55 protein-coding genes and 12 pseudogenes (2 of these 67 running past the window's edge) are annotated in these 57,671 nt (G+C 30.8%); 47 read left to right on the plus strand and 20 right to left on the minus strand.

All coding sequences use genetic code 11. The annotated features are described in order from the left end of the window. The 4 genes and pseudogenes from ACZ1HD_RS00985 to ACZ1HD_RS01000 all read left to right on the plus strand — a co-directional run. Positions 1–579, plus strand: the final stretch of a protein-coding gene (locus ACZ1HD_RS00985; protein ID WP_472688379.1) for a beta strand repeat-containing protein. 3,024 nt of this gene lie to the left of the window's left edge; only the last 579 of its 3,603 coding nucleotides appear in the window; the start codon falls outside the window, past its left edge; its stop codon occupies positions 577–579. 35 nt (positions 580–614) lie between these two features. After that, entirely contained in the window at positions 615–734 is a 120-nt protein-coding gene (locus ACZ1HD_RS00990; protein ID WP_472689421.1) for a hypothetical protein, read from the plus strand. Then, positions 695–925 (plus strand): annotated as a pseudogene (locus ACZ1HD_RS00995) (cadherin-like domain-containing protein); the annotation flags it as partial. The gene ACZ1HD_RS00990 and the pseudogene ACZ1HD_RS00995, both read left to right, overlap by 40 nt. Next, on the plus strand, positions 926–3,139 hold the full coding sequence (locus ACZ1HD_RS01000; protein WP_472688380.1) for a tandem-95 repeat protein: 2,214 nt from the start codon (positions 926–928) through the stop codon (positions 3,137–3,139). Between the two features lie 304 nt (positions 3,140–3,443). On the opposite strand, the gene ACZ1HD_RS01005 is transcribed toward ACZ1HD_RS01000, so the two are convergent. Continuing rightward, positions 3,444–3,581 (minus strand): hypothetical protein, encoded by a 138-nt coding sequence (locus ACZ1HD_RS01005; RefSeq protein ID WP_472688381.1) that lies wholly within the window; start codon positions 3,579–3,581, stop codon positions 3,444–3,446. A 112-nt stretch (positions 3,582–3,693) separates the two neighbouring features. On the opposite strand from ACZ1HD_RS01005, the gene ACZ1HD_RS01010 reads away from it, so the two are divergent. The 14 genes and pseudogenes from ACZ1HD_RS01010 to ACZ1HD_RS01075 all read left to right on the plus strand — a co-directional run bounded on the left by ACZ1HD_RS01010 (position 3,694) and on the right by ACZ1HD_RS01075 (position 18,333). Beyond that, positions 3,694–5,583, plus strand: a complete 1,890-nt coding sequence (locus ACZ1HD_RS01010) for a hypothetical protein (RefSeq protein WP_472688382.1) — start codon at positions 3,694–3,696, stop codon at positions 5,581–5,583. Between the two features lie 35 nt (positions 5,584–5,618). Then, positions 5,619–5,861 (plus strand): hypothetical protein, encoded by a 243-nt coding sequence (locus ACZ1HD_RS01015; RefSeq protein WP_472688383.1) that lies wholly within the window; start codon positions 5,619–5,621, stop codon positions 5,859–5,861. Positions 5,862–6,160: 299 nt separating this feature from the next. Further along, the gene (locus ACZ1HD_RS01020) at positions 6,161–8,326 is read left to right on the plus strand and encodes an Ig-like domain-containing protein (RefSeq protein WP_472688384.1); all 2,166 of its coding nucleotides are present in this window, start codon (positions 6,161–6,163) and stop codon (positions 8,324–8,326) included. Between the two features lie 623 nt (positions 8,327–8,949). Further along, positions 8,950–9,444, plus strand: a complete 495-nt coding sequence (locus ACZ1HD_RS01025) for a gliding motility-associated C-terminal domain-containing protein (RefSeq protein WP_472688385.1) — start codon at positions 8,950–8,952, stop codon at positions 9,442–9,444. A 25-nt stretch (positions 9,445–9,469) separates the two neighbouring features. Then, positions 9,470–10,179, plus strand: a pseudogene (locus ACZ1HD_RS01030) (PorP/SprF family type IX secretion system membrane protein). Next, a complete protein-coding gene (locus ACZ1HD_RS01035) occupies positions 10,151–10,387 on the plus strand; it encodes a type IX secretion system membrane protein PorP/SprF (protein WP_472689422.1) in 237 nt (78 codons plus the stop codon). The pseudogene ACZ1HD_RS01030 and the gene ACZ1HD_RS01035 overlap by 29 nt, the downstream one beginning before the upstream one ends. A gap of 16 nt (positions 10,388–10,403) precedes the next feature. Continuing rightward, positions 10,404–11,162, plus strand: a complete 759-nt coding sequence (locus tag ACZ1HD_RS01040) for a hypothetical protein (protein WP_472688386.1) — start codon at positions 10,404–10,406, stop codon at positions 11,160–11,162. Positions 11,163–11,263: 101 nt separating this feature from the next. Then, positions 11,264–11,752 (plus strand): TolB family protein, encoded by a 489-nt coding sequence (locus ACZ1HD_RS01045; protein WP_472688387.1) that lies wholly within the window; start codon positions 11,264–11,266, stop codon positions 11,750–11,752. A 22-nt stretch (positions 11,753–11,774) separates the two neighbouring features. After that, a complete protein-coding gene (locus ACZ1HD_RS01050; RefSeq protein WP_472688388.1) occupies positions 11,775–12,377 on the plus strand; it encodes an OmpA family protein in 603 nt (200 codons plus the stop codon). A gap of 111 nt (positions 12,378–12,488) precedes the next feature. Then, positions 12,489–15,965, plus strand: a pseudogene (gene ileS / locus ACZ1HD_RS01055) (isoleucine--tRNA ligase). Between the two features lie 4 nt (positions 15,966–15,969). Then, positions 15,970–16,347, plus strand: coding sequence for a TraR/DksA family transcriptional regulator (locus ACZ1HD_RS01060; protein ID WP_472688389.1), 378 nt, complete (start codon positions 15,970–15,972; stop codon positions 16,345–16,347). Positions 16,348–16,453: 106 nt separating this feature from the next. Next, positions 16,454–17,047: a hypothetical protein gene (locus ACZ1HD_RS01065; protein ID WP_472688390.1), complete on the plus strand. Its 594-nt coding sequence runs from the start codon at positions 16,454–16,456 to the stop codon at positions 17,045–17,047. 42 nt (positions 17,048–17,089) lie between these two features. Next, a pseudogene (locus ACZ1HD_RS01070) lies at positions 17,090–17,705 on the plus strand (lipoprotein signal peptidase). Between the two features lie 31 nt (positions 17,706–17,736). Then, on the plus strand, positions 17,737–18,333 hold the full coding sequence (locus ACZ1HD_RS01075; protein ID WP_472688391.1) for a DUF4230 domain-containing protein: 597 nt from the start codon (positions 17,737–17,739) through the stop codon (positions 18,331–18,333). Positions 18,334–18,388: 55 nt separating this feature from the next. On the opposite strand, the gene ACZ1HD_RS01080 is transcribed toward ACZ1HD_RS01075, so the two are convergent. The 5 genes from ACZ1HD_RS01080 to ACZ1HD_RS01100 all read right to left on the minus strand — a co-directional run bounded on the left by ACZ1HD_RS01080 (position 18,389) and on the right by ACZ1HD_RS01100 (position 21,687). Next, entirely contained in the window at positions 18,389–18,565 is a 177-nt protein-coding gene (locus ACZ1HD_RS01080) for a hypothetical protein (protein WP_340931566.1), read from the minus strand. A 27-nt stretch (positions 18,566–18,592) separates the two neighbouring features. Then, entirely contained in the window at positions 18,593–18,682 is a 90-nt protein-coding gene (locus ACZ1HD_RS01085; RefSeq protein ID WP_472689423.1) for a T9SS type A sorting domain-containing protein, read from the minus strand. A 275-nt stretch (positions 18,683–18,957) separates the two neighbouring features. Beyond that, a complete protein-coding gene (locus ACZ1HD_RS01090) occupies positions 18,958–19,293 on the minus strand; it encodes a hypothetical protein (protein WP_472688392.1) in 336 nt (111 codons plus the stop codon). A 578-nt stretch (positions 19,294–19,871) separates the two neighbouring features. Beyond that, the gene (locus tag ACZ1HD_RS01095) at positions 19,872–20,096 is read right to left on the minus strand and encodes a hypothetical protein (protein WP_472688393.1); all 225 of its coding nucleotides are present in this window, start codon (positions 20,094–20,096) and stop codon (positions 19,872–19,874) included. Between the two features lie 865 nt (positions 20,097–20,961). Then, complete coding sequence (locus ACZ1HD_RS01100; protein WP_472688394.1) at positions 20,962–21,687, minus strand: hypothetical protein; 726 nt, start codon at positions 21,685–21,687, stop codon at positions 20,962–20,964. A 1-nt stretch (position 21,688) separates the two neighbouring features. Here ACZ1HD_RS01100 and ACZ1HD_RS01105 point away from each other — a divergent pair, with 1 nt between their 5' ends. Continuing rightward, complete coding sequence (locus tag ACZ1HD_RS01105; protein WP_472688395.1) at positions 21,689–21,841, plus strand: hypothetical protein; 153 nt, start codon at positions 21,689–21,691, stop codon at positions 21,839–21,841. 130 nt (positions 21,842–21,971) lie between these two features. Here the strand turns inward: ACZ1HD_RS01105 and ACZ1HD_RS01110 are convergent, their stop codons facing one another. The 6 genes from ACZ1HD_RS01110 to ACZ1HD_RS01135 all read right to left on the minus strand — a co-directional run bounded on the left by ACZ1HD_RS01110 (position 21,972) and on the right by ACZ1HD_RS01135 (position 26,604). Further along, positions 21,972–22,265: a hypothetical protein gene (locus tag ACZ1HD_RS01110; RefSeq protein ID WP_472688396.1), complete on the minus strand. Its 294-nt coding sequence runs from the start codon at positions 22,263–22,265 to the stop codon at positions 21,972–21,974. A gap of 318 nt (positions 22,266–22,583) precedes the next feature. Further along, positions 22,584–23,177, minus strand: coding sequence for a phage tail protein (locus ACZ1HD_RS01115; RefSeq protein WP_472689424.1), 594 nt, complete (start codon positions 23,175–23,177; stop codon positions 22,584–22,586). Between the two features lie 125 nt (positions 23,178–23,302). Continuing rightward, on the minus strand, positions 23,303–23,983 hold the full coding sequence (locus tag ACZ1HD_RS01120) for a response regulator transcription factor (protein ID WP_340931562.1): 681 nt from the start codon (positions 23,981–23,983) through the stop codon (positions 23,303–23,305). A 12-nt stretch (positions 23,984–23,995) separates the two neighbouring features. After that, positions 23,996–24,397 (minus strand): sensor histidine kinase, encoded by a 402-nt coding sequence (locus ACZ1HD_RS01125; protein ID WP_472688397.1) that lies wholly within the window; start codon positions 24,395–24,397, stop codon positions 23,996–23,998. 50 nt (positions 24,398–24,447) lie between these two features. After that, on the minus strand, positions 24,448–24,639 hold the full coding sequence (locus ACZ1HD_RS01130; protein WP_472688398.1) for a histidine kinase: 192 nt from the start codon (positions 24,637–24,639) through the stop codon (positions 24,448–24,450). 1,566 nt (positions 24,640–26,205) lie between these two features. Continuing rightward, a complete protein-coding gene (locus tag ACZ1HD_RS01135; RefSeq protein ID WP_472688399.1) occupies positions 26,206–26,604 on the minus strand; it encodes a hypothetical protein in 399 nt (132 codons plus the stop codon). Between the two features lie 183 nt (positions 26,605–26,787). On the opposite strand from ACZ1HD_RS01135, the pseudogene uvrC reads away from it, so the two are divergent. The 5 genes and pseudogenes from uvrC (at position 26,788) to ACZ1HD_RS01160 (ending at position 30,781) form a co-directional block, all read left to right on the plus strand. Next, positions 26,788–28,580: pseudogene (gene uvrC / locus ACZ1HD_RS01140) on the plus strand (excinuclease ABC subunit UvrC). A 79-nt stretch (positions 28,581–28,659) separates the two neighbouring features. Further along, positions 28,660–29,622: a patatin-like phospholipase family protein gene (locus ACZ1HD_RS01145; protein WP_472688400.1), complete on the plus strand. Its 963-nt coding sequence runs from the start codon at positions 28,660–28,662 to the stop codon at positions 29,620–29,622. Next, positions 29,610–30,191 carry a hypothetical protein gene (locus tag ACZ1HD_RS01150; RefSeq protein ID WP_472688401.1) on the plus strand — a complete coding sequence of 194 codons (582 nt, stop codon included), beginning with the start codon at positions 29,610–29,612 and terminating at the stop codon, positions 30,189–30,191. The genes ACZ1HD_RS01145 and ACZ1HD_RS01150 overlap by 13 nt, the downstream gene beginning before the upstream one ends. Then, positions 30,163–30,684, plus strand: coding sequence for a hypothetical protein (locus ACZ1HD_RS01155; protein WP_472688402.1), 522 nt, complete (start codon positions 30,163–30,165; stop codon positions 30,682–30,684). The genes ACZ1HD_RS01150 and ACZ1HD_RS01155 overlap by 29 nt, the downstream gene beginning before the upstream one ends. 13 nt (positions 30,685–30,697) lie before the next feature. Next, positions 30,698–30,781: a hypothetical protein gene (locus ACZ1HD_RS01160; RefSeq protein ID WP_472689425.1), complete on the plus strand. Its 84-nt coding sequence runs from the start codon at positions 30,698–30,700 to the stop codon at positions 30,779–30,781. 70 nt (positions 30,782–30,851) lie between these two features. On the opposite strand, the pseudogene ACZ1HD_RS01165 reads toward ACZ1HD_RS01160, so the two are convergent. After that, positions 30,852–33,105, minus strand: a pseudogene (locus ACZ1HD_RS01165) (inorganic phosphate transporter). Positions 33,106–33,365: 260 nt separating this feature from the next. Here ACZ1HD_RS01165 and ACZ1HD_RS01170 point away from each other — a divergent pair. From ACZ1HD_RS01170 to ACZ1HD_RS01190, 5 genes are all read left to right on the plus strand, one after another. Continuing rightward, positions 33,366–35,357 (plus strand): TonB-dependent receptor, encoded by a 1,992-nt coding sequence (locus ACZ1HD_RS01170; protein ID WP_472688403.1) that lies wholly within the window; start codon positions 33,366–33,368, stop codon positions 35,355–35,357. Beyond that, a complete protein-coding gene (locus ACZ1HD_RS01175; protein WP_472689426.1) occupies positions 35,318–36,115 on the plus strand; it encodes a TonB-dependent receptor domain-containing protein in 798 nt (265 codons plus the stop codon). Before ACZ1HD_RS01170 ends, ACZ1HD_RS01175 begins: the two co-directional genes overlap by 40 nt. A 131-nt stretch (positions 36,116–36,246) precedes the next feature. Next, on the plus strand, positions 36,247–36,753 hold the full coding sequence (locus ACZ1HD_RS01180) for a hypothetical protein (protein ID WP_472688404.1): 507 nt from the start codon (positions 36,247–36,249) through the stop codon (positions 36,751–36,753). A 412-nt stretch (positions 36,754–37,165) separates the two neighbouring features. Then, positions 37,166–37,603, plus strand: coding sequence for a hypothetical protein (locus ACZ1HD_RS01185; protein WP_472688405.1), 438 nt, complete (start codon positions 37,166–37,168; stop codon positions 37,601–37,603). 526 nt (positions 37,604–38,129) lie between these two features. Then, positions 38,130–38,255, plus strand: a complete 126-nt coding sequence (locus tag ACZ1HD_RS01190) for a hypothetical protein (RefSeq protein ID WP_472688406.1) — start codon at positions 38,130–38,132, stop codon at positions 38,253–38,255. A 145-nt stretch (positions 38,256–38,400) separates the two neighbouring features. Here the strand turns inward: ACZ1HD_RS01190 and ACZ1HD_RS01195 are convergent, their stop codons facing one another. Then, positions 38,401–38,694, minus strand: coding sequence for a cation transporter (locus tag ACZ1HD_RS01195; protein WP_472688407.1), 294 nt, complete (start codon positions 38,692–38,694; stop codon positions 38,401–38,403). A 200-nt stretch (positions 38,695–38,894) separates the two neighbouring features. Here ACZ1HD_RS01195 and ACZ1HD_RS01200 point away from each other — a divergent pair, with 200 nt between their 5' ends. Beyond that, positions 38,895–39,770: a DMT family transporter gene (locus ACZ1HD_RS01200; protein WP_375241165.1), complete on the plus strand. Its 876-nt coding sequence runs from the start codon at positions 38,895–38,897 to the stop codon at positions 39,768–39,770. A gap of 55 nt (positions 39,771–39,825) precedes the next feature. On the opposite strand, the gene ACZ1HD_RS01205 is transcribed toward ACZ1HD_RS01200, so the two are convergent. From ACZ1HD_RS01205 to ACZ1HD_RS01215, 3 genes are read right to left on the minus strand one after another with little or no spacing between them, the layout of a single operon-like run. After that, positions 39,826–41,628, minus strand: coding sequence for an insulinase family protein (locus ACZ1HD_RS01205; protein WP_472688408.1), 1,803 nt, complete (start codon positions 41,626–41,628; stop codon positions 39,826–39,828). Further along, positions 41,606–41,878 (minus strand): hypothetical protein, encoded by a 273-nt coding sequence (locus ACZ1HD_RS01210; RefSeq protein ID WP_472688409.1) that lies wholly within the window; start codon positions 41,876–41,878, stop codon positions 41,606–41,608. The genes ACZ1HD_RS01205 and ACZ1HD_RS01210 overlap by 23 nt, the downstream gene beginning before the upstream one ends. A 9-nt stretch (positions 41,879–41,887) precedes the next feature. Further along, on the minus strand, positions 41,888–43,195 hold the full coding sequence (locus ACZ1HD_RS01215) for a M16 family metallopeptidase (protein ID WP_472688410.1): 1,308 nt from the start codon (positions 43,193–43,195) through the stop codon (positions 41,888–41,890). A 266-nt stretch (positions 43,196–43,461) separates the two neighbouring features. On the opposite strand from ACZ1HD_RS01215, the pseudogene rplU reads away from it, so the two are divergent. From rplU to ACZ1HD_RS01300, 17 genes and pseudogenes are all read left to right on the plus strand, one after another. Continuing rightward, positions 43,462–44,120: pseudogene (rplU, locus tag ACZ1HD_RS01220) on the plus strand (50S ribosomal protein L21). Between the two features lie 40 nt (positions 44,121–44,160). After that, positions 44,161–44,421, plus strand: coding sequence for a 50S ribosomal protein L27 (gene rpmA / locus ACZ1HD_RS01225; RefSeq protein ID WP_015481656.1), 261 nt, complete (start codon positions 44,161–44,163; stop codon positions 44,419–44,421). Positions 44,422–44,527: 106 nt separating this feature from the next. After that, positions 44,528–45,759 (plus strand): annotated as a pseudogene (locus ACZ1HD_RS01230) (3-deoxy-D-manno-octulosonic acid transferase). A gap of 62 nt (positions 45,760–45,821) precedes the next feature. After that, positions 45,822–46,379 (plus strand): annotated as a pseudogene (locus ACZ1HD_RS01235) (YeeE/YedE family protein). Positions 46,380–46,464: 85 nt separating this feature from the next. Continuing rightward, a pseudogene (locus ACZ1HD_RS01240) lies at positions 46,465–46,877 on the plus strand (DUF6691 family protein). After that, positions 46,877–47,293, plus strand: coding sequence for a hypothetical protein (locus ACZ1HD_RS01245; RefSeq protein ID WP_472688411.1), 417 nt, complete (start codon positions 46,877–46,879; stop codon positions 47,291–47,293). Before ACZ1HD_RS01240 ends, ACZ1HD_RS01245 begins: the two are co-directional and overlap by 1 nt. After that, positions 47,286–48,278 (plus strand): GTP 3',8-cyclase MoaA, encoded by a 993-nt coding sequence (moaA, locus tag ACZ1HD_RS01250; RefSeq protein WP_472688412.1) that lies wholly within the window; start codon positions 47,286–47,288, stop codon positions 48,276–48,278. The genes ACZ1HD_RS01245 and moaA overlap by 8 nt, the downstream gene beginning before the upstream one ends. Positions 48,279–48,343: 65 nt before the next feature. After that, a complete protein-coding gene (locus tag ACZ1HD_RS01255; RefSeq protein WP_472688413.1) occupies positions 48,344–48,901 on the plus strand; it encodes a GRAM domain-containing protein in 558 nt (185 codons plus the stop codon). After that, positions 48,898–49,710: a molybdopterin molybdotransferase MoeA gene (locus ACZ1HD_RS01260; protein WP_472688414.1), complete on the plus strand. Its 813-nt coding sequence runs from the start codon at positions 48,898–48,900 to the stop codon at positions 49,708–49,710. Before ACZ1HD_RS01255 ends, ACZ1HD_RS01260 begins: the two co-directional genes overlap by 4 nt. Before the next feature lie 253 nt (positions 49,711–49,963). Next, positions 49,964–50,083 (plus strand): annotated as a pseudogene (locus tag ACZ1HD_RS01265) (hypothetical protein); the annotation flags it as partial. A 185-nt stretch (positions 50,084–50,268) separates the two neighbouring features. Continuing rightward, positions 50,269–50,487, plus strand: coding sequence for a four helix bundle protein (locus tag ACZ1HD_RS01270; RefSeq protein WP_472689427.1), 219 nt, complete (start codon positions 50,269–50,271; stop codon positions 50,485–50,487). Positions 50,488–50,512: 25 nt separating this feature from the next. Continuing rightward, positions 50,513–50,995: a cyclic pyranopterin monophosphate synthase MoaC gene (moaC, locus tag ACZ1HD_RS01275; protein WP_340931527.1), complete on the plus strand. Its 483-nt coding sequence runs from the start codon at positions 50,513–50,515 to the stop codon at positions 50,993–50,995. Then, positions 50,982–51,902 carry an NTP transferase domain-containing protein gene (locus ACZ1HD_RS01280; protein ID WP_472688415.1) on the plus strand — a complete coding sequence of 307 codons (921 nt, stop codon included), beginning with the start codon at positions 50,982–50,984 and terminating at the stop codon, positions 51,900–51,902. Before moaC ends, ACZ1HD_RS01280 begins: the two co-directional genes overlap by 14 nt. A gap of 182 nt (positions 51,903–52,084) precedes the next feature. Next, positions 52,085–52,884: pseudogene (locus tag ACZ1HD_RS01285) on the plus strand (HesA/MoeB/ThiF family protein). Continuing rightward, the gene (locus ACZ1HD_RS01290; protein ID WP_472688416.1) at positions 52,866–53,162 is read left to right on the plus strand and encodes a rhodanese-like domain-containing protein; all 297 of its coding nucleotides are present in this window, start codon (positions 52,866–52,868) and stop codon (positions 53,160–53,162) included. Before ACZ1HD_RS01285 ends, ACZ1HD_RS01290 begins: the two are co-directional and overlap by 19 nt. A gap of 9 nt (positions 53,163–53,171) precedes the next feature. Further along, positions 53,172–53,369: a hypothetical protein gene (locus ACZ1HD_RS01295; RefSeq protein WP_472688417.1), complete on the plus strand. Its 198-nt coding sequence runs from the start codon at positions 53,172–53,174 to the stop codon at positions 53,367–53,369. A gap of 788 nt (positions 53,370–54,157) precedes the next feature. Next, on the plus strand, positions 54,158–54,940 hold the full coding sequence (locus tag ACZ1HD_RS01300) for a MutS-related protein (protein ID WP_472688418.1): 783 nt from the start codon (positions 54,158–54,160) through the stop codon (positions 54,938–54,940). Between the two features lie 37 nt (positions 54,941–54,977). On the opposite strand, the gene ACZ1HD_RS01305 is transcribed toward ACZ1HD_RS01300, so the two are convergent. The 3 genes from ACZ1HD_RS01305 to gldE form a co-directional block, all read right to left on the minus strand. Further along, on the minus strand, positions 54,978–56,426 hold the full coding sequence (locus ACZ1HD_RS01305; protein ID WP_472688419.1) for a hypothetical protein: 1,449 nt from the start codon (positions 56,424–56,426) through the stop codon (positions 54,978–54,980). A 241-nt stretch (positions 56,427–56,667) separates the two neighbouring features. Next, the gene (gene gldD / locus ACZ1HD_RS01310) at positions 56,668–57,219 is read right to left on the minus strand and encodes a gliding motility lipoprotein GldD (RefSeq protein WP_340931520.1); all 552 of its coding nucleotides are present in this window, start codon (positions 57,217–57,219) and stop codon (positions 56,668–56,670) included. Beyond that, positions 57,212–57,671 carry the 3' end of a gliding motility-associated protein GldE gene (gene gldE, locus ACZ1HD_RS01315; RefSeq protein WP_472688420.1) on the minus strand. 869 nt of this gene lie beyond the right edge of the window, so 460 of the gene's 1,329 nt are visible here — the last part of the coding sequence; its start codon lies beyond the right edge, outside the window; the stop codon is at positions 57,212–57,214. The genes gldD and gldE overlap by 8 nt, the downstream gene beginning before the upstream one ends.

Consider the following 57,671-nt stretch of genomic DNA (forward strand, 5'->3'; position numbering starts at 1 on the left):
ACAACATTAGAAGATACCGATGTTACCGTTGCTACAATTGGTAATAATGATACAGATGATGTTGCTGTAGATCCATCAACAGTTACTTTAATAGATCCAAACGATCCAACAAATACAGGAAACACTGCAATACCATTATTAATTGCAGGAGTTGGAACTTATTCTGTTGATAATTTAGGAAATGTAACATTTGATCCGGCAGATAATTTTAACGGACCAGCAAATATTAATTATACAATTCAGGATAACGACGGAACGCCATTGACATCAAATGTTGCAACAATCGGAATTACAGTAACATCAGTAAATGATAATCCGGTAGTTGTAGACGAAGTAAATTCGACAACAGAAGATGCGCAGTTAATTGTAACTGCAGCAAACGGATTGTTAACAAATGATTCAGATTTAGACGGAGATCCATTAAGTATAGCAGCTTTTGTTGTAGATGGTACAACTTATGGCGCTGGTGAAACCGCAACTTTTACAGAAGGAGTTTTAAAAATTACTTCTGATGGAGGTTACACATTTACGCCAGCATCTAATTTTAACGGTACGGTACCGAAATTACATACAATGTAACAGATGGTTCAGCAACGGTACCAGGAACTTTAGATATTACTGTAACTGCAGTAAATGATGCTCCAGTTGCTATCGCAGATTCAAATGATACGAATGAGGATACTCCATTAACAGTATCAGCAGTAAACGGTATTCGGCTAATGATACAGATTTAGAAAATGATACTTTAACTGTTACAGCGTTAACTATCAATGGTAATTCAGAAACTGTAGGAGCTCCAATTAGCTTAACAGAAGGTGTTTTACAAATAGAATCAGACGGTAGTTATACATTTACGCCTACCGCTAATTTTAATGGTGATGTACCACAAGTAACTTATACAGCAAATGATGGGTTAAATTCTGTGATGAGTACGCTAGATATAGTTGTAAATCCAATTAACGATGCACCTATTGCAGTTTTAGATACAAATACTACAAATGAAGACACGCCGTTAACGGTTACTGCTGCAAACGGATTATTAACAAATGATTCTGATACAGAAAACAGTTCTCTAAGTGTTACAACATTTACAGTAAACGGTACAACTTATATTGCCGGAAACACAGTTTCTTTAGCAGAAGGAAGTTTATTAATAAATTCTGATGGTAGTTACACATTTACACCAATTGCTAATTTTAATGGTTCTTTACCACAAATTGCCTATACAATTACAGATGGTGCAAATACAGCAAACTCAACATTAGATATTTCAGTTTCTCCTATAAATGATGCGCCTGTAGCAACAAATGACGTAACATCAACAGACCCTGGAGTTGCAGTAGTAATAGCTGTTTTACCAAATGATACAGATATAGATGGAGACGTGTTAAATGTTTCATCAATTGTTACTCAGCCAGCAAATGGTACTGTGGTAATTAACGGAGATAATACAATAACTTATACTCCAAACCCTGGTTTTAACAAAGGGTCAGATTCTTTCGAATATCAAGTTTGTGATACTAATGGCTTGTGTGACACTGCAACTGTAAATATTACAGTGCCAAAATCATTCTTGCCACCAGTTGCAAATCCAGATTCAGAATCTACATCAGAAGATGTAACTTTAACAGTAGATGCAGTAAATGGTTTATTAAATAATGATACCGATTCGAATCCAGGAGAAACATTAACTGTAGTTACTTTTCAGATTGATGGTACAAACTATACTGCCGGAGAAACAGCAACAATTACAGAAGGTCAAATAACAATTAATGCAGATGGTAGTTATACTTTTGTACCAACAGCAAATTATAATGGTTCGGTTCCGGTAATTAATTACACAATTTCAGACGGAACACCAACAGACAATTCTAGTAGTACATTAACATTAAATATTACTCCTGTTAATGATGTGCCTGTTGCTATTGCAGATACTAACACAACACCAGAAGATGTACAATTAAATGTTGACGCTTCTGCAGGATTGTTAATTAATGATTCTGATACAGACGGTACGCCTTTAACATTAACACAGTTTACTATAAACGGAACAGATTATGCTGCAGGTACAACAGTAAACTTAGTAGAAGGTGCAATAACTGTAAACGGAGATGGTAGTTATATCTATAACCCAGCAACAGATTTCTTAGGTGCTGTGCCTCAAGTTACTTATACAGTTACAGACGGGGCATTATCAACAACAAGTACTCTAGACATATCTGTAACAGGTGTTAATGATGCACCAGTTGCTGTAGATGATTTAGGAAATACTAGTAATGAAGATGCACCAGTAAATGTATCATTAATAACAATTAACGATACCGATGATAGTGCAGCTATCGATGCAACTACTATTATATTGATAGATCCTAACAACGCAGCAAATACAGGTAACTCTTCTAACCCATTAGTTATATCTGGTGTTGGTAGTTATTCTGTAGATACTTTAGGTAATGTAGTTTTTACACCGTTGCCAAACTTTAATGGTGTTGCAGATATTAAGTACACAGTAGAAGATAATGAAGGTTTAGTTTCTAACGAAGCAGTAATAGGAATAACAATTACAGCTGTAAATGATGCACCAAATGCCGTTGCAGATGTTAATACAACTGCAGAAGATACTGTATTAGCAGTAAACGCTTCAAACGGATTATTAATTAATGATAATGACGTTGAAGGAACTCCGTTAACAATATTAGAATTTACTGTAGGAGGTGTAGATACACCAGCAGGAAATACAATTTCTTTCACAGAAGGAGATTTAATTATAAATTCTGATGGTAGTTACACTTTTACACCTGCATTAGACTTTACAGGTAATGTTCCTCAGATTACTTATACAGTTTCAGATGGAAATGAAAATAGTGATGCAACATTAGATATTACTGTTACAGGAGAAAACGATGCACCAGTTGCAGGTAATGATACTGAAACAACAATTCAAAATACACCAGTAACAATAGCAACTGTAACTGCAAATGATACAGATACTGATGGTACTATAGATGCATCTACAATAACATTAATAGATCCTAATAATGCTAGCAATACAGGTAATTCTACTACACCATTAATTATTGCAGGTGAAGGAACTTATACTGTTGATAATCTTGGTAATATAGTATTTACACCGAATTAGAATTTACAGGTGAGGCTAATGTAATTTATACGGTAGAGGATAATAATGGTCTTTTATCTAATGAAGCACAAGTAACTGTTACAGTTCTTCCGGATACAGACGGAGACGGAATTATTGATAGTGTTGATTTAGATGATGATAATGACGGAATCTCAGATGTTGTTGAAAATGGAGGAAATGATCCATTAGCAGATACCGATAATGATGGAATTCCAGATTATAAAGATCCAGATAATATTACTTTAGATGAAAATAATGACGGAATTGACGATAACTTTGATAAAGATAAAGACGGAATTATAGATCAGTTTGATAATGATTCAGATAATGACGGTATTTCTGACTTAGTTGAAGCAGGCGGAGTTGATGCAGATGGAGACGGTAAAGTAGATAACTTTACAGACACTAATAATGATGGTTTAGATGATGCAATTGCTAACAATCCATTACCAGTATTAGATTCAGACGGCGACGGAGTTCCAAATTACAAAGATTTAGACTCAGATGCAGACGGAATTATAGATAACATCGAAGCGCAAAATCCATTAACGTATGTGGCTCCTTCAGGTGTAGATACAGATAAAGATGGTATCGATGATGCTTACGATTTAGACTGTGCGCCTTGTGGTTCTATAACAGGATCTCCAGTAAATAATCCAGAAAATGCAGATTCAGATGCATTGCCAAATTATTTAGATTTAGATTCAGATAATGACGGAATTGTAGATAACATCGAATGGCAAACTACAGTGGGTTACATTGCACCAGGAGCAGATTCTGATGGCAATGGTTTAGCAGATGTTTATGAAACTGCACCAGGATCTGGTAACCCAATTAGATTCCCATTAAATACAGATGGTATAGATCCGCCAGATTATACAGATGTAGATTCAGATGGCGACGGTGTTCTAGATACGGTTGAAGCTTATGATACAGATGGAGATAATGTTGCAGACAATGGAAATGTATTTTCAGGAGTAGATTCAGATGGAGATGGTTTAGATGACGCTTTTGATTTAAACACAGGCGGCTTAACAGATCCAGATGCAGCATCAAATAATAATCAAGATGTTACATTATTCCCTAACGATCAAGATCCAGGTACAGCAGAAGTAGATTTTAGAGATAAAATTACTTTCGGAGTGCAAATAGATACAGATGGTGATGGTATAACAGATGATATAGATATAGATGATGATAATGATGGAATTGTAGATGTAGTTGAATCGTTAGGATATATTCCTTCGTCATCAGCAAACGACCCTAGATGTATATTACCTAATGTAAGTTTCCAAAATCCAACTTATGTGGCAGGAACAGGTGTTTCTGGTTCGGGTTCTATAGGAGCTAAATATCGTTTTGAAAATGTTGTAGATGTTACAGGTTTCGGTGGAACGGGTGGAATTTTAGATGCAATTGTAGAAATTACAGACATTAAAGGAGGAGCATCATTAATATCTATTGATAATTCTACCACAGGTAATCCGGATGCTTGGCAACCAGAATACACTGTGCCAACACCAACAGGTAATAAAGCAGAAATGGCTTTTAGAGTTATTCTAGTAAATGATAACACAAATACACTTTATAATATCAGTAGATTTAGTGGTGTTATTTATGACATAGATGGTGCTAATGCTAGAGAATCTGTTATTTTATCTAGACCTGGTTTATACGCAGTAGATAACGAAACATTATTAAACGTAATAGAGAACCCTGCAACAGGTTTAGTAACTTTTGAAGGACCTGATGATACCTATGCTGGTGTAGATGTTTCACCAAGGTTAGCAACTTTCTTTGGATATTATAATACTTCTGCTTTTGATGTTAGATTCTCTGCAGAATTATTATCAGCATCATCAAATACAAACTTAGGTTCTGTGTTGTTCTCTGGTTGTGCTATAAACGGATTGTTTGAAGGAAATACAGCATCAAGCTCTCCATCACAAACCAACGGAACTTCAGAAAACTCAGGTCCTGGAACATTCCCATTATTTACAGTAAATGATGGTATTGATAGCGATGGAGACGGAATATCAGATGATAAGGATATTGATTCAGATAACGACGGAATTCCTGATAACGTAGAAGCACAAACTACAGCAGGTTATATCAAGCCAATTTCTGCAACAGCAGATGCAGATATGGATGGCTTAATAGATGCTTACGATAATAATGCTGTAATAAGCGGTTTAATACCTGTAGATACAGAAGGTGATTTTAATCCAGATTATTTAGATTTAGATTCAGATAATGATGGTTTAAATGATACAGAAGAAGCCGGTTTTGTTAAGGCAACTGTTAATAATGATTCTGATGCAGATGGTTTATTAGATAGTTATGATGACAATAACACAGCAGGTGCATTATTTGATGTAAATGATGATCAAGATAACGGTGCAATAGATTTACCAGACCTTGATAATACATCTACACCGAAGTAGATTACAGAGAAATTAAAGATAATGATAACGATGGTGTGCCAGATAGCGTAGATTTAGATGATGATAATGACGGAATTCCAGATTCAGTAGAACAAAACGGAGATCCATTAAGAGATACAGATAAAGATGGCATTCCAGATTCTCTTGATTTAGATTCAGACGGTGACGGTATAAGCGATTTAATAGAGTCAGGGTTTGGACAAGTAGATTTAGACAACGATGGAAGAATTGATGGTGCAGAAACAAATTCGGTGCAAACGGATTATTTGATGCAATAGAAGATGGCGTAGAAAGCGGTACAACAATCAATAACCCGCAAGATTCAGATAAAGATGGAGTTTTAGATTTCCAAGATATAGATGATGATAATGATGGTATTAATACTCTAGAAGAAGATGTTGTTAGTATTAACGGAGATCCAACGGATGACGATTCTGACAATGATGGGATACCAAATTATTTAGACGAAGATGACGATAATGATGGAGTTTTAACTAAGGATGAAGACAACAATAACAATGGTAACTTTAATGATGATGATGATAATAATGATGGAACACCAGATTATTTAGATTCATTGGATACAGATAATGACGGAATACCAGATAGTGAAGATTTAGATGACGATAACGATGGTAATCCAGATTCATCAGATCCAAATCCACTAGTTCCAGCTGTAAGTCCAGATGTGTTAACGGTTGTAGAAGGTTTATCAGGCGTTGTAAATGTATTAGCAAATGATGATTATTTACCAGGAACTAACACAACAATAACAGATGCAGGAACAGGAACTGCTGCAGGTGTTGTAAGTTTTGATCCATTAACCGGAGAGATGACTTATACACCAGCCATAGGAGAAGAAGGAACAACTGTAACAGTAGATTATACAGTTTGTAATACAGCTGTAAATCCATCAGTATGTAAAACGACAGCAGTTACAATTACAGTTCAACCAGATAATGATAATGATGGTGATCCAGATATTACAGATTTAGATGATGATAATGATGGTAATCCAGATTCATCAGATCCAAATCCATTGGTTCCAACCGTAAGTTCAGATGTGTTAACGGTTGTAGAAGGTTTATCAGGTGTTGTAAATGTATTAGCAAATGATGATTATTTACCAGGAACTAACACGACATTAACAGATGCTGGAACAGGAACTGCTGCAGGCGTTGTAAGTTTTGATCCATTAACCGGAGAGATGACTTATACACCAGCGGTAGGAGAAGAAGGAACAACACTAACAGTAGATTATACAGTTTGTAATACAGCTGTAAGTCCATCAGTATGTAGAACAGAAACGGTAACAATTACAGTTCAATCGGATAATGATAATGATGGTGATCCAGATGTTACAGATTTAGATGATGATAACGATGGTAATCCAGATTCATCAGATCCAAATCCATTAGTTCCAACCGTAAGTTCAGATGTGTTAACGGTTGTAGAAGGTTTATCAGGTGTTGTAAATGTATTAGCAAATGATGATTATTTACCAGGAACTAACACGACATTAACAGATGCTGGAACAGGAACTGCTGCAGGCGTTGTAAGTTTTGATCCATTAACCGGAGAGATGACTTATACACCAGCGGTAGGAGAAGAAGGAACAACACTAACAGTAGATTATACAGTTTGTAATACAGCTGTAAGTCCATCAGTATGTAGAACAGAAACGGTAACAATTACAGTTCAATCGGATAATGATAATGATGGTGATCCAGATGTTACAGATTTAGATGATGATAACGATGGTAATCCAGATTCATCAGATCCAAATCCATTAGTTCCAACCGTAAGTTCAGATGTGTTAACGGTTGTAGAAGGTTTATCAGGCGTTGTAAATGTATTGGCAAACGATGATTATTTACCAGGAACTAATACAACATTAACAGATGCTGGAACAGGAACTGCTACAGGCGTTGTAAGTTTTAATCCATTAACCGGAGAGATGACTTATACACCAGCGGTAGGAGAAGAAGGAACAACAGTAACAGTAGATTATACAGTTTGTAATACAGCTGTAAGTCCATCAGTATGTAGAACAGAAACGGTAACAATTACAGTTCAATCAGATAATGATAATGATGGCGATCCAGATTTTACAGATTTAGATGATGATAATGATGGTAATCCAGATTCATCAGATCCAAATCCATTGGTTCCAACCGTAAGTTCAGATGTGCTAGTAGTAACTATTAATACACCAGGTGTTGTAAATGTATTAGCAAATGATGATTACTTACCAGGAACTAATACGACACTAACAGATGCCGGAACAGGAACTGCTGCAGGTGTTGTAAGTTTTGATCCATTAACCGGAGAGATGACCTATATACCAGCCGTAGGAGAAGAAGGAACAACAGTAACAATAGATTATACAGTTTGTAATACAGCTGTAAGTCCATCAGTATGTAAAACTGAAACGGTAACAATTACGGTAGAAGGTGATACAGATGGAGATGGAATTCCTAATAATATTGATTTAGACGATGATAATGATGGGATACCAGATTCAGTTGAGCAAAATGGTGATCCATTAAGAGATACAGATAATGATGGCATTCCAGATCATTTAGACCTAGATTCAGACGGTGATGGTGTAAACGATGTTGTAGAAGCTGGTAATGGAGCTTTAGATGCTGATAATGATGGTGTAATAGACGGTGCAGATACTGGTTCTGGTTCTAATGGATTATTCGACGGAGTTGAGGTAACGCCGAAAGCGGAACTATAGATTATACACCTATTGATACAGATAAGGATGGTAAACCGGACTTTCAAGATACAGATGATGATGGTGATGGAGTTGATACAATAGATGAAGATGTTGTTTCTGTTAACGGAGATCCAACAGATGATGATACTGATAAAGACGGTATACCAAATTACTTAGATACAGATGACGATGGAGATGGTATTGATACTTCGGATGAAGATGTAGCTTTAATCAATGGAGATCCAACAGATGATGATACCGATAAAGATGGTATACCAAATTATCTAGATACCGATGATGATGGCGATGGTATTGAAACTATAGATGAAGATAATAACGGAGATTCTAACTTAAACAATGATGATGATGATTTAGACGGAATTCCAGATTATTTAGATGCTGATGACACCGACGGAGACGGCGTACCTGATAGTGTAGATTTAGATGATGATAATGATGGTATTCCAGATTTTATCGAAAACGGAGGTGACAATAGTTTAGATACTGATAGTGACGGTATTCCAGATCATTTAGATTTAGATTCAGACGGAGATAGTTTAACAGATTTAGAAGAATCTGGTTCCGGTGCAACAGATGCCAATAATGACGGAGTTATAGATGGTTCTGACACAGGTTCTGGATTGAACGGATTATTTAACGATTTAGAAACGTTTGATGATAGCGGTATTTTAAGTTATATTGTTAGAAATACGGATTCCGATGATAAAAAAGATTTCCAAGATATTGATGATGATAATGATGGAATATTAACTATCGATGAATACATGTTCGATTGTGACAATGATCAAATTCAAGATCATATGGATGTTACAAATTGTGACTTGGTTCCGAATGCATTCTCTCCAAACGGAGACGGTAACAACGATACGTTTGTAATACCTGCACTAGCTAATTATCCTAATTTTAAATTAGAAATATCTAATAGATGGGGTAATAAAGTGTACGAGTATAGTAATAATGGTAAAACGAGTCCAGATTGGTGGGACGGTTACTCTACGGGTAGATTAACTCTAAACGATAGTAAACCAGTACCAACAGGAACTTATTTCTACATTATTTACTTTAATGACGGCGTTAGAAAACCAATTACAGGTTGGGTATATTTAAATAGATAACAGATAAAAAATAAAGGCAATAAAAATGAAAAAATTAATTGTAATAATTACAGTGCTATTATTTACTGTTTCTGTAAAAGCACAACAAGACCCTCAGTATACACAATATATGTATAACATGAATATCATAAACCCAGCTTATGCTGGGTCATATGATGTTCTAAGTGTAAATCTTTTAGGTAGATCACAATGGGTTGGTATAGACGGAGCACCAAGAACATTAACATTAGGGATAAATTCTCCAGTAGGTAAAAATGTTGGTTTAGGCTTTTCTGTTATTGTAGACGAAATAGGTCCGGTAGAAGAACAAAATGTATACGGAGATTTTTCTTACACATTAAAAGTGGGTGAAAATGCAAATTTAGCTTTAGGTATTAAAGCAGGCTTTACATTTTTTAATGTTTGTTTGCCGTGTTTAAACACTGTAAATGATAATGATCAAGCATTTATAAATCAGAATGCAAATAAAATTTTACCAAACTTAGGTGCAGGTGCATTTTATTATACCGATAAGTTTTATGCAGGTTTATCAATACCAAATCTTTTACAAACATTTCATTTCGAAAAAGAAGGTGGTCAAGTAACAAGAGCATCAGAAAGAAAACACTTTTTTTAACAACGGGTTATGTTTTCGATTTATCTGATGATGTTAAATTAAAACCATCTACAATGGTAAAAGCAGCAGAAGGTGCACCATTATCAATAGATTTTTCTCGGAAATGTACTTTTATATGACAAATTAGAATTTGGGCTTTCTTACAGATTAGATGAATCTGTTTCTGCATTAATAAATGTAAGAGCATCAAAAAGTTTAAGAATAGGTTATGCTTATGATTATACATTAACAAACTTGGGTAATTTTAACTCTGGTTCGCATGAAGTTTTTGTGCTATTTAATTTCGATTTTGAAAGAAATAAAATTAAATCTCCAAGATTCTTTTAGTTTTAATACAACAATTATGAAAAAAACAATACAAATTACAATCGTACTTTTATTTAGTTCTTTAACCATACTTGGGCAGACTAAAGAAACTAAAAAAGCAGATACTTACTTTGAAAACTTATCTTATGTTTTTGCTGCAGAAGCTTATGAGAAATTAGCATCAGAAAATGCAACAGAGCATGTTTTGCAAAGACTTGCAGATAGTTATTATTTTAATGTGAATATGCAAAATGCCTCGAGTGCTTATGAGCGTTTATTTAATAAGTACCCTAATCAATCCCCAGAGCACATTTTTAGATATGCGCAAACCTTAAGAAGTGTTGGTAAATTTGATGCATCTAATTTATGGATGAAAAAATTTCATGAACAAAAGCAAAATGATTCTAGAGGAGAAAACTTTACAAACAAAGAAGTAACCTTAGATGAATTAAAAAACGGAAAACCAAATTTTACAGTAGTTAACCAAAGAAGTATCAATACAAAATATTCAGATTTTGGAGTGACTGACTACGGTAATACAATTTTATTTTCTTCACCAAGAGAAAGAAATTTATTTGTAAAAAGAAGCCATACAAGAAACGATAAATATTTTCTAGATATTTTTAAAGTTGTTAAAGAAAAAATTACAACTGTAGAAGGAGATGATTCTGAAGTGAGACCAATGTTTTCTGATGAGGTAAACTCTAAGTATCACGAATCTTCAGTTAGTTTTTCTCCGGATAAAAAAACAATGTATTTTACAAGAAACAACTACGTTTCGGAGAATATAAAGTAGATAAAGAAGGATATAATAATTTAAAGATATTAAAAGCAGAATGGAATTATAATAAATGGGACAATATTGTAGAATTACCATTTAATAGTAGCGAATATTCTGTGGGTCATCCATCTGTTAGTAAAGATGGTAAAAAATTATATTTTGTTTCTGATATGCCTGGTGGAATTGGAGGAACAGATATTTATGTAGTAGAAATTAAGGAAGATGGTGGTTTTGGTGAAGTTCAAAATTTAGGAACTATGGTAAATACAGAAGGTAGAGAAATGTTTCCTTTTATTTCTGATGACGAGGTTTTATATTTTTCTTCGGATGGTCATTTTGGTATTGGAGCTTTAGATATTTTTTCAACAAAAAAAGAAAACGGAGCGTATACGAAGCCTGAAAATTTAAAAGCACCAGTAAATTCTAAATTAGACGATTTTGCTTTTTCTATCAGCTCAATAACAAAAAAAGGATATTTATCTTCTAATAGAGAAGGTGGTTTAGGCGACGATGATATTTATGCAGTAGAATCTCTTGTTAAGCCGGAAGTTGCACCTTGTATGCAAATAGTATCTCGGTTATGTAAAAGACAAAAAATTTCATAATATTTTACCTGGTGCAAAACTAGTGTTAAAAGATGATAAAGGCGAAGTTATAGAAGAAATTTATGCAGATGCCAACGCAAAATTTACATTTAGCTTGCCTTGTAATAAAAATTACACTTTAAAAGCTACAAAAGAATATTACCAACCAGATACTGTGTCTTTTGAAACTACATCAGATAAAACAGTAGATTTAAAACTAGACTTTGATTTAAAAGTAATATCAGACTTTACTTATAACGAAAGAGGAGAGCTAGTTATAAAGATTAGACCAATTTATTTTGATTACAATAAATCTAATATCAGAAAAGATGCTGCAATAGAGTTAGATAAAATTGTTAAAATCATGAAAAAATATGAAAAACTAGTAATTAGATCTAGTTCTCATACAGATGCTAGAGGTAATGAAGCATACAATGAAGCGTTATCAGATAGAAGAGCAAAATCTTCTGTAGCTTATATAATTAATAAAGGAATTTCTAATTATAGAATTTCCGGAAAAGGCTTCGGAGAAACAAGATTGGTTAACAATTGTGTAGATAATAATAGCCATACAAATACTGTTAAATGCTCAGAAGAACAACATCAAGCAAATAGAAGAACAGAGTTTGTTATCATAAAAATGTAGCAAAAAATACAAACAAATTAGAAGAGCCTTTAATTAGGCTCTTTTTTTGCCATAAATCTAAGAATTACAAGAAAATGATTAATTTCGCATTCTTATAAGAAAAGAAAGAAAATGAGCGCGAAATTTCCTGAATATAAAGGTCTTGACTTACCAAAAGTTGCAGAAGAAATTCTTAACTACTGGGAAGAAAATAACATATTTGAAAAAAGTGTAACAACAAGAGAAGGTGCAGAACCTTTTGTATTCTTCGAGGGACCACCATCTGCAAATGGTCTTCCGGGAGTTCACCATGTTTTAGCACGTGCTATTAAAGATATTTTTCCACGTTACAAAACCATGAAAGGTTACCAAGTAAAGCGAAAAGCTGGTTGGGATACGCATGGTTTACCAATAGAATTAGGTGTAGAAAAAGAGTTAGGAATAACAAAAGAAGATATTGGTAAAAAGATTTCTGTAGAAGATTACAACGCAGCGTGTAGAAAAGCAGTAATGCGTTATACAGATATTTGGAATGATTTAACGCAGAAAATGGGTTATTGGGTAGATATGGAAGATCCGTATATTACTTACGAACCTAAATACATGGAATCTGTTTGGTGGTTGTTAAAAGAAATCTACAGTAAAAAATTAATTTACAAAGGATATACAATTCAGCCATATTCGCCAAAAGCTGGTACAGGATTAAGTTCTCACGAGTTAAATCAACCCGGAACTTACCAAGATGTAACAGATACAACTATTGTTGCACAATTTAAAGCAATAGAAAGTACATTGCCGAATTTTTACAAAATGAAGGTGCAATTAACTTTATTGCTTGGACAACAACACCATGGACATTGCCAAGTAATACAGCATTAACTGTTGGGCCAAAAATAGAATACGTTTTAGTAGATACTTATAATCAGTATACATTTGAACCAACAAAAGTTGTGTTGGCTAAGAAATTAGTTGGTAAACAATTTGGTGGTAAAAACAATGTTGAAGTTGAAACGTTAGAAGAGTTAAAAGCATACAATGCTGGTGATAAAAAGATTCCTTTTTACATTGTTAAAGAATTTGTTGGTAAAGATTTAGTTGGTATTAAATACGAGCAATTGTTAGATTACGGTTGTAAGTTTGAAAACAAACAAGACGCTTTTAGAATAATTTCGGAGATTTTGTAACTACAGAAGATGGTACAGGTATTGTACATACAGCACCTACTTTTGGTGCCGATGATGCTTTAGTAGCAAAACAAGCTTCACCGAGAGATTCCGCCTTTATTAATAAAAGACGAGAACGATAATTTGGTTCCTCTAGTAGATTTACAAGGTAGGTTTAGAAAAGAAATTAAAGATGATATTTATGGTTTTGCAGGAGAATATGTAAAAGCAGAGTATTTAAATGAAAAAGATTTAGAAGAAGAATTAAAAATTCAGAAAGAGAATTTAACAGAAGTTCTAAAAAATCAAGATAAATATTTATCTGTAGATGAACGTTTAGGGCTAAAGTTAAAGAATGAAAATAAAGCTTTTAAAGTAGAAAAATACAAGCATAGTTATCCGAATTGCTGGCGTACAGATAAACCAATTTTATATTATCCATTAGATTCTTGGTTTATTAAAGTAACAGATGTAAAAGATAAAATGCACTCGTTAAACAAAACCATTAACTGGAAACCGGAATCTACAGGTACTGGTCGTTTTGGTAATTGGTTGGCAAATGCAAACGATTGGAATTTATCTAGATCTCGTTATTGGGGAATTCCGTTACCAATCCGGAGAACAGAAGATGGTAAAGAAGAAATTTGTATTGGATCTGTAAAAGAATTAAAACAAGAAATGGCAAAAGCTCTAGAAGCTGGCGTTTTGGCAAAAGATATTTTCGAAGATTTTGAAGTTGATAACAATTCTGATGAAAACTACGCGAAATTAGATTTACATAAAAACATTGTAGATCAAATTACTTTAGTTTCTGCTTACGGGCAACCAATGAAAAGAGAAAGCGATTTAATAGATGTTTGGTTCGATTCACGGTTCTATGCCTTATGCACAATGGCATTATCCGTTCGAGAATAAACAGAAAATTGATGGAAACGAATCTTTTCCGGCAGACTTTATTGCAGAAGGAGTAGACCAAACAAGAGGTTGGTTTTATACCTTACATGCAATTGCAACAATGGTTTTTGATTCTGTAGCTTATAAAAATGTTGTTTCTAACGGATTAGTTTTAGACAAAAACGGACATAAAATGTCTAAACGTTTAGGTAATGCAACAGATCCTTTTACAACATTATCAACATACGGTGCAGATGCAACACGTTGGTACATGATTTCTAATGCAAATCCTTGGGACAATTTAAAATTTGATTTAGACGGTATAGAAGAGGTGAAACGTAAATTCTTCGGTACACTTTACAACACCTATTCATTCTTTACTTTATATACAAATATTGATGGTTTTGCATACAAAGAAGACGATATCGCTTTAGATAATAGACCAGAATTAGATAGATGGATTTTATCTGAATTACATACATTAATTGCAAAAGTAGATAAGTTTTATTCAGAATACGAGCCAACAAGAGCTGCAAGAGCAATATCAGACTTTACACAAGATTATTTAAGTAACTGGTATGTGCGTTTAAGTAGAAGAAGGTTTTGGAAAGGAACTTACGAAACAGATAAAATTTCTGCATATCAAACATTGTATACTTGTATGAATACAATTGCTAAGTTAAGTGCGCCAATTGCTCCGTTTTTTATGGATCGATTGTATCAAGATTTAAACTCTGTAACAGGTAAAGAATCATCAGAAAGTATTCATTTATCAGATTTCCCAAAATACGACGAAAGCTTCGTAGATAAGAGTTTAGAACGTAAGATGGAAAATGCACAAACAATATCTTCTTTAGTTTTATCATTAAGAGCAAAAGAAAAGATAAAAGTGCGTCAACCATTACAAAAAATTATGATTCCGGTTGATACTGCGCAACAAAAAGAAGAAATCTTAGCAGTAGCCAACTTAATTAAAAACGAAGTAAACGTAAAGGAGATTACTATTTTAGACGATGCTTCAGATATTTTAATAAAACAAATTAAGCCAAACTTTAAAGCTTTAGGGCCAAAATTTGGTAAAGATATGCGTTTTATTGCGGCAGAAGTGCAAAAATTTAACCAAGAAGATATTAACAAAATAGAAAAAGATAAAAACATTTCTCTTGACGTTAATGGAAAAAATATTACTTTAGAACTTTCAGATGTAGAGATATCATCTAAAGATATAGAAGGTTGGTTGGTTGCAAATGAAGGGTCGTTAACAGTTGCTTTAGATGTTACAATAACGGAAGAGTTACGTAAAGAAGGAGTTGCCGGAGAGTTGGTAAATAGAATTCAGAATGCACGTAAAGACACAGGTTTAGAAGTAACAGATAAAATAAAATTAACGGTTTTAAATTTCGAAAACTTACAAAAATCTATTTTAGATAATAAAGACTACATTATGAGTGAAACATTAACCAAAGAATTGGTTTTTGTAGACGAGTTAACTAATGGAACAGAAATTGAATTTGATACCATTAAAAGTAGAATATTAATAGAAAAAATGTAAAAATATGTCAGATGTTAAGTTAAAGTACTCAGATGCTGATTTACAAGAATTTAAGGAGATTATAGAGAAGAAAATTGCCGGAGCAAAGGCAGATTTAGCTTTGTTAGAAAGCTCTTATAAAAATGATGCTAGTAATGGTACAGATGATACTTCGCATTCTTTTAAATCTTTTGATGAAGGCTCTGAAGTAATGAGCAAAGAAGCAAATGTGCAATTAGCAATTAGGCAAGAAAAGTTTATTAGAGATCTTAAAAATGCTTTAATTCGAATAGAAAATAAAACGTATGGTATTTGCAGAGTAACGCGTAAATTAATACAAAAAGAACGTTTAAAGTTAGTGCCACATGCTACACTAAGTATCGAGGCAAAACGCAAACAATAATTTAAAAAAGCTTTCAAATAACTTGAAAGCTTTTTTTAATTAACAAACTAAATAATATGCGCGCAATTTTTTTGCTTTTATTAAGTTTTATTTCTTCGGTTACTGTTTGTCAAAAAAAGGTTTTAAAAAAATTACAAGTACATCGACAGCAGTAGCAATTTCTACGGAAGGCTTAGATAGCTTTACTTTAGAAAACTCAGACTCTAAGTTTTTAGAAATCTTATTATATGCAGAAAACCCAAACAAACAACATATTATTGTTGATGAGAAAAATAAAGAATTAGAAATTAAATTTAAAATTCCTGATTTAAAAACACCGGAAGCGGTTTTTAGAAAATACATTACAGAAAGGTTAAAAAGAGCATCAGCAACCATAAAAATACCAAAAAATAGAAATGTTGCCATTTTTGGTGAATATGTTAATATACAAAGCAAAAGTTTTAAAGGAAACCTTAGAGTATTTTTAGAAAACGGTATTGTAAAATTAGATACCATACAAAAAGATTTAGAATTAAAAATTTATGCTGGTAACGTTTTTGGAAAGATAAAAAACGCAACTATAAACGTAGTTTCTAAAAACGGAAAGATAAAAATTGATAGTGCTTTTTATCAAAAAGAATATCAGGAAATAAATAGTAAAAACTTTAAAAAACTTACTATTACATCAAATAAAGGGAATATTTACTTAACGCACTTATAAAGACAATAATATTGTTATTTTTGTGAGCACAAATTAAAAAAAATGTCAAAAAAGAAACTGGCAATATTTACAATAGTAATCGCTATTTTATTAGATCAAATTATTAAAATTTATGTAAAAACCAACTTTGCTTTAGGTGAAGAGGTATTGGTTTTCGATTGGTTTCGAATTCATTTTACAGAAAATAATGGTATGGCAATGGGCTTCGAGTTTGGCGGTAAAGCCGGTAAACTATTTTTAACTTTATTTAGATTGGTGGCGGTTTCTGCAATAATTTATTGGTTAATTGGTAATATCAAAAGAAAAGTGCATAACGGTGTAATTATTGCGATTTCATTAATTTTTTCGGCGCAGTAGGTAATATTATAGATTCTGTTTTTTATGGTGTTATTTTCGATCATTCTAACCATCAAGTAGCAACATTATTTGCAGATAAACCTTACGGAAACTTGTTTTACGGTAAAGTTGTAGATATGTTTTATTTTCCTATTTGGCAAGGAACTTTACCGAATGGATTCCTGTAATTGGTGGAGATTTTTTTACGTTTTTTCAATACATATTTAATCCTGCAGATGCTTTTATTAGCGTTGGTGTAGCACTTTTATTTATCTTTAGTAAACAAGCGTTTCCAAAAGAAGAGCAAACAGTAAAAGACTAAACTTTTAGTATCTTTAGAAAAAGATTTAAAAATGCGTTTTCTAAAATATGCTTTGGTGTTTCTCTTGGGTTTTATTCTTGCAAAATTGTGGTATAAAAAAGAGAACAGTACCGTTAAGAAAGAAGAAATTCAGGTTGTAGTAAATTCTATCAAAAACCTAAGTAAACTTGTTGTTTCTAAAGGTATTTTTTCTGAAGTTTATAATTATTCTGACTCAAAAAAATATTTTTACAATTACCTTTCATTTGATAAAAAAGCTATTGTAACTGTTACTGCTTCGGTAGAAGTTGGTTATGATTTATCTAAATTAGAACTTCAAATAGATTCTATTGGTAAAACTATTTACATCAATAAAATACCGAAAGAAGAAGTAAATATTTCTCCGGACATTAAATATTTCGATTTACAGCAAAGTAGTTTCAATTCCTTTTCAAATTCTGATTTAAATAAAATCAATAAAAATAGTATTCTTAAAATAGAAGAAACTATAGAATTAACTGCTTTAAAACAAAAAGCAAAAGAAAGACTCTTAGAAGAATTGTCTAAGATATATCAACTAACTGCAACTTATAATTGGCAAGTTGTAGATAATACAAAAGAAAATTTGTTGGATGGTTTTACAAAATAAAGGCAATAAAAAAACCGATACAATTAGTATCGGTTTTTTCTGAAAAAAGTATTGTTTAAAAACCAACACCTGGATCTTCTGGACTTTGTGCCTGAGATTTTTGTGGGTTTAAAATCATATATGTTCCTAATGCTGTTAAAGCAGCATATTTACCATAATTACCTATTTTTTTTATTGCTTCTTTTCTAGTAATTTCTTGAGCAATATCTTGATTTTTCTTTGTGTCTTTCATGATTTCTTGTCTTTAAAATTACTGTTATTATTCTAAAATTATTTTCTTGTTAACCTTGCTGTTGTTTGCTTTTATATTTACTAAGTATACACCGGAGGCTAATTTAGGTAAAGAAATATTTTTAACACCAGTAGAGTTAAAAGATACTTGTTTAACTTTTTTCCCAACATGTTAAATATAGTTAGTTTTGTATTTCCTTCGGTAAACCTGTAACTCTTAAATTAGAATTATCTGTTTTAAAAACACTAATATTATCTGGATTTAAATTAGTTTCTACACTTAAAGATTTAGCAGATTTGGTATGAATGTAAAATTTACCTACACCATTTACTTCTTCTGCAAGTGTAATTTTGTAATTTTCATTTGATAGATCGATAAAACGATTGTTTATTTTATCTTCTAAGAAAACATTGATGCTTTCTCGGTATATTTAAACTTTCTACAGAAAAAGTTAATGTTTTATTAGCTTTAGAAATTACACCTACAGGAATTACCATGTTTTCAAAATCATTGTTTGGTAAGGTTTGTATAGCTAATTTTTCGCCATTGTTATCACTTATTAATTCAGTAAATACTGCAAAATCATAAGTAGTACCACCAAACATTTTAGAGTCATAACCATTATCGTGTCCTGTTGTTTTTCCATCTATATAAAATACTTGTGTAGATGAGGTATTTTCTTCACTTTGTAATAATAATTTAAAAGAAGGTTTTGGTGCTTCTTTCATAAATGTTTCTGTACCTTGATGACTCTGCTTATTTGTGAAAAAGATAACATTATCATTTGCATTTGCCTCTATAAAAAATCCTTGAGCAGGAGCAATTTCAATAGGGTTAGCATTATTATGAGTTACGTATTGTGTGCCATTCCAGAACCAAAATGTTGAATTACTAATAACCGAATTATCACTAGCTAAACCAGCAGAATTAAAATAACAAGTATATGGATTTCCTAATAAGTTAAAATTATTTCTAGAACCAGTACTTACAGGAAGACCATAATTAGTAGTAATTAAATTTCCTGTAATAGATACATCTCCAGGTGCAGCTAATTTTACAGAAAATCCATAACCAGGAACTACACTTCCGGTAGAAGATAAATTAGCATATGTCCAAGGATCGACTGCATTGTTTGTATATAAGCCAATACCTAAATTAGCACTAGAACCTGTAGCAAATGTATGATTTGCAATAATATCTTGTTGCGTTTCTCCTGAAACAGGTGCGCCAACTAAATACCAATTGGTGGTAGGTAAATTTCTACTATAAGTTACTTTATTATTTGTTGTTACTGCTGCATTTGCAATTAAAGTAGCACCGAAGCAATGTTTATAGAGTTTACTATAACTGCTGAAGAAATTGTTGGGTAATTTGTGATTCCGGTATTAGGAATTACAACACTAGCAGCACTGGTTGGTATAGTATTCGTATCCCAGTTTCCTGCAGTTGCCCAATCGTTACTTAAAGTACCTGTCCAAGTTATTGTAGGGTTTCCAACATAGATATTTGCAGTACTACCAATACTATTCAAAGTTAAGTTCGCATTATTTCCAGCATTATCTTGTAATGTTCCGCTATTAGCATTTAAGGCTCCAACTGCAATTCCATCAGTATCTAAGTCGCCTGCTTGAACAGTATATCTAAAAAGTAAGGCACTAGTTCCTGAACCGCTTTGATAAACAGCTTGCTGAGTAGTTGAACCAATTGTAATTGCAATTTGTGGAGAACCACCAGTAGTATTTACTGTTATATTTTCACTTAAATTAACTGTAAAATCTAAGTTTTGACCTGAAGTGTAAGTTGCATTTGCAGGAACAGAAACACTATTTACAGTAGGATTAACACCATCAATAACAATTGCTTTATTATTACCTAAGGAATTTGCAGCACCAGGAGTTGGTAATGTTAAAGTAGCATTATTTCCTGCAGTATCTCTAATTGTTCCGCTATTTAAAACTAAAGAATTATTAGCGACATAATCTAAGTCAGCACTTACATCACCTGCTTGTACAGTATAATTAAAAGTTAATGTATTTGAACCACTACCGAAGTGTAATTTACGGTTCTGTCTGTAGTACCAGTTTCTAAAGTAATTTGTGGTGTACCTGTAACAGCTACGCTTTCAGAAAATGAAACTGTAATTGCAATATTATCTCCAGCTTTATAGCTTCCATTTACTGTAGAAGAACTTATACTAGTTACTGTAGGTGCAAGTCCATCAATAACAATTGCTTTATTATTACCTAAGGAATTTGCAGCACCAGGAGTTGGTAATGTTAAAGTAGCATTATTTCCTGCAGCATCTCTAATTGTTCCGCTGTTTAAAGCTAAAGAATTAGTAGCGACATAATCTAAGTCAGCACTTAAATCACCTGCTTGTACAGTATAATTAAAAGTTAATGTATTTGAACCACTACCGAAGTGTAATTTACAGTTCTGTCTGTAGTACCAGTTTCTAAAGTAATTTGAGGAGTTCCTGTAACAGCTACGCTTTCAGAAAATGAAACTGTAATTGCAATATTATCTCCAGCTTTATAGCTTCCATTAGTAGTTGAAGAACTTATACTAGTTACTGTAGGAGCAAGACCATCAATAACAATTGCTTTAATAGCACCTAAAGAATTGGCTGCACCAGGAGCTGGTAAAGTTAATATAGCGCTTTTACCACCTGCATCTAGAATACTTGTGCCAGCAGTTAAAGAATTTGTAGCCAAATAATCTAAATCTGTACTTGTGTCACCAGATTGAACAGTATAAGTAAACAAAAGAGTATTACTTCCACTACCAGTTCCATTATAATTTATAGTTCTATCTATACCACCAGTTTCTAAAGTTAATTGAGGTGTACCTGTTACAGTAACATTTTCAGAGAATGCAACACTAATTATTATATCACTACCAACACTATATGTGCCGTTAGCAGTAAAAGAGTTTACTTGATTTACAACAGGTGCTACTGCATTTGAAATAACTGTAGTTGTATTATTAGTATCAGTAGCAGTTCCATCATCAATAACAACAGTAAAAGTTGTAGTTTCTGAGGTACTAGACCTGTTATCTGTAGGGTTAAAAGATAAAGCTCTTAATGCGGTTTGCATTGCTGTAAACCCTCTATTATTCATTATGTACGATGCGCCGTTAAAAGAATCTGCACCGTTTATTACACCTTTAGCATTATTATCTAAAGTAATAGTAGCTGTTAAATTATCCCCATCAGCATCTGTAGTTGTTATTGAAGAAAAAGGAGTTATTGTGTTATTATCATTTACTGTTTGATTTGCTGATGTGCCAGCAATTATTGGTGCGGTATTAGGTGAACCAAGTGTTACACTATCTAAAACAAATTGTTCTGATGTTGTGTAATTAGATGTAATTGTAATTTCAGTTACTGAAGTCCAATTTAATGTTATGTTAAATGCATTTCCACTAAAGTTAGAATTTGCTGTAGTAACAACTGTATTACTTCCACCAGTTGGAGTGAATGTCCAAATTCGGATTCTGTATTAGCAGTACTAGCCATCTTTAAATCAGTTACATTAACTGCTTGATTAAATGTAATAGTCATAGCACCAGTTTCTGCAGATACACTATGAAATACAGCTCCATTTGTAGTTCCTAATGCTCCACCTAAGCCAGCAGAATTAAGATAGGAAGTTTGATCTGGGTTAGAACTGTTCGAGTTTTGTATTCTAACAGTCATTGTGGTACCGAGATAAAGTTTCTACTACTGTTTTAGGATTAGCCCCACTTGTGTTATCCGTAGTAGTAGCATCCGAAATATCAAAAGTTTGTGAGTTGGTTATATTGGAAAAAAAGACTAGAAATATAGTTAAGGAGAATATTTTACGATACTGTATGTTTTTACTATTCAAAAATAAATAATTGTAAAGTTGTTGCATAGGATTCTTTTTAATTATGGTTTTTATGTTGATATAGAGGTGGTTAAGAAAAAAATAGTAAAACTTTCGTATAAATTTTACTTTACACAAAAGTTTTAGATTATTGTAATTTAATACTCTTAGCTTCTAGAAGGAAAAACACCTTGTAAAGCAATAATATAATTAATGGTTAAATAAGGTTGCATGTTATTGTGTGGTTGGCTACCTCCATTGTTTAAAACGGTTAGTCCAGCATTACTGCTTAATGTTTGTCCATTTACAACGTTTCCATTCGTTGGTGGGCCAAAAGCTTTTACTTTAGTAGTGTTTAAGCCACTACCAAATTGTGGGGCAGCAGGTATATCTCCAGCTGCTGGAGTTTCATTTACGGCAGGTGCAGTACTTAAAAGAACATGTTGATCCGCAGCAGTATTACTAGTTAAATGATTATGAGAAGGCATTTCAAGAGTTGTTAATGTATGAACTTCTTGTCCGCTTCTAGATCCTAGTCTTCTGTCAGACAGTCCTGGTCCTCTACCAGAACTAACAGGTGCTCTACCACGTAAATCCGGTAATGCAAAACTTGTTCTACCGTCTCCACCATAAGTGGTTCCTAAAATTGAGAATAAAGCTGAGTTTTGTGCAATTGATAATAATTGTCCTTGGCATAGTGCCCAACCTCTTGGGGCGAAGTTACCTGCGAACATACTAATTGATCCTAATAATGGGTCTATTGCTGCCATAATAATAAAGTTTTAGTTTGGTTAAAATATTGATAACAAACATACTAATTAATGTGGCTCTAATTAAGGGCGAAAGCACTCTTGTAAAAAAACAGGTATTTATACTTGTTTTTATATTATAAATTAAAATCTGGAGTAATTTCTATCAGTTTTTTCTGAATACCATAAATTACCAAACCAGCCACGTTTTTAGATTGTGTTTTTAGTAATAAGTTATTTCTGTGGCCTTCTACAGTTCTTGGACTTATAAAAAGTTTTTCTGCAATTTCTGCAGTTGTAAATTGCTCGCAAATAAGTTCTAAAACTTCTAATTCTCGTTTAGATAGTAAGTTTTTATCTAAATCGCTTTTAATACGTTTACCACTCGAAGAAATTATGTTTTCGTGTATTATTTTAAGTACTTTTTCATCATAGAAAAATCCTTTACTAAAAACTTCGTTTATGGTATGTATTACAGTTTTTGGATTGGTGTTTTTTAGCAAGTAAGAAGATGCGCCAACATCAATCATGTTTGTTATAAAAGATTTACCATCGTAACTTGTTAAAGCTATAATTTTAATGTTTGGATGCGATTTATGTATGGCTTTGGTAGCTTCGATACCATTCATCTCTGGCATTTTTAAATCCATTAAAATCACATCAGGAAACTCTTCTGTTGTATGAATAAAATTAAGTAATTCTTCACCATTACCGGCTTCAGAAACAACATTAAAATTAGGTTCTCTTTCTAATAGAAAACGCATGCCTTTTCTAAAAAGTTCTTCGTCATCTGCTATTACTATGTTAATTTTACTCATAACTTTAGGGTATTATATTGTAATTAAAATCTTAAAACCTTCGTTTTGTTTACTTTTTAATTGAAATTGACCATTTAATAAAGACACTCTACTTTCTATATTTTTAATGCCGAGACCTTTTTTATTTTCTATGTTTTCAGAATTAAAACCGATACCGTCATCTGCATAATCAAAATATAATTTGTTACTGTTATAATTAATTTTGATGGTACAATTTCTAGCTTTTCCATGTCTAACAGAGTTGTTAATTAGCTCTTGGGTAATTCTAAATAAATGCAATTCATTTTGTGGTGATAAATGTTTCTTTGGATATAAAATTTTATAATCAATATTAATTTTTCTACTATTATTAAAACTGTCTGCCAGTTCTTCTATGGCGTCTTTTAAACCAAACTGAGACAAAATTGGAGGCAAAAGATTGTGTGCAATTTTTCTAGCGCTTTCTAGAGTTTTATCTGTTACATCTAAAATACCTTCGTTAACAAATAAGTATTCTTCGGGCTTAATTCTCCGTCTTTTAAAAGATTTGCGTTTAAATTGATAACATTTAGCTTAGAACTAATATCGTCATGTAAATCTTGTGCAATTCTTTTGCGTTCTTCTTCTTGCGTTACTATTATAGATTGTATTATTTCTTTTTGATGGTTTATTTGCAAAGTTTTTTCTCTAACTCTTTTGCTACTATTTTTTTCTTGAGAAAAAGAAAAATAAAAGTAGGGCAGCTCCCATTAAGAGGAGTAATAAAACACCTATTAGTACAATAACAATCACTTGATCTTCTTTAGCAAAGAATTCTTCCATAAGGGGTTTTTGAAAAGTAAAAACGAAATTAAGGAAAAATTTTTATTTAAAAATAGTTGAAAATTAGCGATATAAAAAACCTAAGATAAAAAACAGGTATTTATACTTGTTGCTCTAGTTTTTTGTTTTTTCTAAAAATTTTATTCCATTCTACTACAATCAAAACTTGATAACATAAGTAAATAAAAGAGTTTAATAACCACAATAAACGTGTGGTTGTCGTTTGAATATTACCTGCAGAAAACAATAAGGTACTACAAATTAGGTATAAGAAAAAACCTGAATTAAAGTAGATGTACTTTTTGTTTTTAGAATCAATTTTTTCGATAAAAAAAACAAAACTAGAAATGATTAAAGGAATTGAAAATACAAGAATTTCTATACTATTAAAACGAAATAGCAAATCAGGTTTAAAGCAAAAAACTACAATAAGTGTTATTGGTAAAATTATACAGCTATATTTTAAGATGGTTTTTATTACTTGATTGGTTAAAACTGTACTAAAAAACAAACTCATTAAAATATATTGACCAATGGTAAATACATGAAAGAAAAATAAATTATTAATTTTTTTAAAAGCTAAATAAGAACTAATAATTTGAATGATTAAACTTAACAGTAAAAAGAAATACAAATATTTATAGGCAATAGATTTTTGCTTATACGTTATACTATACAGAATAACATTTATAAATAAAACAACGTAACCTAAGTAAATGAGGCTTTTTCTTACTATAAAAATTGAATCCATATAAATTGTTAAGATTGTAAAATGCTGCGATTAGATTTTATTCTTATTGAAACGAAATAAAAATTGTTTTCTAAAGTTTTTAATCCATTCTATTAAAACTGCCATTTGAAAAAATAAATACAGCAGTTGATTAATATCCCAAACATATGATTTAATGTGTTTAGTACCAAGGTTACCTAACAAAAAAATAAGTGTACTACAAAGTGTATAAACAAAGAAGCCGAATTAAAATAGATAAACCTTTTACTTGTACTTACTTCTATCTTTTTTAAAAAATACAGAAAACTATATACTAGAAGAGGCGTTGAGGTTAAAACAATTTCGAATTCACTCCATTTTCGATAGGCTTCTTCGTGTAAATAAAAATATGTTATAATAATAACCGTAAGAGCAATAGTAAAGCCTAAAATAAATTTAGCTACTTTTTTAAACTCAAGTATTTTTGAAAAAAAGACTTAGAAAAATAAATTGCCCAGTAAAAAAATAATGGCTTAAGTATAAATTATTATCACCTTTTGCGCTAATATCACTTGATATTTTTTGAATAACGCAACAAAGCACCAAATACATAATAAAGTATTTTAGTGCTTTGTAATTCTTGTTATAACTAGTTACAAATAATACAGTATTAAGTAATAAAATATAAATACCTAGCTCTGTAATAAATTTATCAACCTCCATTTAAAGGACTTTCTTCATCACAAACATTTGGGCAAGGTTCAGAGAAGTCATAAATATCTCCACCTTCATCATCTAAAGTAAGTCCGTCTTTAGAAGAAATCATATCTTTTCCATTTTTGTCTACACCAACCATCATTAATTTTTCGATGTATACTTTTTCTCCATCAACCATTGTTTTTTCTACGCCAATGTATGCTCTAACGCTTGCTGCGCCTTCATCTATAACTTCTTGTAAATCTTTTAAAGGAATGTTAAATGCTCTACAATCATTATAATTGTTGTAGCTGCTTTCTAGTTTACGCCATCTTTTAGCCCAGTCTTTTGCAATTTTTAAACTAATAGTGTTTCTTGGGTTTGGTTTTGGTATGTCGTTTGGTTTCGTTGACATTTGTAGTTAATTTAAGTGTTAATATTAAGTTTGGTTAGGCAATAAAAATATGTAAAATAATGTAAACTTGTGTGTTAACTATTAACTAATTACTAAAAATTAGGTGTTTATACTTGTTAAGTGTTAAAAAATAATCTAGTAATACATTCTTAAATATGTACTAAAAATTGGTATTTTCGTGCTATGTCTATACCTTCTTTAGAGCTTCAAATAAAAACCTTACCAAAAGAACCTGGTGTTTATCAATATTTTGATAAAAATGATGTAATTATTTATGTTGGTAAAGCTAAAAACCTAAAAAAAGAGTTGCTTCTTACTTTAATAAAAACCACGATAGTGGTAAAACAAGAGTTCTAGTAAAAAAGATTGTTCGTATAAAACACATTGTTGTAAATACAGAAACAGATGCTTTATTATTAGAAAACAATCTGATAAAAAAATACAAACCTCGCTATAATGTCTTACTAAAGGATGATAAAAGTTACCCTTGGTTGTGTATAAAAAAAGAGCGTTTTCCTAGAGTTTTTATGACACGTAGAGTTATAAAAGACGGGTCTGAATATTACGGACCATACACTTCTATAAGAACAGTAAGAGTTTTATTAGATTTAATAAAAGAATTATATCCTTTAAGAACATGTAATTACGACTTAAGTCATCAGAATATAAATGAAGGCAAATATAAAGTTTGTTTAGAGTATCATTTAAAAAACTGTAAAGGCCCTTGTGAAGCTTTGCAAACCGAAACAAATTATAACGAGTCTATAAAAGAAATTCGAAACATAATAAAAGGTAATTTTAAAGAAAGCCTAGAGAAATTTAATAGAATGATGTTAAATTTTGCTGAAAACATGGAGTTTGAAGAGGCGCAAAAAATTAAAGAAAAATTAGACTTACTTAGCAATTATCAATCTAAGAGTACTATTATAAATCCGTCGATAAATAATGTAGATGTATTTTCTATTATTTCTGATGAAACCCATGGTTATGCTAATTTTCTAAAAATTTCTAATGGATCGATTATACAGTCACATACCACTGAAATTAAAAAGAAGTTAGACGAAACAGATAAAGAATTATTAGAATTATTTATTGTAGAAATTAGACAACGTTTCGAATCGCAATCACCAGAAATTTATGTGCCTTTTAAAGTAGATTTAGGCGAAAATTTGAAAGTTACAATTCCTAAATTAGGCGATAAAAAACGTATTGTAGAGCTGTCTCAAAGAAATGCAAAATATTATAGACAAGAGCAATTTAAACAGGTTCAGATTGTAGATCCAGAAAGGCATACAAAAAGAATAATGGCGCAAATGAAAAAAGATTTACGCCTTTCTGTAGAGCCTCGTCATATAGAATGTTTCGATAATTCGAATATACAAGGTACAAACCCAGTTGCTGCGTGTGTTGTTTTTAGAGATGGTAAACCAAGTAAAAAAGAATACAGACATTACAATATAAAAACTGTTGTTGGGCCAGACGATTTTGGTTCTATGGAAGAAGTTGTTTTTAGAAGGTACAAACGTTTGCTAGAAGAAGACAAACCGTTACCACAATTAATTATTGTAGATGGTGGTAAAGGACAACTTTCATCAGCATTAAAAAGTTTAGAGGTTTTAGGTTTGCGTGGTAAAATTGCCATAATAGGTATCGCTAAAAGATTAGAAGAAATTTATTATCCAGATGATCCAATACCATTATATTTAGATAAAAAATCTGAAACCTTAAAGATTACGCAGTATTTAAGAAATGAGGCGCACAGATTCGGAATAACATTTCACAGAAATAAACGAAGTAAAAGTGCTATAAAATCTGAGTTAGAACAAATTCCGGATATTGGTAAACAAACAATTACTACATTATTGCGTAAATTTAAATCGGCAAAACGTGTAAAAGATGCTTCTCTAGAAGATTTAAAAGCTACAATTGGTAATTCTAGAGCTTTAAAAGTCTACAATTATTATCACAAACAATAATCATGAAAATAAAACTACTTTTTTTGTTTCTCTTATCACCTTAAGTATTTATACGCAAAGTAAACAACCAAAAGTAGGATTGGTTTTAAGCGGAGGAGGTGCCAAAGGTTTTGCTCATATTGGCGTTTTAAAAGCAATTGATAAAGCTGGCATACAAATAGATTATGTTGGCGGTACAAGTATGGGCGCAATTGTTGGTGGTTTGTATGCCGCTGGTTATTCTGCAAATCAAATAGAAGAAATTATTCTAAAAACAGATTTCTTAACGCTGTTAAGAGACCGATTACCTAGAAGTTCAGAAACCTTTTTCGAGAAAGAATATGGTGAAAAATCTGTAGTTACGCTGCCGGTTAACAAAGGTAAAATAGGTTTGCCAAGAGCAATTTCTAAAGGACAAAATGTATTAAACTTATTGTTAGAACTTTTCGATTCTGTAGATGGCAATCAAGATTTCTCTAAACTTTCAATTCCGTTTTTTTGTATTGCAACAGATGTAGAAAACGGATCGCCAGTAATTTTAGAAAAAGGCTCTTTACCATTAGCTTTAAGAGCAAGTGGTTCTTTTCCTTCACTTTTAAATCCTGTAGAGATTGATGATAAGCTGTTAATTGATGGTGGTATTGCAAATAATTTTCCTGTGAGTATTTTAAAGCAAAAAGGAATGGATATTGTGATTGGCGTAGATGTAGAAGGCAAACTATTTCAGAAAGATAAAATAAACTCTGTTGTTGCTTTATTAAACCGGATTATGAGCTATAAAATGTATAGTAAATCTGATGAAGAGGTAAAAAAGTTAGATGTTTATATTCATCCAGAAATTTATAATTATACAGTTGTAGATTTTGATAAAAAAGAAGAAATTTTAAAAAAAGGTGTTATCGAAGCATCTAAATATGCAAAGGTTTTTGATGAAATTGCGGCCAAACAACAAACAAAAAAGAAAAGAAAAAACTTAGAATTTAGCACAGAAAAGTTATTAATTTCTGATATTGGAATTGATGGAGCTTCTTATTATACGCAGCATTTGTTTTGGGAAAACTAAATATAAAAAATGGAGATAGTTTATCTAGAAACGACATTACAAAGAAGATTTATTTGCTTTCTGCAACAAGAAATTATAACCGAATAGAATATAATTTAATTAAAAAAGTAGACGGAAGTTATTTGTTAGACTTTAAGTTAAAAGAATCTAACGAAAATGCAAACTTAAAGTTAGGTGTACATTACGACTTGCTGTATAAGTCGAGTGTTTTGGCTAGTTATAACCAGAAACATTTACTTAAAAAAAACGATTTGTTTTCTTTAGACATGATTTTAGGTGATAATTTAAGATACAATTTAAATTATTTTGTAGATAATGGTTTTTATATAAGTTATGGGTTTAGATCTCGTTACAATCACTTTAGAAGTAATTCGAAATATAATCAAGTATCAGATTTGCCCAACGTAAGTAGTATCAATTTAAGTTATACAGATATTACCAATCAAGCCTTTTTTCAGACTACATTTAATAGAAAATTTGCTTTAGGTGTAGGTGCAGAACATAAATGGTTAAAAGCATCAACAGAAACATTATCTACTAATGATGTGCCGAGAAACAATAATCGATAGAAGTAATTATTTTAATGCCTTCGGATATATAAAGTTAGATACTTACGATAAAAAATACTTTGCTACCAAAGGTTATTTTGCCGATTTAAATTTTAAATGGTATATCGCATCAACAGATTATAATGATAATTTTACAATGTTTTCGCAAGCAAAAGGAACGTTAGGTTTTGCTAAAACTATTTTTGATAGATTTACATTTCTAAATACTAATGAAGCTGGTTTTACTTTTGGGCAACCAACTTCTAATGTTTTCGATTTTTATCTAGGTGGTTACAATCAAAATTACATAAATACTTTTGTGTCTTTATACGGATATGAATTGGCAGATTTGTCTAACAATTCTTTTATAAAATCTCAATTTGATTTTAGATATCGAGTAGGCGATTCTCATTATTTTTCATTTATAGCAAATTATGCACGATTAGAAGATAATGTATTTAAAGATTTAGATTTATTCGAAAATGTAAAATCTCGGTTATGCCTTAGGTTATAGTTATGATTCTTTTTTGGGACCTATAGAAATAAAATATAGCTGGACGCCAGATCATACAGATGGGCAATGGTTATTTAATTTAGGGTTTTGGTTTTAAAAAACTAAAACTATAAATAAAAAAAGCCATGAATTAATTCATGGCTTTTTTTAATGTATAAATAGTAATCTTATTTTTTAGATTTCGTAGTTAAATAAAACTCTTCGTATGTATTTAAAAGGTTCATTAATGCAGAAATTAAATCTTTTGTTTCTAGTAATAAACTAAAATAAAGAGTTGTATTCTTTGGGCTTGTTTCATCTGTTCTAATTCTAGCAACTTGCTTTTCTACAGAATCAGAAACATGGTTTAAGAGTTGTCTTTTTTCAAAAATAATCTGACTTAAATCATCGAAACTTCTATTTTTAAAAGTAGCATTTACTTTCATTAAAAGAGAAGCCAATTCAATATCAATTTCCTTAAGATCTTTTAATTGCCCTTTCTTTAAGTTTTTATGATTGTTGTTTACGTGCTTGTAACTTGCTCTAGAAATATAACTAATAGACTGAGCAACATCTTGTAAATAACCTAAAACCATAATGTAGAATCTACTAGCTTGTACAGATGTTTCATCTAGAGATTTTATAAAATAGAACACTCCATCTTTTAAGCTATCAATTTCATTATTAAGCTTTTCTACGTGTTTATCTGTTTTACGAAGTTTATTTAAATCGTGGTTTGCTAAATCGTTAACAACGTTTGTATACAATTTGTTTACTCTTTCTGCAACACCAGAAATATGGTCTGCACTTTCTTCAATTACACCATTAATAGTAATTAATTCAGCTCTTTCTATGTAATCTTTCTTTTTTACTTCTTTTGTTTTATTACGATGTTTTATGGTGTTTCTACCAATTAAAACAGCTAAAAGAATTAATAATAAAGGAATAGATGCAATGTGTAAACTAATTAAATAAGCAATAACACCTGCTGCAATAAATGCAATAATTGCAGTTAAAAACCAACCACCAATTACATTTAAAACACCAGCAACTCTATAAACTGCACTTTCTCTACCCCAAGCTCTATCTGCTAAAGAAGTACCCATTGCAACCATAAATGTTACATAAGTTGTAGAAAGTGGCAACTTCATAGAAGTAGCTATAGAAATTAAAACACTTGCCATAATTAAGTTTACCGAAGCTCTAACTAAATCAAAAGCAGGCATTTCGTAAGTTTTATCTTTGGTAAGTTGTAAAACAGGTTTTTCGAATTTAGAATTGATAAATGTTTGTGTTTTCTTTGGAATGATATAATTAATACCAACATTTAAAAACATTGCAGCTCTAACAACAACTCTAGAAACATTATTAGGTTGAAATTTTTCATGACCTTCACCTTGTCTAGATAAATTAATACCAGTTTCTATTACAGATTTAGCTTTAGAAGAGGTCCATAAAGTAACAACCATAATTGCACCAGCTAATAGCAGTAACCAAATATTAGAAGGTACTTTTTTAGCCAAACTTCCCATAGAAAATAACTGAGGATCTACACCGGAAACACTCCAAGCTTCATAAGAGTTTAATGCAGCAATTGGCACACCAATAAAGTTTACTAAATCGTTACCAGCAAAAGCCATTGCTAAAGAAAAAGTACCAACACCTATAATTAAAACAAGAATGTTAATCTTTAAAAAACGAATTAACAATCCAGAAATTAATGTCCAAATTAAAAAACTAGCAGCTATAATTTGTATTGTATTTCCTTCTAATAAGCCAGCAATACTGCCGTAGAAATCTGTACCTTTTAAACCTTTAATTATTATAAAATATGTAATTGCTGTAATTGCAAAACCGCCAAATAAAGCATTTATATAATTAGGTCTAGTTTCAAAGTTAAAAGAATAAATAAGTCTCGAGAAGTATTGCACAATTGCACCAACAGAAAAAGCAACAACTACAGAGAGTAAAATACCTAAAACAATATCTGTAGCGGTATTGTAATTGATATAATTCCGAGATAGCGCTAATGTTTTCGGCATCGTTATTTGCAATTTTAATAAGCGCAATAACTACAGCAGATCCTAGAAGTTCAAAAACAATAGAAACGGTTGTAGAAGTTGGCATTCCTAAAGAGTTAAAGATATCTAGCAATAGAATATCAGTAATCATTACTGCCATAAAGATGTACATAACATCTTGAAAAACAAACATACCAGGATTAAAAATACCTTTTCTTGCAACCTCCATCATTCCGCTAGAAGTTACAGCGCCAAAAAAGACACCAACACTAGCAATAATCATTATTTTCTTTACAGAAATGGCTTTAGAACCTATGGCAGAATTTAAAAAATTTACTGCATCATTACTTACACCAACAACTAAATCTACAATAGCTAAAACAGCTAAAGCGACAAGCATCAAAATATATGGATCACCCATTTTTCTTCAAAAATTTTAAGCAGCAAAGTTAAATACTCAATCTGTTGACTACGTTATCTTAATGTTATGAAATTCATTTAAGAACGCGTCAAAAATAACAATTTTATTATTAAACCATAAAATTATTAAGAAATGTTAAATTAACATATAAACACGCTTGGTTAACATTGTCTTAACGCGCTAATAACGCAACGATAATTTACAACTAACATAGACTTTACAAACCTAACGGATTTTTGCCAAAGTAAATAACATACAAAATGAAGAAAATTTTATTTATTGCTTTTATAGCATTAAGTCAAGTGTTAATCGCGCAAGACAAAGGAACTTTAAAGGGTTTATTAACCGATAAAGAAACAAATAACGAGCCTTTGCCTTTTGCGAATGTTCTAATTAAAGGTACAAATGTTGGAGCAACAACTGATTTTGATGGAAATTACTCTATTAAAGTACCTGTAGGAACACATGTTGTTTCTTTTAGTTTTTTAGGTTACAAAACTGTTGAAAAAACATTTACAATTAAAGCAGGAGAAACTGTAGTTTTAAACCAAGTTATGTCTGCAGAAGAAGGTGTAGGTTTAGACGAGGTTGTTATTAAAACATCTACAAGTAAAGAATCTGCAAATGCATTATTATTAGAACAAAAGAAAGCAACTGTAATTAAAGAAAGTATTGGTGCGCAAACATTAGCTAAGGTTGGTGTATCTAACGCAGCAAATGCAACAACTAAAATTTCTGGTGTTACAAAAAGTGAAGGAACTGGAAATATATTTATTAGAGGTTTAGGAGATAGATACTTGTCTACAACTATGAATGGTTTAGCTATTCCTTCGGATAATGTATCAAACAAAAACATCAACTTAAACTTATTTTCTACAAGTGTTATTAAAAATATAGGTGTAAGTAAAACATATGCTACTTCTAGTTATGCAGACCAAGGTTACTGTAATGTAGATATAGGTTCTAAAGAGTATACTAAAAAAGGTTTTTCTATATCTGTTTCTGGTGGTACTAACACAAACGTAACAAGTTTAAACGGTGATTTTAGAACACCAATTATTAATAATGATGTTACTTTAGGTTTTCATAAAAAAACATTTGCATTACAAGATTTAATTACAAACCAAGGTTGGGGTACAGAAGCAATGTCTACACCGGTTAATTTTAGTGGTTCTTTTACTGCAGCAAATAAATTTACGGTTTTAGGTAAAGATGTAGCTGTTTTCTTAACGGGTTCTCACTCAAAATCTTTTACACACCAACAAGGTGTTTTTAATTCTTACAGATCTAATGTTTTAGATAATAGTTTTTCTGATGCAGAGCAATACAGTTCTGTAGCCAATACAACAGGTTATGTAAACTTCAAAATAAAATTAAACGATAATAATAAACTTAAATACAACACTCTTTTTGTAAATACAGGTAGAACAAACTTGTACGAGCAAGGTAGAAATGGTTTAGGATATGTTTTTGATCAAGATCCGCAAGAAGAAGGCGCTTTTGTAAGAGATCAAAACTTTTTACAAACAACAATGTTTGTAAACCAATTAATGGGAGAACATAAATGGAACGAGAATAATACAATAAATTGGGCTGGAGGTTACAATTTTGTATTAGCAGAAGAGCCAAACAGAATTAGAAACGAAGTTAATATTTTAGATATTACAAATTCGCCATTAATTCAGTATTCTCACGTTGGTGATTATCAGCAAAGAAAATCTACTCAGAAAATTCAAGATAAAGAATATACTGCTTTTATAGAAAATAAATGGGCTTTAGGTGCTAAAAACGAAGATGACGATAAGCCATATTCTTTAAATTATGGTGTAAACTTTAGACACAAAGAAAGAACTTTTAGATCTTTATTTGTTGGTGTTAGAGCAAAAGATTTTACGGCACCTTCTATAGATGATTTATCAGAAACTTTTACACCAACTAATTTTAATAATGGTTTAAGATTAAGAGTAGGTGAGGTAGATAGATACAATGCAGATTTAGATATTATGGCAGGTTATGTAAACTTCGATTTTCAATTAAACGAAAAACTTTCTGGTAATTTAGGTTTACGTTACGAAAGAAATGAATTAGATGTTACTTGGGATGTAACAAACTATGTAGGTAGACTAGGTACAATTAATAGAGTATATGAAAGTTTATACCCAAGTGTAAATTTAAAATACGAAATTAAAGAAAATCAATACTTACGTTTCGCATCAAGTATTACACAAACTTTACCGAATTTAAAGAATTAGCACCTTTCGAGTATGTTTCTCCTACAGGTCGTGTAATTAAAGGAAACCCTGAGTTAGAAAAATCTGACATTTATAACTTAGATTTAAAATACGAAATGTTTCCTCAAAGAGGGCAATTGTTTTCTGCAACGGCATTTTATAAGCAAATTATAAATCCAATTAACTTAGCGCAAGCAAGAGGTTCTTCTGGTAACTTTGTGTATTCTAATACAGGTGATGAAGCAGAAGTTTATGGTGTAGAGCTTGAAGCTAAAACAGATTTAATAAAAAATGATGACGATGAAGGTGTTTTAAACATTACTGGTAACATTACTAAAATGTGGTTAAAACAAGATTTGTTAAAAGACTTTCAATATAAAGATATTACAGAATCTAGTTTACAAGGAGCTTCAGACTTTATTATAAATAGCTCTTTAAGTTACAGTGATAAAAAAGAAAAAGAATTTATTGCAACTTTAACTGGTAACTATTCTTCGGATAAAATATTTGCCTTAGGATCACCAGAAGATTTTGCAAATAGTGCATCTCTTTATAATGACGAAATTTTAGAAAAAGGGTTTGTTGCTTTAGATTTAGTTGTAAGTAAAAAACTTACAGATAATTTAGTTGTAAAGTTTGTAGGTAGAAACTTATTAAACCCAGAAATTAAACAAACTCAAAAAGTTAGAGACTTAATCACAGAGATAGAAACAAATCAAACTGTTTTATCTTATAAGAAAGGAAGTCAGCTTACATTAAGTGTAAAATATACTTTCTAAGACTAGGTTAACGATTATTTAACAAAAGGGTAGTTTTTGTAATAAATGCTAACATAGGATTAATATTTACATAAAGAAAAGAAAAGGATTAGTTGATTTCTTTGTGGAAAATTAAAATCAAACAAAATACAATGAAAAAATCAGTTTTTAAAATTCTTAATATCGTAGCTTTTTCGCTTGCTACTTTAACATTAACCAATTGTGGTAGTGATGAGCCAGATATTATTTTACCAGGTAACGAATCTGAAGTTATAGAAAACTTAAAGGTTGGGATAATGAATGGTAATTTAGATGAAGATTACACATTAGATCCTGGTGTGGCATACAATCTTAATGCAGCTTTTACTATTGACTCTGGTGCTAAATTAACAATACCAGCAGGAACTAAAATTCAAGCATTAAACAACGGAACAAGCGTTTTTATCGCAGTTTTACAAGGTGGTCAAATAGATATTCAAGGTACAGCATCATCTCCAGTAATTATGTCTTCAGCTTCAGGAAATCCTGGTGATTGGGGTGGTTTAACTCTTTGTGGTGAAGCTACAACAACTGCAGGGGTAGATGCAGAAGCAGAAGTTGGTGGTTTTATTTATGGTGGTACTAACGATCAAGACAGTTCGGTTCTATTAACTATTTAGTTATTAAAGGTACAGGTGCTCAAATTAGCTTAAACTCTCAATATAATGGTGTTTCTTTTTACGCTGTAGGTTCTGGTACAACTGTTAGCAATGTTGCTGTTATAGATGGTTCTGATGACGGTGTAGAGTTTTTTGGAGGTACAGTTTCTGTTTCTAACTTATACTTAGAAAACAACGAAGATGATTCTATCGATTGGACAGAAGGATGGAATGGAACAGTAAATACTGCTTATATTTCTCATACTAAATCCGGTTTTTCTACTGCATTCGAAGGAGATAAAGATAACGGAAATCCTAAATTTAACGATATTACAGCTATTTCTACTGTTGGAGGTAAAGCTTTACAATTTAAAAAGAATTCGGAGGAACAATCACTGGATTATCTTTAAGTGGTTATGATGTAGATTTAGATATGGCAGATGGTGGTGCTACTTCTAACGTAGTTTTTTCTGATGGATACACGCCAGTTGCTTTAGCTACAGAAGAAGAAATGACTGCTTCAGGTGAGTACTTCTATACATTAAACACTACTGTTGTACCAACTGTTGCAGCTTCTGCATTCGATTGGGTACCAACAGATTTATCTTTTGAAACTAGTGCTTTACAAGGTGCTGTAACTACAGATGTAACTTTAGACGCTTCTGTTAACTATACATTAAACTCTTCTTACATTGTACAATCTGGTGCAACTTTAACAATTCCTGCAGGAACAAAAATTACTGCAAGAAATGGTGGAACTGGTGTTTACATTGCAGTTTTACAAGGTGGTAAAATAGATATTCAAGGTACTGCAACTAACCCAGTAGTTATTGCATCTGCTTCCGTGAGCCAGGAGATTGGGGTGGATTAACAATTTGTGGTAAAGCAACAACGTCTGCGGGTGTTAATGCAGAAGCAGAAGTTGGTGGTTTTATTTACGGTGGAACAGAAGATGCGGATGACTCCGGATCTATTAAGTACTTAGTAATTAAAGGAACAGGTGCTCAGATTAATTCTGAATCTCAATACAACGGAGTTTCTTTTTACGCTGTAGGTTCCGGTACAACTGTAGAAAACATTTCTGTAGTTGATGGAGCAGATGATGGTGTAGAGTTTTTCGGTGGAACAGTTTCTGCTTCAAACTTATACTTAGAAAATAACGAAGATGATTCTGTAGACTGGACAGAAGGATGGAATGGTACTGTAACTAATACTTACATTTCTCATACAAAATCTGGTTTTTCTACTGCTTTTGAAGGTGATAAAGCTAATGGAAACCCTAAGTTTGTAAACTTAACTGCTATTTCTACTGTAGATGGTACTGCTTTACAATTTAAAAAGACTTCGGTGCAACTATTACTAACATTTGGTTAGAAGGTTATGCTAAGAACATCGATATGAAAGACAATGGTCCTTTAGCAAATGTTATTATAGATGGTGCTGCAGCAACAACTACAGCAGACTATAAAACAGGAACTAAAGTAGATGTTTCTACTTGGACTTGGAAAAGTGCAGGTTTATAATCTAAAACTTTTATAAAAATTAAAAAGCAGGCTTTAAGCCTGCTTTTTTTAATTTATAGAATTACTGTTGTTTTAGACAGTTTCTTTTTTGTCGCAACAAGCCATTTTACAATCTTCTGCACAAATCATTTTACCATCGATTGTTTTACCGAACAACAGCCTTTTTTTCTGCTTTTAATTCACACTTTTCTTTACAATCATCAGAACAAGTATGTGATTTTTTAGTTTTAGTTACTTCTGTTGAAGTTTCTGAGGCCGTATATAAATCTCCGCCAGCAATTCCGTTAACATAAGCAATCAATTCGCTTTTAGATGTTGTGTTTGCATCGTAAGCAATATTAGCAATACTATCAGTAAAAACAACTTTAGCATCTATTACACCTTCTTTTTTAGATAATTTAGATTGAATTGTTTTTGCACAACCAATTTCGCAAGTCATACCGTGAAATAGCTAGAGATACATTCTCTTTTTTTACATCTTTAGCACATCCTATAAAAACGAAACAAGTAATAGCTAGAGAAAATAATATTCTTTTAGTGTTCATAATATTTAATTATTAAATTATGTTACAAATTTATCAATAATCGTGTTTATATTTTAATATTTGTTACACTTTTGTACTCAGAAATATACGAAGCATGAATAATCAGCAACAAAAATGGTTGTATTTAACCTTACTTTCTTTGGTTTGGGGTAGTTCTTTTATTCTGATGAAAAAAGCCTTATTGGGTGTTACACCAATACAGTTGGGTGCATTAAGAATGATTTTTACTTCGATATTTTTATTGTTAGTCGCTTTTCCGTCACTTAAAAAAATTAAGAAAAAGCATTATAAATACATCATTTTTACATCTATTGCCGGCACTTTTGTACCTGGTTTTTTATTTGCTTTTGCAATTACAACAATAGACAGCTCTATTGTTTCAATTTTAAATTCTTTAACGCCATTTAATACGCTTATTTTTGGTGCAATTGTATTTGGTTTCGGATTTAAAAGAACACAACTATATGGTATTTTAATTGGTTTAATTGGTACATTAATTTTGATTTTAAAAGGAGCAGCTTTAAATCCTGATCAAAATTATTGGTATGCGTTTCTAATTATTATAGCTTCGATAGGTTATGCTTTTAATGCTAATATGGTAAAAAAGTATTTAAATGATTTAAATGCTTTGTCTATTGTTACTGGTAATTTTTTATTATTGATTGTACCTGCTTTTATTGTTTTAAACTTTACAGATTTTTTTAAAAATTTTGATTTTAATAATAAGATTTTGATGCAGTCTTTAGGGTATTTAGCTATCTTATCAATTGTAGGAACAGGAATCGCAAAAACGATATACAATAAATTGGTTCATATTTCAGATCCAGTTTTTTCATCATCTGTAACATATTTAATCCCGTTAGTAGCCATTTTTTGGGGAGTTTTAGACGGAGAAAAGTTAAGTCCTCTTCAAATATTTGCTGGTGTAATTATACTTTTTGGAGTTTATCTAGTAAATAAGAAAAAATAAAAAGAGCCAAGAAATTAATCTTGGCTCTTTGTAAAATGTATGATTCTAAAGTTGATTAGTTAAAATCTGCATCAGAAACACCTTCATTTATTTTAATTTCTTTTACAACAAAATCTAAGTTCATTGGTCCGCATTTAATTCCGATTGCATGCGGAAACTTAACTCCGTTAACTTCTTTGTAATCAGAATAAACAGTTGGTGTTTTTACTTCTTTTCCGTCTCGAGTTTTAGTAGTCGTAATTTCTTTAACTTTTAATCCGGTAGTTGCATCATAAAATACTTCTTTGTCATTAAACCCTAAAACATAAGCATTCTTACCATCTAAAGGCTCTATTCTTAAAAGTTTACCAGCGCTGTAAGCTAAATCACTAAAAAGTGCGTTACCGCTTTTAGCTTTTGTAATTTGTTCTGCAGTCATATCTTTTTTCTGACCTCTTGCAGAAGAATATCCTGTGGCACCATTAAAAACAGTTTTTTGCATTACATTACCCATAACCGCAATTTCTTGAGAAGATTTATTAGGTGCAGCAGCTTTCATTGTCATAACCAAAGGCGTGCCTTGTATAGTCGCATTAGAAACAATCATGGTAGTTTTTACAGCCATAACTTTGTCTTTACCACCAATAGCATCTAAATACTTATTAACTACAGTTTCTGCAGTCATTCCTTCAGGAATTGGCATTGTCATTTCTGGTTTTTCTGTAGGATTTCCTTCTTTATCAAAATAACTAATTACGTAATCAGTTTTTTCTAAGTTTTTAAGAACGTCAATTCCTCTACCAGTTACCATAATTCTAGCTTTATCTCCTCTAAAATATTTGATAGCAGCATTTTGAACATCATCTACAGTTACAGAGTTGATGTTTTTAATATAGTTAGCATAAAAGTCTTCCGGTAAATCATACAAAGCAATGTTTAAAGCATAACTTGCTGCAGTAGCAGGTTTTTGAACATCCATTACAAAACCACCAATGTATTCTTCTTTAGCATCTTGTAATTCTTTTTCTGTAACTTTTTGGTAACGAATTTTGTTAATTTCTTTTTTGATTTCTACAATAGCGCTATCGGTTACCATGTTTCTAACACTTGCAGTTGCTCTAAAAGTTGCTGTGTTGTTTTCTCTACTTTGGCTAATACCAGAGTAAGAACCATAAGTATAGGCTTTGTCTTCTCTTAAGTTGTTAAAAAGTCTTGCAGAACCACCGCCACCAAGAATCTTATTGGCTAATAAAGCAGCGTAATAATCTTTGTCTCCTAAAGTTAAATCTGTAGTATTAATTACAGAAATTTCAGATTGTTTTGCGTTTGGCATGTTTACAAAACTAATTGCTGATGTTGGTAAATTTTTTGGAGCAGGATAAGTTGATGTTGGGATTTCTCCTTTTTGCCAACCTTCAAATAAATCTTTTACTAACTTTTTAGTTTCTTTTGGATTGATATCACCAACAATAATTAAATAAGCATTGTTAGGTTTGTAATATGTATTGTAATTGTTTTTTACATCTTCTAACGTAATCGCATTTACAGTTTCTTTACTTGTAAATTCTCCGTAAGGATGATTTTTACCATACACTAAAATATTTTGAACTCTACCTGCAATTGCTGGCACATTTTTTTCTGTAGATTTTAAATTCTCTAAAGTAACTTCTTTTTCTTTGTCGAATTCTTCTTGAGAAAATGTAGAGTTTTTAACACCGTCTGCCATTAAACCCAAAACCTCTGGAAAATATTTTTTTAATGATCTAGCAGAAGCGCCAGTACTGTAATAACTTACACTTGCACCTAAAAAATCTACTTTTTCATTAAAATCATCCTTAGAAATATTAGTAGTTCCTCTACCTAATAAGCTTCCCATCATACCGAAACACCGAAATATTTCCTTCTAAATAAGGTTTATTGTCTATTCTTAAAGTAGCAGAAACTCTAGGTAATTTATGGTTTTCTACCATAATTACTGTTAATCCGTTGTTTAAAGAGAATTTTTCTGCACTTCCTAATTTTACAACAGGATCTGGTCCTGGTGTAGGCATTTTACTTCTGTCTATTTGCGCATTTGTGGCAAAAGACATGGTTATAACTGCTATAATTGATAAAATTTTTGTCTTCATCTTTCTTAATTATTTTTTCTTAGGTAAGTACTCTAAGATTAATCTTTGATTCTTGTTTAAATATTTTTTTGCAACTTCTCTAATTTCTTCACGAGTAATAGATCTATAAATATCTATTTCAGAATTTATTAAATTAGTATCACCGTACATTACGTGGTATCTAGCCAAAGAATTTGCAATACCTACCACACTAGAATTTGAGTTTACGTAATTGTTTTCAAATTGATTTTGAATTTTTTGGTAATCTTTTTCAGAAATTAAATCTGTTTGAATTTTTAAAATTTCTTCATCAATTTCTTTGATTAAATCCATTAAAGGAGTTTTTCCTAAAGGAATACCAAAAAGTGCGTACACACCATAATCTTGCTGAGAAACATTTGCAGCTTGTACTGCTAAAGCCATTTTCTTTTTATCTACAATTTTCTTGTATAAGACAGAACTTTTTCCACCGCTTAAATATGTAGAAATCATATCTAAAACCTTAGAATCTCTTGTTTTAAAAGAAGGAGTTCTATAAGCTGCTACAATTGCAGGAATTTGAATATTCTCGTCATAAGCTTTAGCTTTAAACTCTTTTGTAATAGGTTCTTCTTTTGGGAAAGTTCTTACTACTTCTTCACCTCTTGGAATTGGCCCAAAATAATCTTCAATCATTTTTTTAGTAGCAGCAATATCCATATCACCAGCAACTACTAAAGTTGCATTGTTTGGTACATAGTATTTTTTGTTAAAAGCTAAAAACTCTTCTAAGGTAGCAGCATCTAAATGATCCATATACCCAACATTTGGATCTTTATAAGGATGCACTTTAAAGATGTTTTTAGATATTTTCGGTAAAAGATTAGAATAAGGTCTTGTACGTTGTCTTTTTTCTTCTTTTACAACTTCATTCTGAATATCTACACCTTCTTGTTTGATAATTGGATGCAATAAACGTTCAGATTCCATCCATAAACCTAATTCTAATTTATTAGAAGGAAAAATTTCATAATAGTAAGTTCTATCTTGAGACGTATTTGCATTATTTCTTCCTCCGTTAGAAGAAACAATTTTAAACCATTCTCCTTTTTTTATGTTTTTAGTTCCTTCAAATAATAAGTGTTCAAAGAAATGTGCAAAACCTGTTCTTTTTCTGTCACCATCTTTACCACCAACACCATACATTACAGAAGTAATAATTACTGGGGCAGATTTGTCTTGATGCAGTATTACATGTAGTCCGTTGTCTAACTTGTACTCTTCAAACTCAACCTTTTGTGCGTTTGCAGAAAATGCAATCAACAATGCTGAAGCAAGAGATAAAATACTTTTTTTCATTTATTTTTTATTTAATTAATAGTTGATGCTTTGTATGACGCAGATAAATTATCTTTGTTACAACAAATTAACTTTTTTTGTAAGTTATTTTCAAAAATAGTGAGAATCTTATAAAATATAAAGAGCAAACTGTGTTTATTTGCTTGATTATTAAATAGTTTATTTTTTTAAAGCAATGTTGTAGAGTTGCAAAAAATATGTATATTTGCATCCGCATTTTCTATAGAGAAAGTGTATAATAAGTATAAATACGCAAAACAAATAGTATGTACGCAATCGTAGAGATAGCAGGGCAGCAGTTTAAAGTAGCAAAAGACCAAAAAGTATACGTTCACCGTTTACAAGGAGAAGAAGGATCAGAAGTAAGTTTTGATAACGTTCTTTTACTTGATGACAATGGAAGTGTATCGATTGGCGCCCCAGCTATAGAAGGAGCCGCAGTAACGGCCAAAATTTTAAGTCACTTAAAAGGTGATAAAGTAATCGTTTTCAAGAAGAAAAGAAGAAAAGGTTACCAAAAGAAAAATGGACATAGACAAGCTTTAACAGAGATTCAAATTGAATCTATTGCTGCTTCAGTGCTAAAAAAGCAACTAAGAAAGCTGCAACTAAAAAAGCGGCTACTCCAAAGTCAGAAGCTAAAAAAGCTGCTCCAAAGAAATCTTCTAAAGGAGATGACTTAAAGAAAATTGAAGGTGCAGGACCTAAAGCTGCTGAAGCTTTAGTAAACGCAGGTTTAGATACTTTTGCAAAAGTAGCTAAAACTGAAGCATCTAAATTAAGTGAAATTTTATCTGAAGCAAGTTCAAGATTATCTCACATTGTGACTGATACTTGGCCAAAACAAGCTGGTTTAGCTGCAGAAGGTAAATGGGATGAATTAAAAGAATTACAAGATAGATTAGACGGAGGTATTGAAAAATAAATCCTTATAGTTTAACTTTAACCTATAAAAACTCAATAACATGGCACATAAAAAAGGTGTAGGTAGTTCGAAGAATGGTAGAGAATCAGAATCGAAACGACTAGGAGTAAAAATATTTGGAGGACAAGCTGCAATTGCAGGTAACATTATTGTTCGTCAAAGAGGTACTACGCACAATCCAGGAGAAAACGTTTACATGGGTAAAGATCATACTTTACATGCAAAGGTTGATGGAATTGTAGAATTTCAAAAGAAAAGAGATAACAGATCTTACGTATCTGTAACTCCATTTGAAGCTTAAGATTTAAGTTTTCAAAAAGTATAAAAGCTCAAACATTAATTTGTTTGAGCTTTTTTTGTGCTTACGGTTGTTAATGAACTTGTTTGTATTTTGTACTTTTACGCTCATGAAATTTCTATACAATTTAGCACTTTTTAAAGCAACTATTTTACTGCCAATAATTGGTCTTTTTAATAAAAAAATTAAGCTTTTTATAAATGGAAGAAAAGAAACCTTTTCTAAAATTGAAGTTCTAAAGAATAAACAAACAATTTGGTTTCATGCAGCTTCATTAGGCGAGTTTGAACAAGCTAGACCTATTATAGAAGAGTTAAAAAAAGGTAATAATAATTACAAAATATTAGTCACTTTTTTTCACCGTCGGGTTATGAAATAAGAAAAAATTATAAGCTGGCAGATGTTGTTTGTTACCTTCCTTTAGATACAAAGTCTAATGCTAAAAAGTTTATAGAAATTGTAAACCCAAAAATGGCAATTTTTATAAAGTATGAATTTTGGCCAAATATTCTAAATGAGTTAAAATCAAAAGAAATTTCTACAATTTTAGTTTCTGGTATTTTAAGAGAAAAACAATTATTTTTTAAAAGTTACGGAGGTTTTATGAGAGAGTCTTTAAAGGCTTTTCATCATTTTTTTGTGCAAAATCAAGAATCTAAAAAATTACTAAATTCAATTGACTTTAACAATGTAACCGTTGCTGGTGATACACGTTTTGATAGAGTTTCAAAAATTTTAGAACAAGATAATTCCTTAGATTTTATAACTGAATTTAAAAATGGAAAATATACAATTGTTGCAGGAAGTACTTGGCAAGAAGATGAAAACTTATTGGTAAATTATATTAACAATAATGCAGAAGAAGATGAGAATTTTATCATTGCACCACACAATATTAAAGCAGATGCAGTTTTAGAATTGCAAAAATCAATCAATAAAAAAACAGTATTATTTTCTAATAGATCAGATAAAAATCTTTCAGAATATCAAGTTTTTATTATCGATACAATTGGTATTTTAACTAAAATTTACGCTAATGCAAACGTTGCTTATGTTGGCGGAGGTTTAAAAACTGGCTTGCATAATATTTTAGAACCTGCAACTTTTGGAATTCCTGTAGTTATTGGAAATAAATACGACAAATTTAAAGAAGCAGTAGACTTGGTCAAAATAGGTGGTTGTTTGTCAATAAATAATCAGAAAGAATTCACAGAATCTTTGTTAAAATTAAAAGAAGATCAAAGCTTTAGAAATTTAACTGGTGTTATCAATAAGAGGTATATAAAAGACAACCTTGGTGCAACAGAACAAATTATAAATTATTTAAACAATAAAATTTAATAAGAGTTTATTTGTTTTTATCTCTTTGGATAAAATATAGAATAAATAAAAATAGATTAATTATGGATATTATTTTACAACCTTGGGCTTGGTATGTTGGCGGGCCGTTAATTGCAATTTCGTTGCTTTTGTATTTTTATTTCGGTCAAAACTTTGGGGCTTCTACTAATTTTGAAACCTTATGTACAATGGTTGGTGCAGATAAATTTTCTGATTATTTTAAAAAAGATTGGAAAGATAGAGATTTTGCATTGCTATTTGTAGTTGGTTTAATTATTGGTGGTTTTATTTCAGCATATTTTTTAACACCAAATCAAACAATAGATTTAAACCCGAAAACTGTAAACGAGTTAAGTGAGCTTGGTTTTTCTAATATTGGCAATCAATATTTTCCTGATGAAATTTTTGGTGATGCTGCTGTTTTTTCTCTAAAAGGTTTTTTAATATTATTAATTTCTCGGTGTATTTGTAGGTTTTGGTACGCGATATGCTGGCGGATGTACTTCGGCCACGCAATTACAGGTTTAAGTAGCCTACAATTGCCTTCTTTATTAGCGGTTATTGGCTTTTTTATTGGCGGAATAATAGCAACTTGGGTTATAATACCTTTATTGTTTTAGTAGATACATCACCAATAAATAAAATTCAATTTGTCTTTTTGTGTTCAGTCAAGAAGCAAATCAAAAGTTATAAAAATATAATTAAATGAAAAACATCAAATTTTTAATATTAGGAATCTTTTTTGCAATTGTTTTAAGTAAGACTCAAGCAATCTCTTGGTTTCGTTTTTATGAAATGTTTAAGTTTCAATCTTTTCATATGTATGGTATTATTGGCGGTGCTGTATTAATTTCTGCAATTTTTATGCAGTTATTTAAAAGCGGAAAAATTAAAGATATAAACGGTAATAAAATAGTGCCAAAACCAAAGAAAAAAGGTTTTGTAAGAACAATTTTAGGAGGAACATTTTTTGGTTTAGGTTGGGGTATTTCGGTGCTTGTGCAGCCCCAATTTTTGTTATTCTTGGGTTTAAATTGATGCCTGCATTAATCTTATTAGTTGGCGCTTTATTAGGTACCTTAATTTATGGTATGCTAAGTAAAAAACTACCAAATTAATGGAACGTCATTGGAAAATTTCTGACACAGAATTTGAAACAAAGTTTACCAATAATACTTTTAAACCTTTATGGTTTACGCACGAGGCACATTTGCGATTAGCTTGGATTTATATTACAAAATATGGTAAAGAAATTGCTTTTAAAAAATACAGTGAACAATTAAAAGCTTTTGCAGATAAATATAATGCAGACGGAAAATACAATGCAACAGTTACTTATGCTTCTATAGAAATTATGCACAAGTACATTCAGAATTCTAATGCCTACGATTTTCAAGATTTTATAAAGGAATTCTCAAAATTAAAAACTAATTTTAAAGAAATTATTACTTCGTTTTATTCTGGTAATATTTTTACATCAAAAGAAGCAAAACAACAAATTTTACAACCAGATTTAAAATCTTTTAATGAGTAAACTTGTAGACAATTTTGGGCGACAAATGGAATATGTTCGGTTAGCAGTAACCGACCGTTGTAATTTACGTTGTCAATATTGTATGCCTGCTCATGGTATAGACATTGTGCCAAGACAAGAGCTATTAACTTTTAAAGAAATGTATCGTTTAATTCGCGTTTTAACAGAATTAGGCGTTAACAAAGTGCGTTTAACTGGTGGCGAACCTTTTGTGCGTAAAGATTTTGTTGGGTTTTTAGAAATGTTGTCTTATAACGATCTGCTAGATGCCATAAATATTACAACAAATGGTGCATTAATTTCACAACATATTGATAAAATTGAAAAACTTAAAAAAGTAAAGAATATCAATTTAAGTATCGATAGTCTGCAAAGAGATAAGTTTGCCAAAATTACTAGAAGAGACGTTTTTCCTGAAGTTTATAAAACTTTTGATTTACTAGAAAAAAGCAGTTTAAATTTAAAACTAAATGTGGTTGTACAATCTGGTTTTAATACTGATGAAATTGTAGATTTTGTAAGATTAACCAAAGACAAAAATGTTGCAGTTCGTTTTATAGAAGAAATGCCTTTTAACGGAAAAGGGCAAAGAGATATGCAAGAAAACTGGACGTTTACTAAAATTTTAAATGAAGTTAAAACCGAGTTTTCTGTGGATGAAATTCAGTCCGAGAAATCATCAACCTCTAGAAATTATAAAGTAGAAAACCACTTAGGAACTTTCGGAATTATACCTGCATTTACAAGAACTATTTGTAACGATTGTAATAGAATTAGAATTACAAGTACCGGAACTTTTAAAAACTGCTTGTTTGATGATGGCGTTTTTAATTTAAGAGATTTTATTAGAAAAGGAGCATCGAATGAAGATTTAAAAGAACTTTTCTTAAGATTAGTAAAAGACAAACCAGAAAATGGTTTTATTGCAGAAGCAAATAGAAAAAACGGTGGTGCTTCTGAAAGTATGAGCACAATTGGTGGGTAATGGTTAATTTTTTAACTCATTATATATAATTGCATATCCTAATTTATTAAGATAAAAAAATAATTATGGAAAATAATATTAGTCACAAAAAACAATATTCTAAAAAAGAATTTAAGCTAGATTTGACCTGGAAACAGAAGGTTTTCGGGATATTTTTAACTTCTCTTGCATATGGTACATCAATTTATTTCTTAAACGATAGCCTAAGTATAACTAGTGCAATTATTCAAGGTCTGTTATTTGGAATTTTGTTTGTTCTCTTGTTTCCTTGGGTAATGAATAAAATGTTTGGAAATAAAATTAACAATATTATCCCTGATTTGCTTGATAATGAAAATATTGAAGATGAAATTTTTGCAAACTTATTTAGAGGATTTGAAGGAGTTGGAGGTAAAATATTTTTAACGAATCAAAGATTGATTTTTAAAAGCCATTCTTTAAATATCCAAAAAGGACAGACAAATATTGATTATAATGACATAGTTTCTGTTACAAAAAGAAAAACCTTCAAGTTAAGAGATAATGGAATCAAAATAACTACCAAAAAGGGTGATGAATATTGTTTTGTTGTGAATAACAGAAATGTTGAATTAAAAAATATTCTAGATAAATTAAACGTATGATTTCAGTTAAAGATGCAAAGGATATAATTTTAAATTCAGCCTATAACTTCGGAGTAGAAGAAGTTCCGTTTCTAAAATCTGTGGGTAGAATTTTAAAAGAAAATATTCTTGCAGATAGAGACTTTCCGCCATTTAATAGAGTTTCTATGGATGGAATTTGTATCGATTATAACGCATTTAAAAACGGACAAAGAGATTTTAAAGTAGAAGGAATACAAGCTGCGGGAATTGAACAAATGACGCTTCAAAACGAAGAAAATTGTATTGAAGTTATGACTGGCGCTATTTTGCCAAACAATGCAAATACAGTAATTCGTTATGAAGATGTTACGCTTAAAAACGGAATTGCAACAATCAATATTAATAAAATAAATGATTGTCAGAATGTGCATGCAAAAGGAAAAGATAGAAAGGTTGATGATGTTTTAATATCAGAAAATAAAATAATTTCAGCGGCAGAAATTGGTGTTTTAGCAACGGTTGGTAAATCAACAGTAAAAGTTGCAAAACAACCTAAAGTTATGATTGTTTCTACGGGAGATGAATTGGTTGGCGTAAATGAAATTCCGTTAAAACATCAAATTAGAAGAAGTAATGTTTTTACGTTGGTTTCTTTGTTAGAAAAATTAAAAATTTCTTCCGATACGGCTCATATTACAGATGATAAACCCATTTTAAAGCAAAAAATAAAAGGTTTTTTAAAAGATTATGATGTATTACTTTTTAGTGGTGCAGTTAGCAAAGGTAAATACGATTTTTTGCCGAAGTTTTTGAGGAATTGGGTGTTGAAAAATTGTTTCATAAAGTAGCGCAAAGACCGGGAAAACCTTTTTTCTATGGAAAAACTAATGAATGTAATATCTTTGGGTTTCCTGGAAATCCCATCTCAACATTTGTAAATTGTTTGGCGTATTTTTATCCTTGGTATTATAAATCTACAGGATTAGAAATAGAAGAAGAAACTGCAATTTTAGGTGAAAATGTATCATTTAAACCCAATTTAGAGTTTTTTTACAAGTAAAATTAAAAAGTAAATTTGGACACTTAGTAGCTTTTCCGGTAAAAGGAAATGGCTCCGGAGATTTAGCAAGTTTGGTTAATGCAGATGCTTTTATTCAATTACCACACGATAAAACTGAATTCAAAACCGGAGAAAATTATCCAATTATAAGATATCGCTAATTATAGTTTTTAATGTTTAGTTTTGAGTGATCAGTTAAATTAAGGCTATGAAAGAAAGTATTGTTCAGAAAAAGAGTTTTCAGTTTTCATTAAAAATAATATCACTCTATAAAATGCTGCAAAAAGAGAAGGAATTTGTAATTTAAAATCAAATTTTAAGAAGTGGAACTTCAATTGGTGCAAATATAGAAGAAGCACTTGCAGGTCAAAGTAAAAGAGATTTTACAGCTAAAATGTCAATTTCATCAAAAGAAGCAAGAGAAACTAAATACTGGTTACGATTATTAAATGAAAGTGAATTAACAAAACTAAATGTGAATTCATTAATTTTGGATATTGATGAATTGATTAGAATTTTAACTTCTATAGTTAAAACATCTCAACAGAATCTAACTAAAAACTAAGCACTCAACATTTAAAACTATTATATTGAGCAATTTTACCCACATCAACAAAAAAGGAAATCCTAAAATGGTAAATGTTTCTGATAAGAAAATTACCAAAAGAACAGCTATTGCTAAAGCAACTATGTTTTTAGGAAAAGAAGTAATTGCGAATTTTACAAATGATGAGTTAGTTACTAAAAAAGGACCCGTTTTTCAAACTGCAATTATTGCAGGAATTCAGGGTGTAAAGAAGACTTCTGATTTAATTCCAATGTGTCACCCTTTGCTAATTAACGGAGTCGATGTAGATATTGAAATTGTAGATTCAGAAAATATAGAAGTGTTGTGTAAGGTGACAATTACAGGTAAAACAGGTGTCGAAATGGAGGCTTTGACCGGCGCAAATATTACGTGTTTAACTATTTATGATATGTGTAAAAGCATCAGTCAGAAAATGGTAATTAAAGAAGTGAAATTGTTAGAAAAAACAGGCGGAAAATCTGATATTAAAAATGAAAAAGCATAGCAAACATACAAATTTAGAAAGAAGAGATAACGATAACCATGCGCCTAATGAAATTTCTATTTTAGGTGCAAATTGTAGCGTAATTTCAGATTTAGTGCATCAAGTATCAAGAAAGCTACCAAGTTATAAATTGGCCTATTTTGATGCTTCTCACGCGAAGAATGTAGAAGGAAATAAATTGTCAGAATATGTCTTTCATCATCAAGGAAACCTGCAAATTACAACTACCGGAAACTTAAATAAATATCAACAAAGATTAGATTTTGCCCAATTTGATTATGTTTTTATCAACGGAAATCATTACCAAGGAGCCAAACAAATTTTAATTTTAGACGAAGCTAAAGAAGCTTCTGTATTAAAAAGGTTGTCGCAATTAGATAATATACAGTTTATTATAAAACTGAATTCTGAGACCGAATTTTTTGACTTTTTAGTTGAAAAATACCCAAATATTAAAAATAAAATATGTTATTTGATTGATGAAATCGATGCAATTTCTAATCACATAAACAATTTAATTCAAGAGAAAATTGCACCAATAAAAGGGTTGGTTTTAGTTGGCGGTAAAAGTACAAGAATGGGTAAAGATAAATCTGAACTCAATTATTTTGGAAAACCTCAAAAAGAAGTGGCAAAAACACTTTTAGAAATTAATAATTTAGAGACTTTTTATTCTGTACAAAAAGCAGAAAATGAAAGTGAGATAGCAGATAAATTTATCGATTTAGGTCCTTTTGGCGGAATTTGTTCTGCTTTTCAGAAAGATCCAAATTCTGCTTGGTTTGTTTTAGCAACAGATCTTCCTTTTGTAGATGAAAGTATTATAAAATTAGTTTTAGAACGTAGAAATCCGTCTAAAGTTGCCACGGCAATTAAAGGGAAAAATAAAGATTTTCCGAGCCATTAATTACTATTTACGAGCCAAAAGCATATCCATTATTATTACAATATTTGGCGCAAGGATATTCTTGTCCTAGAAAAATGTTAATTAATTCTGATGTTGAAATTGTAGAAATTGATGATGATTTCATTAGAAATGTAAATACACCAGAAGAATATAGAGCAGCTAAAGAAGAGATTAGTTCATAAATGAAAATAGAGAAAAATCAACTTTTTAAACGTCAAATTACTTTAGCAGAAATTGGTGAAATTGGGCAAGAAAAATTGCAAAAAGCTTCTGTTTTAGTAGTTGGTTGCGGTGGTTTAGGAAGTCCGATTGCGGTGTATTTAGCATCAAGCGGAATTGGAAAAATGCATTTAATTGATTTTGACACCGTTGATGTTACAAATTTACATCGTCAAGTTTTTTATAGTTTAGAAGATTTAGGAAAATCAAAAGCAGCAGTTTTATCAGAATTTATAAAAAAAGAGCGCCATTTACAGAGGTAAGTTTTACAAACAAACCAATTACAAAAAATAACGTTTTAGAACTGATAGAAAACGTAGATGTTGTTATTGATGGTACAGATTCTTTACCTACCAAATATTTAATAAACGATGCTTGTGTAATTAAAAGTAAGCCTTTGGTTTATGGTTCTTTATATAAGTTTGATGGTTATGTGGCTACGTTTAATGTACAGCAAAAAGACGGTAGTTGTTCTGCCAATTTAAGAGATGCTTTTCCTAAAATGGCAACAGATATACCTAATTGTGAAGAAGCAGGTACCTTAAATGCTATTGTTGGTATTATTGCGATTGCACAAGTTAATGAGGTTTTAAAATTGATAACTGGCATAGGAAATCCGTTAATAAATGAATTGTTAATTTACAATTCGTTGCAAAACACACAATTAAAAATGAAGCTAAAAACATCAGTTTTAAAAGATAAAATCACGAAACTATTTAAGGTTCAAACGTATGTTGATGCCGCTTGTTACGGCGTAATTTAGATTGGCAAATAACATCAGAACAATTAAAAAATAGATTGGGCGATGAGAATTTAGAAATTATTGCAGTTTTAAATAATCTAAAATTACCGTTTAAAGTGCAGCAAACGATTCATATTAATAAATTTAAAGCATCAGAAATTAAGGTTGATAAAAATAAAACGTATGTTATGGTTTGTCAGCGTGGTTTAAACAGTTATAGAGCTACTAAAAGATTAAAAAAAGAGTATCCAGATTTAGAAGTTTTAAGTTTAACTGGCGGAATTTCTTCTTACAAATAAATATTTTTAATGAGTAAAGTACTAGATTTTTATACAAATACAAAAAAGGAATTAGAAAACGAAGCAGCTAGTTTAAAAAGAAAATCTATCAACTTAAGTGTTTTTAGATTTACTGTTTTTATAGGAACTTGCCTTTTAATATATCTAACTTTGGGCGCTTATCCGAGATGTTTTTATTGTTGGGTTTTTAGGTGCAGTTTTATTTAGCTTTTTAGTAGTTAAACACATAGACTTACAACGAAAAAGAGCAATTATAAATGCTAAAATAGCTATAAATAAAGATGAAATTAGTGTAGCGAATGGGGAGTTTTTTCATTTAGAAACAGGTGAGGAATTTATAAATCCTACACATTTTTATAGTAACGACATCGATTTGTTTGGTAAAGGTTCTTTTTTCAGAATATAAACAGAACCAAAACAATAGATGGTAAACGTTTTTTAGCAAAGTTATTATCAGAAAATGTAACAACTTTTATAGAAAGTAAACAGAAAGCAATTAAAGAATTGTCTGAAAAAGCTATTTGGAGACAGAATTTTGCTGCTTTGGCAAGTTTAGTTTCTGTTAAAACAAATTCAAATTTTATAGTATCGTGGTTTTCTAATTATAAAAGTGTATTTCCTAAGGTTTTATCGAAAGTTCAGGTAGTATTTTCTTTGATTTCTATAGCACTTATTGGTTTAATTTCATTCGGATTTTTACCCTTTTCTTATTTAATATTTTGGTTTTTTATAGGTCTTTTTATAACAGGTAGGTTTTTAAAAAAACTAGTAATTTATATTCTGAAACCGATAAAGTTAGAGAAACCTTTAAGCAATATCATGTTTTATTAAATGAGATAGAAAATGAAAAATTTGATTCAGAAATATTAGTAGAAAAACAAACGATTATTAATTCTGAATCAAAAAAAGCATCAAAAATATTTAAAGAATTTGCAAGAATTTTAGATACGTTCGATCAAAGAAATAATATTTTAATTGCTGTTGTAGGTAACGGTTTGTTTTTAACTGAAATTTACAATGCATGCAAAGTAGAAAAATGGATTTCTAACTATAAACATGTTGTTGAAAAATGGTTTGAAGTGGTTGCTTTTTTTGATGCTAAAAATTCTTTAGCCAATTTTACTTTTAACAAACCTAACTTTGTTTTTCCAAAAATAGTTTCTCATCAGAATGTAATCGATGGTGAAAATTTAGGGCATCCTTTGTTAAATGCTTCAAAAAGGGTTGACAATGATTTTTCAATAAAAAAAGAAGCATTTTTTATTGTTACTGGTGCAAATATGGCTGGTAAAAGTACTTTTTTAAGAACTGTTTCTTTAAGTATTGTTATGGCAAATTGTGGTTTACCTGTTTGTGCTAAAAGTTATAAATATGCACCAATTAAGCTTATTACTAGTATGCGTACCACAGATTCTTTAACAGAAGATGAGTCTTATTTTTATTCTGAATTAAAGCGATTAAAATTTATAGTAGATCAAATTGAAAACGAAGATTATTTTATCATTTTAGACGAAATTTTAAAAGGAACGAATAGTAAAGACAAGGCAATTGGATCTAAAAAGTTTGTAGAAAAATTATCGAAATCTAAATCTACAGGAATAATTGCAACGCATGATGTAAGTTTATGCGCATTAGAAAATGAATTTAAAGATATAAAAAACTATTACTTTGATGCAGAAATAGTAAATAATGAGTTGCATTTTGATTATACTTTAAAAGACGGAATATGTAAAAATATGAATGCCTCTTTCTTGTTGCAAAAAATGGAAGTAATTTAAAAAAAGGTAGCTTAATTAAGCTACCTTTTTTTCGTTTTTAAATACTGTTTTTTGTGATTTCTACTTTCCAGATTTTGTTAGATGCTTGCGATTTATTTGCACCATAAGTTCCTGGATTCGATTCAAAAGCTTCTATTCCGCCAAATATATAGCCAACTTTAATTGTTTTTTTATCCGAAGAAAAACTCTTTGCAACGTCTATAATTTCATCAGAATATTTACTGTAAGTTATTTCTCTATTAGGAAACATAATTGCTTCTGCGCCATAAAATGGAGCCGAATTTTCATCTTGGTCTGTAAAAACATTATAGTCAAGCGTTTTTGGAGTGCTTTTTAAGGGTAAACTGCTAATATCCATAGAAATCTGAACACTAGAATTTGTAAATCCGGATAAATGATGTTTCGGAGCGCGTTTGCCATCACCAATTCCGCCAATTAAAAAAGACTGTAAATAATTGTTATTGGTATCAAATAAAACTACACTCGGACAAGAATAAACATTAAAGTTTTTTTGATTGTAAGTAGTATCGTATGTGTATAATTTACTGTTATTATTTGCCCAATTAGGATGCACATAAATTGCATCATTCCATGCTTCTAAAGTTTCTCCTGGTTTAAAAACTCCGGCATAAATAGCAATGCTTTTTTCTATTGAATTACTATCAGGATTTTTATATAGTGATGGTAAAATTGGTCCGTCTCTTCTTCTAAAAACTGAAATATTATCTGAAGCATTACTTGTTGGATCACTAATATCTGATATTGGTTCTTTTACCTTAACGTCTAAAGTAGCTACGTTTTCACTATTATTAGTTAAAGTGAAAGGATAAACTGCATCTACATATTTTTGACCTTCAGAAAATTTTGGTGCACTATTTCCAAAACTATGACCTAAAGAAAGGTATAGAACATCATCGAGAATATACAATTCGCCACCTGTACTAACTAATGTATCATTTTTACCAACTCTTAGTAAATCTGCCCACTCATTTTCGCTTAATGTTTTTTCTTTTACTAGTTTTATTAGATTACTAACATTTATTTTGGCAACATGATTGTAGGTTGTAAAACCTTTTTTAAGATCAGAAAAATCTGCAGGTCCATAACCGCCAAGTGTGTATAAGTAATTTCCATCTTGTTTAACCAAGGCATTTGAGTTTTTAAAGATGGTTGAGTTTTCTTTTACTGTTTGTAATAATTGATAAAGTGGATTTGATTGTGCAGGAACACCATCTCTAATTGTGTTGTATTTGTTTTCAATTACAGAAATGAAATCTGTAAGTGTTAAACTACCAGAAACTTCATCTTTTGCTGGATTATAAACATAAATAACATCGTTGTAAGAAGATTTTGTAAAAGAAGAACCAGCATAGTTTCCGTTTAAATTATGAATTCCGCCGTTTAAAGAATCTAAAGAATTTGTTCTACCTGCAAACAAAAGCCACTCTTTACGATCTAAAGATTCGGCATGTGTAAAAGATTGCAATGCAGGTGCATTTGTGTTTTTTGCTTGCGTAATTTTTAAAACATATTACGGAAAAACAGTATTAGAAACTTTTTCTTTGCAAGAATTGAATAAGAAAATCAGTAATAAAGCACCAAAAATTTTTGATAAATTAATTTTCATGATAGATAAGTTTGGTTAGTTTGTCAAATAACCGAAAAAATCTATTAGAAAATTAGCGTTGTTATAGCTGTTTTATAAATTAGGTAAATTTACTTGAAATTTAATTTTGCCACTCTAAAGTTTCTATTAAGTGTAAAATATCTTCTTTTACATAATCTACTGCAGGCAAAATAGAATCATAGTTTGGTTTTGCGTAAAAATATAAAGAACCTTTTAAGAAGTTTTTTGTACTATCTGTAACATGAAACTGTATGTTAGAAGCAGCATTACCAGTAATTTCGTACATGCTACCGTATACTTTTTTTGTGTCGTTTAAAAAGTCTTTAGGTATAATTTGTTCTGCTTTTGTAGTGTGCTTAAAGACTAGTTTTTCTGCTTCTGTTAATAGTTCTTGTATGTTATTATTAACAGGTCTATATGTGATGTCTATTGATGCTTTTAACTTCGGATATTTAATAGTTATCCAATTGTTTTTTTCGTTAATTATTTTAGCGTGTTTTAAAACGTTAAAGGTATATGGTCTTTTAAGATCTAAAGTTTTATACTCTTTTTTTGGGTATTTTAGACTAAGATAAGCTTTAGGTTTTGGCAACACATCTTCTTTACAAGAAAGAAAAGTTGTTATAAAAAGTAATAATAAAATATTACGCATTTCTTGTAGCTTTTACTTGTTTAATTCTTTTTTTATCGAGCGCTTCTATGGTAAACGTATAATTTTTAAAAATTATTTTTTCTCCTTTTTTAGGAAACTTGCGCGAAATCTCTAAAATAAAACCAGCCAAGGTTTCACTTTCTCCTTTCTCTTCTTCAAAAATTTCTTCGTCTTCATCATCTAAAACTTTGCAAAAATCTTTTATAGAAGTTTTGCCTTCGAAAATGTAATTATTATCGTCTATTTTAGAATATGATAAATCATCATCATCAAATTCATCATTAATATCGCCAACAATTTCTTCTATAACATCTTCTAAAGTTACTAAACCACTTGTGCCACCGTACTCATCTACAACAATGGCTAAATGATTTTTCTTTGCTCTAAAATCGCTAAGTAAATCGTCTAACTTTTTATTTTCCGGCACAAAAAAAGGTTCTCTTAGTAGATTT

Source organism: Polaribacter sp. HA6-7, from assembly GCF_055693625.1.

Coding starts and splice junctions, on each gene's coding strand:
- ACZ1HD_RS01155 (WP_472688402.1), top strand. CDS start 30,163: ATGATGTGCCGAGAAACAATAATCGATAGAAGTAATTATTTTAATGCC.
- ACZ1HD_RS01195 (WP_472688407.1), bottom strand. CDS start 38,694: ATGACTTGCGAAATTGGTTGTGCAAAAACAATTCAATCTAAATTATCT.
- ACZ1HD_RS01100 (WP_472688394.1), bottom strand. CDS start 21,687: ATGAATAATAGAGGGTTTACAGCAATGCAAACCGCATTAAGAGCTTTA.
- ACZ1HD_RS01190 (WP_472688406.1), top strand. CDS start 38,130: ATGAAAGACAATGGTCCTTTAGCAAATGTTATTATAGATGGTGCTGCA.
- rpmA (WP_015481656.1), top strand. CDS start 44,161: ATGGCACATAAAAAAGGTGTAGGTAGTTCGAAGAATGGTAGAGAATCA.
- ACZ1HD_RS01185 (WP_472688405.1), top strand. CDS start 37,166: ATGGCAGATGGTGGTGCTACTTCTAACGTAGTTTTTTCTGATGGATAC.
- ACZ1HD_RS01215 (WP_472688410.1), bottom strand. CDS start 43,195: ATGAAAAAAAGTATTTTATCTCTTGCTTCAGCATTGTTGATTGCATTT.
- ACZ1HD_RS01135 (WP_472688399.1), bottom strand. CDS start 26,604: ATGTCAACGAAACCAAACGACATACCAAAACCAAACCCAAGAAACACT.
- ACZ1HD_RS01120 (WP_340931562.1), bottom strand. CDS start 23,983: ATGAGTAAAATTAACATAGTAATAGCAGATGACGAAGAACTTTTTAGA.
- ACZ1HD_RS01260 (WP_472688414.1), top strand. CDS start 48,898: ATGATTTCAGTTAAAGATGCAAAGGATATAATTTTAAATTCAGCCTAT.
- ACZ1HD_RS01075 (WP_472688391.1), top strand. CDS start 17,737: ATGCGTTTTCTAAAATATGCTTTGGTGTTTCTCTTGGGTTTTATTCTT.
- ACZ1HD_RS01180 (WP_472688404.1), top strand. CDS start 36,247: ATGAAAAAATCAGTTTTTAAAATTCTTAATATCGTAGCTTTTTCGCTT.
- ACZ1HD_RS01060 (WP_472688389.1), top strand. CDS start 15,970: ATGTCAGATGTTAAGTTAAAGTACTCAGATGCTGATTTACAAGAATTT.
- ACZ1HD_RS01255 (WP_472688413.1), top strand. CDS start 48,344: ATGGAAAATAATATTAGTCACAAAAAACAATATTCTAAAAAAGAATTT.
- ACZ1HD_RS01000 (WP_472688380.1), top strand. CDS start 926: ATGAGTACGCTAGATATAGTTGTAAATCCAATTAACGATGCACCTATT.
- ACZ1HD_RS01110 (WP_472688396.1), bottom strand. CDS start 22,265: ATGACTGTTAGAATACAAAACTCGAACAGTTCTAACCCAGATCAAACT.
- ACZ1HD_RS01170 (WP_472688403.1), top strand. CDS start 33,366: ATGAAGAAAATTTTATTTATTGCTTTTATAGCATTAAGTCAAGTGTTA.
- ACZ1HD_RS01080 (WP_340931566.1), bottom strand. CDS start 18,565: ATGAAAGACACAAAGAAAAATCAAGATATTGCTCAAGAAATTACTAGA.
- moaA (WP_472688412.1), top strand. CDS start 47,286: ATGAGTAAACTTGTAGACAATTTTGGGCGACAAATGGAATATGTTCGG.
- ACZ1HD_RS01295 (WP_472688417.1), top strand. CDS start 53,172: ATGAGTAAAGTACTAGATTTTTATACAAATACAAAAAAGGAATTAGAA.
- ACZ1HD_RS01280 (WP_472688415.1), top strand. CDS start 50,982: ATGAAAAAGCATAGCAAACATACAAATTTAGAAAGAAGAGATAACGAT.
- ACZ1HD_RS01040 (WP_472688386.1), top strand. CDS start 10,404: ATGAAAAAAACAATACAAATTACAATCGTACTTTTATTTAGTTCTTTA.
- ACZ1HD_RS01245 (WP_472688411.1), top strand. CDS start 46,877: ATGGAACGTCATTGGAAAATTTCTGACACAGAATTTGAAACAAAGTTT.
- ACZ1HD_RS01200 (WP_375241165.1), top strand. CDS start 38,895: ATGAATAATCAGCAACAAAAATGGTTGTATTTAACCTTACTTTCTTTG.
- ACZ1HD_RS01210 (WP_472688409.1), bottom strand. CDS start 41,878: ATGAAGACAAAAATTTTATCAATTATAGCAGTTATAACCATGTCTTTT.
- ACZ1HD_RS01090 (WP_472688392.1), bottom strand. CDS start 19,293: ATGAAAGAAGCACCAAAACCTTCTTTTAAATTATTATTACAAAGTGAA.
- ACZ1HD_RS01105 (WP_472688395.1), top strand. CDS start 21,689: ATGTACGATGCGCCGTTAAAAGAATCTGCACCGTTTATTACACCTTTA.
- gldD (WP_340931520.1), bottom strand. CDS start 57,219: ATGCGTAATATTTTATTATTACTTTTTATAACAACTTTTCTTTCTTGT.
- ACZ1HD_RS01205 (WP_472688408.1), bottom strand. CDS start 41,628: ATGATGGGAAGCTTATTAGGTAGAGGAACTACTAATATTTCTAAGGAT.